This window comes from Thalassobacterium maritimum, assembly GCF_031127805.1.
GTDB classification, from domain to species: domain Bacteria; phylum Verrucomicrobiota; class Verrucomicrobiia; order Opitutales; family Coraliomargaritaceae; genus Thalassobacterium; species Thalassobacterium maritimum.
Map to the genome: position 1 here is coordinate 1 of NZ_JARXHW010000025.1, position 57,671 is coordinate 57,671.

Consider the following 57,671-nt stretch of genomic DNA (forward strand, 5'->3'; position numbering starts at 1 on the left):
GTCGTCAGAATAACCCAATGCCTACGGATTGACAACTGTTGAATCGATCCCCCCGCGCGGTAGCGCGGCTTAGTTCAACAGTGTTATATCATTCACTCAGTGAATGATAACTTGGGTTGGTGTTTTATTTGATTGTGAGGTTGTTTTCGGTGTAACCGTTTGATTTGTATCGCTGAGGCTCTAGTCCTGTCGTGGGATTGCGGTTGAATGGATGGACATTAGATAAGTCAAAACTATGTGTAATATCAAGATTTTGTTTCCGACGATTCGTGCACTCAGCGGTGGTTTTTGAATCGAGTGAATGATAACACTTTTTATGAAAAAAGGACTTACGCTACTATGTTGATTTGTAAGTTGCTATATCTGAGGTAATTAGGTGATTTTAAAATGCTGTAAGTAGATGTTCCGTTTCCGGCGATTCGTGCACTCAATGAGTTTTTGCTTGCTAGTGGGTGAATGTTTGAGCACTGGCAGGTTTGTTGTGAAAACCATACATTTCCCCCGTTGGGCTGAGGTATTGGCCGCGTAAAAAGGCTTCGCCTCACCACGTAAAGAGCAGAGCTCGCGTGGCAGGCGGCGGTTATTCTTTTAGGGATGATCGGTTATGTTCTATGTTTACGTGCTGCAGCCTCAACTCGATTAGGGGCTTTACATCGCTTATACTGGCAATTTGCGTCGCCGTCTATTTGAGCATAATACTGATGAAGCAAAAGCGACTTCTTTTCGAAGACCTTGGAAGCTCATTTATTATGAGGCGTATGTGCTGGAAGAGGTATTATACCGTTTAACATAAATATTGCGCATCTTTGTATATTAGTCATGTTGACTGTATGGCAAACCGAAAACTAGGAACTCAAGCCGATCGCCAGCGTGTGCGGTCGTTGATAAAAAAGAGAAGGATGGCCTGACAGCTGAGCGCTGGAACACACTGGTTGAAGCTAGGGACGAACTAGAGCGCCACTTCTTTGGCATCCTTAAAAACCTGCCTGTCAGTGGGAAAAAACCTGTAAAGGTTTGGTTTGCTGATGAGAGCCGATACGGCTTACTCCCTAACCTCCGGAGACTATGGACGAATAAAGGCCAGCGCCCACATAAGCGTTGGAAGAGCGAATACAAGTGGAGCTACTGCTATGGGACGGAGCCGGCTTCCATCCCAAGGATAGCTTCCACGAGCAGGTTCCCTCAGGTGTGCACGTCGTGTTGCTGCCACCCTACAGCCCAGAACTGAACCCAATCGAAAAACTTTGGGATCTGATTCAGGATCATACCTCAAATAAACTATGGCCGACCATCGAAAGACTCGACCAGGTCGTTGCTCTCCATCTCAAGGACTGGTGGGAAGATCCGCAGCGCGTCATACGCTTATTTGGTAATGGTTGGATACGCGCTTCAGCAAACGCTACGTGAGGTCAGTACATGCGCATTAATTATGAGAGTCGGTATTAGAGGTGGCCGATTCCGTGCGTGCAGAGCAGGTGCGGAGACCTGCGTTCCCGGGGGTGTCGGGATGCAATCCATAGTATCCTAACACGTTCGAACTCACATGTGCTGCGGCACAGTTATGCGCCGCATCTACTAGAGAATGGCACGAATATTATTCAGTCAATTGCCCATAGGGCAGCCATTGGCTTCACCCCTTTGGGGCTTGCGCCATCTCCGCGCTATTGCCCTGCGTGATGTCCGTCGTAGCTTTAGCGAAGGTGAAAGCCTCTAGGCGAAGCATGGGGCCAAAACTGAACGTCGAATATTTTGTGGCGCCATGCGACCGGGATTCGTGCTGAGAGGGGGGGATTTTACTCGACCTTTTCGGTTGGGATCTTGTTGGGGCAGGTGACGGCCAAGACGGGTACTTTGGTTTTGATCCAGACGTTTTGCTCTTTGAATAGTTTAGCGGGCACGGCTTCGCAGGCTTCTCCAATGGTCTCGACGGGCATGCGGCGGCCTTTGGGGGTGGTGTTGAATTCGTAGGCGGCACTGATGATGCGCTCGGGGGCGACTGTTACGCCATCGTCTTCGGGAATTTGCACGACCCAACCGGTGAGGTCTTTGTCTTTGAGCTCGTCTTCGGGGTCGGAGATGAGGATGGAGAATTGCTTTTTGATGGGCGGAGGGCGGTTTGCTTTTTCTTCTTCTTCGGCTTTGAGCTCCATCTCAATTTCTTGCATGATCTCGTTGACCTTACGCACGTCGGGTTCGTTGCGTTGGAGAATGAACTTGAGGGTTTCTACGTCGATTTTAGCCATGTGAACTGTGTCTGGTGTGAAAGTGAATGGGGCTTCGAGCGAATGCGTCGAAACTATGAATGAAAATTGGATGCTGGGAAAGCTATGTCTGTGAGTCGATTATTTTTCTCTTTGAAAGAGGATTTTGCCGCTGGGTAGAGCGTCGGCAATTACTTTTGAAGATTCAATGAAGTTGTATTCGCCGGTGTCTCCCCAGTCCCAAGTCTTACCTACGATGTAGTGACGCAGTGGCAGTTCGTCTTCGATGGGGGCAATATGCACGGTGTCAGCGGCGGTGCTGATGACTTGCGCAGCCATCGTATCGGGGGCTCGGCTTAGTTGAGAGAGTACGACGATGCTTTCCTGGGTGCGGTAGATGCGTTCAATCTGGATACGCCAGCCGGCGTCTGGTACGTCGAGTCTCACGGTGATGGCTTGTTTTTGCTCGCTGGAGGGGGCTGTTGTGTTTTCGTTTTGTTTGGCAAGTGAGCCTGCGACGACTTCAGTGAGTTTTGTGGGATCGAAGTATTTTTTTATGGCTTGGTTTACGTCTTGTGCGGTGAGCTGGCGTACGCGAAGCGGATAGGTGTCGATGTAATCGGGGGCAAAGCCGCGTTGCATAAAACTGTGGACTTGTCCGGCAACGCTACTGGTGGTGGAGAGGCCGACGAGGTAGGAGCCGGTGAGGGTTTCGATTGCGGCACGGACTTCTTCTTCGCTGACGCCTTGGTCATGCCATTTTTGGACGACTTCGTGGGCGGCTGCGAGCCCGTCGTTGAGCATGCTGGGGGCAAAACTGGCAGAGAGGACCCAGTTGCCGGGAGTTAGGATGTCGCCTTCGTGGCCAGTGCGAATGCTGTAGGTGAGGCCGCGGTTTTTACGGACTTCTGTCATCAAGCGTGAGTGAAAGCTGCCACCGAGGATGTAGTTACCGACCATGAAGGGGAGGTAGTCGTCGTCGGTGCGTTGAAGTTTGGTATTGTAGCCGAAACGCACGGCGACACTGGTCTTATCTTCAATATAGATGCGCTCGTTCTGTTCGTCGTTTGCGAGTTGTGTGGTGTCGAGTGGGGGGGATTTGCTGCCTGCGTTCCAGCCTTCGAAGGCATTGCCGACGGCGGCTTTGAGTTGTTCAAAGTCGATGTCACCTGTGAAGATCAGCGTCATGGACTCCGCGCCATAATGCGCTTTATGAAATGAGGCAAGGTCTTCGACGCTGGTGTTTTCGAGGTCGTTGAGTAGTTCTTGGATGGGGGTGCTATAGTTTATGTGATCGCTTGGGTAGAGTTTGCGTGAGAGTTGGGCACTGGCACGGTAGTCGGGGTTGTCGATCGCTTGTAGGAGGCCTGCTTTTTGGCGGTGTTTTAGATTTTCTAGAACTTGGGGGTCAAATGCGGGGTTGCGCAGTTGGTCGGCGAGTATGTCGAGGACAGAGCCTGCGTCGGCGCGCAGAAATTTACCCGCAAAATTGAGGTTTTGTGCGCCTGAGCTGAAGCCGATGTCGGCACCCAGTGTATCGAGTTTTTCTGCGATTTGAAAGCGGTCTTGGCGGGTGGTGCCTTTATCGAGCATGGCGGCGGTCAGGCTGGCACGCATAGGTGCGTCGCTAGGGCTTAAGCTGTCGCCTGCGGCGATGCTGCCAACGAAGGATACAACATTGTCGATGGGCATATCGATGGCGATGAGCTCGATGCCGCCGATTTGGGCACGTTGCATGTGGCTGCTGAAATCTACAATCGATTCTGACTTTGAGCCGTGGTTACTGTGTGCGTCCTGGTCTGCATCTGCGCTGTGATTGAGTGGGCCGAATAGAGCGGGGTCGCGATAGTAACGTGGGCCAGCAATTGAATTGGTTTGGGCCGTCAGTGAGTTCATGACTTGGGGGACAAACCAGCCGGTGGTGCTGCGTTGCTCGACAAAATATTTGGCGGCGACTTGTTGCAGTGTATCTGTGGACACTGCTTGAATTGCTTGCGGGAGTCGTATGTAGGTGGACCAGTCGCCCATGGCGATGGCGTCATTGATTTGGTCGGCGATGGCGTAGGGACCGTCGCGGCCATAGACGGTGCTGGCATGAATGACGGATTTTGCGCGTGCGAGTTCGTCTTTGTCGACACCACCACTGATGAGTGATTCGATCTCATCGAGAATGATGGCTTCAACTTCGGCGTGGGTGGCCTCGGGCGTTAAGTAGGCTCCGAAGATGAATAGGCCGGGGTCATTGAGCTGTGGTGCGTAGGTAAAAGTGGCGCTGGCCTTGCCATTGTCTTCAAGCGCGCGGTAGAGGCGGCCGGTTTTGTCGGCGCCGAGGATTTGCTGTAATACGCTGAGTGCGGCCCAGTCTTCGTGGCGGCCTTCGGCCACTTTGTAGCCAATCATGACGACACCGACTTGTCCGGCGCGCTGGATCGTGACGCGGCGTGGGCCGATCTGCTCGGGCTCAGTGGTTTCAACGCTGGGTATCGGCTGGGGCGCTGGGGGGACGGCTCCGTAGTGGGTGGCGATCGCTGCAAGTGTTGCCTCTTTGTCGAAGCCGCCGATCACGGTGAGCACTGCATTTTCAGGCCAGTAGAAGGTGTCGTAAAACTCGCGTAGTTTTTGTGGTGTTGTGTTTTCGATATCGGAGTGCCAACCAATGGTGGGGTGCCCGTAAGGGTGGGCCATGTAGGCGGAGGCGAAGAGTTCTTTAATTAATGTGCTAACGGGGCTGTTTTCGCCGCGCTCGTATTCGTTGCGCACCACTGTCATTTCTGAGTCGAGGTCTTCTTGGCGGATTAGCAGCCCACGCATACGGTCGGCTTCCAGCTCGATGGTCATGGGGACGTATTCGCTCGGCATGGTTGCGTAATAGTTCGTGCGGTCGAACCATGTGGTGGCATTGGAGCGCGCACCGATACGTTCCATCTGGCTGGAGTACTCGTTGCCGTCTACGCTATTAAAGCGTTCGGTGCCCTTGAACATCATGTGTTCTAAAATATGGGTGGCTCCAGTGGTGCCGGTGACTTCGTTGCGTGAGCCGACCTTATAGGTGACCATTACGGTGGCGACTGGCAGACCTTCGTTGGGCATTAGCAATATGCTAAGACCGTTGGACTTGAGGCGGTATTCTTCAATACCATCTAAGGTTTGCACGGGCTCGATCCCTGCTGGCAACTGGGGTGTCTTTTGGGCGGAAGCTTGCAGGCTGACTACAGTCGCAAGGCAGAAAAGGAGGGGGATTTTTAAAAATCTCATAAATATTCGTGTATTGTCAATTTGTAGGAGTCAATGTTCCACGAGGGGGATGACAAGTGTAGGTCCTATTTTTTTTGAGAATTCCTATTTGTTCAATTGCGTTGGGAATGTTATTTTTTAGTAGTGCGTCACTTCGAACACGAAACTTTCTAATATGATTTTTTATCCTTTCATTCTAGCAATTTGCTGCATCAGCTTATTTTTGACTGCTTGTGGTGATGCCGAGCTGTCGACACGTCAGAGTGTGCGGCCAGCTGCGCCGGTAGAGGTGGCTGCGATTGAGCGAGGCTTGATACGTGAGTTGCGGGTCTTCAGTGGTGCACTTGAAGCGAGCGCTTCTTTTCCTGTTTCGCCCAAGGTGAGTGGTTTAATCGAGCAAATATATGTAGATATCGGCGATACGGTGGAGCAGGGGGCGGTGGTGGCCCGTTTGGATAATGCGGAGTATAAACAAGCCTTAGCGAAATCGCAGGCGGACTTATTAGTGGCGCAGGCTAATTTAATGGAAGCGGAGAGCCATCTTAAGATTGCTCAGCGAGCGATGGAGCGCGCGCGGGTGTTGCGCGACCGTGGTGTGGCCTCGGAGGCGGAATTTGACATCGCGCAGAGCGATTTACTGGCAGCGCAGGCGCGGCTAGAGGTGCTAAGGGCGCAGATTCAAGGTGCAGAATCTGCGGTGCAATCGGCGCGTATCCAACTGGGATATACTGAAGTGCGTGCGATGTGGTCGGGAGATGCCTCTACGCGTGCAGTGGCTGAGCGTTATGCGGACGAAGGTGAAACGCTCAATGCGCTGTCGCCTTTGTTACGCATCGTCGATGTAGATCCATTGACGGGGGTGTTTTTTGTATCTGAAAAGGATTATCCGCAATTGTCGGTGGGGCAGCAGGTTGATTTGGAAACGGATGCTTATCCGGGTGAAATTTTCACAGCTTCAATCCAGCGTATTGCACCAGTCTTTCAGGTTAGTTCTCGTCAGGCGCGTATTGAAATTACAGTGCCTAATGCAGAACTTCGGCTCAAGCCAGGCATGTTTGTGCGTGCTAAAGTGGTGGTGCGTGAAGTCGAACAAGCGCAGATTGTGCCGGATGTGGCGCTGGTCACACGTTCAGATTCGAAGGGTATTTTTGTGGTGGGGCAGGACGGGGAGACTGCGCGCTGGCGGCCCGTGCAGACGGGCGTGCGCGAGGGCGATCGTATACAGGTGATCGCTGAGGACTTAGCGGGGCCGGTTATTGTGCTGGGCCAGCAGTTAGTTGAGGACGGTTCACCGATTTCACTTGTTAGCTCTGATCTTACGGAATGAATTTACCGCGTCACAGTGTCCGCCGCCCCATTTTCACCACGATGGTGGCTCTCATCCTGATCGTGTTGGGCGGCGTCTCCCTGAGTCGGATACAAATCGACCTGCTGCCTAGTATCGAGCTGCCGACGGCGTCTGTGCGGACTGAGTATGAGGGGGCCAGTCCCGAGGTGATCGAGCGCTTAATTACGCAGATTATTGAAGAGATCGTGGCCACCGTGCCCGGGGTGGAAGAAATTACCTCCACTTCCGAGGAGGGGCGCAGTAATGTGGAGGTGACTTTTGTTTGGGGGACTGACCTCGATGCGGCTGCGATCGATCTGCGTGCGACAATCGAGGATGAGATCAGCGAGTTGCCTGACGATATCGTGCGGCCGCGCATTAGTAAGTTTAGCATCAATAGCTTTCCTGTGGTGTTGATTGGAGTTTCGAGCCCTCTCGACCCAGTTGAATTGACCCAATTGATTGAGGATCGTATCCGGCATCGCTTTACTCAAATACCGGGGGTGGCGCAGGTTGATTTCTGGGGCGGCTTTCCGCGAGAAGTCCGAGTCGAACTATACCCGGAAAAAATTAATGCCTTAGGTTTATCGCTGAATGAGATTTTGAGCACGTTGCGTGATGCCAATCTCGACTTGCCAGCGGGGCAGATTGAGGAGGGGCGTTACGAAGTAACCTTGCGCGCGCCAGCACAATTCGAGACGGTGGATCAAATTCGAGATACGGTGCTGGTCGTGCGTGACGGCGCCGCAGTTAAAGTGGGGGATGTCGCCGATGTGCGCGATACTTATGAGAAGCTCACTCGTATGATCCGTGTGAATGGGGAGCGTGGTGTGCGTATCGCGATTCGCAAGCAGTCGGCCGCCAATACGGTGGAAGTTTCACGCCAAATTTTGGAGGAAATTGACCGGATCAACGAAGAGTTTCCACAAATGAAGGTGGTGCCCGTGATCAATCAGGGCAATTTTATCGAGCGCTCCATCGAAAATGTCGCTCGTTCGGTCGTATATGGTGGGGGCTTGGCCGTGTTGATCTTACTGTTCTTTTTACGGAATATCCGCAGCACTTTGGTCATCGCGGTCTCGATTCCAATCTCTATTATCGCCACCTTTTCGCTGATTTATTTTGGTGGTCTGACAATTAATTTAATGACCTTGGGCGGCTTGGCGCTCGGTGTAGGCATGATGGTGGATAGTTCGATCGTGGTGTTGGAAAACATATTTCGCCAGAGAGATGAGCAAAAGAAGAATCGAGTCGACGCTGCTGCGGAGGGAGCTTGGGAGGTGGCGCCGGCGATTTTAGCTAGCACGATTACCACTCTAGTCATATTCTTGCCGATTGTATTCGTGCAAGGCGTCTCGGGCTTATTATTTCGTGAGTTGGCCTACGTCATCTGTTTTTCACTGGTTTGTTCCTTGCTGCTCTCTTTGAGCTTGGTGCCGATGCTGTCCTCGCGACTACTCAAGCCTGCAAGTGAAGAAGGCGCGTCCGCGGCCTGGTTGGTAGGTTTGAAAGATCGGGCCACGCAGGCCTTCGAAAGAATGAACCAATGGTATTTGGCGCTGCTGGAGTCGGCGCTGCAGCATCGAATCGCAGTGGTCGTCAGCATGGTGATTTTACTCGGCTTAAGTTTGTTCATTGTGCCGTTCTTAGGCAGCGAGTTTTTGCCGCCCAGTGATGAAGGAGAGGTGCGGGTGACCGGGGAAATGGAAGTTGGCACCAGATTGGAGTTGCTAGACCAGCAGACCCGGCTGTTGGAGTCGCTGGTATATCCTGCAGTGCCTGAGGCAATCTCGACGGTGGCTTCGGTGCGTGATAATGTTGGAGAGATTCGGATGTCGCTGGCACCGGCTGCCGAGCGCGAACGCTCGAATGTGGAGATTGCGGAAGATCTACGCCGGGCGATCGACGGCAAGGTGCCGGGGATGAAGATACGCACGCGTGCGCCTCAAGGGCAGTTCTTACTCGAACGCATTATCGGGGGCGACGAGGGCGTGACAGTGGAGATTCGTGGTTTCGAACTCGATATTTTAGAAGCACTCTCTGGAAAGGTCGCGCAAGCCATCGAAGGGATTGATGGAATTTCAGACGTGGATCGCAGTTTTGATGCGGGCACGCCGCAGCAAGAGATACATATCGATCGGCAAAAGGTGGCCGATCTCGGCTTTACGCCGCGCGACATCACCGAAGTGATTGAAACCGCGATCGCTGGTTCGCGTGCGGGCAACTTCCGCAGTGAGGGCAACTCCTACCGTATACTTGTGCAATTAAAAGATGCCGAGCAGCGCAGTTTGGATGAAGTTTTAAACCTCACACTTCGAACTGCAGATGGGCAAATGGTGGTACTGCGCAATTTAGTGAGCACAGTGAGCAGCCGCGCGCCGTTGGAGATCACGCGCAAGCATCAACAGCGGCAAGTCACCGTTTCAGCCAACGTGGCTGGCCGCGACTTGGGCTCCGTCGCAGAAGAAATACAAATTGCTTTAGACGGAATACCGCGGCCTGATAATTACGAGCTCAACATTTCCGGCAGCTTCGAAGAACAGCAAGAAGCTTTTCGCGAGCTCTTGGTGGCCTTACTTATCTCGCTATTGCTAGTCTACATGGTGTTGGCCTGCCAATACGAAAGCCTGCGCGATCCGTTGGTCGTGATGTTGTCGACCCCCATGGCTGCAATCGGGGTGCTGTTGACACTTTGGCTGACGGATACCACTCTCAATTTACAGTCCGGCATTGGTTGTATCATGCTGGGTGGCATCGTCGTGAACAACGCCATCTTGCTCGTCGACCAAGCCAGCTCCCTTGGGCGAGCGGGCGGTTATAGCCTACATGCAGCTGTGGTGGAAGCAGGCCGTCGGCGCTTTCGTCCTATTTTAATGACCACTCTGACTACAATACTAGGTTTGCTGCCTCTTGCGTTAGGAATCGGAGAGGGCGCTGACGCGCAAGCACCCTTAGCACGTGCAGTGGTCGGCGGCTTGATCGGGTCGACTTGTATCACACTCATTCTGATACCTGTGGTTTACACTCTGGTGCACCCAGAAAATGAAAAGATGAAGCCATCATGATACGTTTCACTGTAACTACTTTATGGATATTGGCGGCTGGCGCCTTGTATGCTCAATCTGAATCGAGTTGGGGCTTGAGTGTAGAAGAGGCGGTCATCAAAGCTCTGCAAAACAATCGAGAACTACGTGTGCAGCAGTTAGTTCCTGTTATCGCGGGAGCCTTTGAGAAAATTGAGCGTGGCGTCTACGATCCAGAGCTTTATGCCAGCTTTGAGCATATCGAAGAAATTGCTTCTGAAACCTCGCGCTCGACGGGAGGGCAATTCTCAGTGGAAGGTGATGATGTCGAAGCGGAGCTCGGTTTGCGTCAGCGTTTGCCCTTTGGCACGGAGCTGGAAGCTTCGGTTGCCAGCACTCGCAGTATTTCCAATCGTGCGCCCGAGCAGCAGCAAGCTCGCTATGGACTCAGTATTACACAGCAATTATTGAGAGGCTTCGGGACTACGGTGAATTTGGCTTCCTTGCGTCAGGCCAAGCTGGATACACTTGCCAGTCAATACGAGCTGGCTGGCTTCACCCAGGCCTTGGTCGCTGAAGTCGAGACTGCTTACTGGAACTTCGTGGCCGCGACCGAGGCCATTGCTGTTTTTGAGCAGTCGCTAGAACTTGCGCAGTCGCAACTCGACGAGATCGAGTCGCGGATCGAAGTGGGCAGTCTTTCCAAAAATCAAGCAGCCGCGGCGCGGGCCGAACTCGCCTTGCAGCAACAAAGTCTGATCGATGCTCAGAGTGAGCGCAGCCAGCGACTCTATGAGCTGATGCGCCGCATCTACCCCGATTTGCCAGTGGAGCAAGTCTTACCTCTGCAGGCCACCAGTTTGCCCGATATAGACTCGAGCTTGCAGGCGGACCGTCAGGCACACATACAGCTGGCGCTACAAGCGCGCCCTGAGATCGAAGAGGCCCAGCTGCGGCTGCAACGTGAGCAGCTAGAGACCGTCGTGACGCGCAATGGGCGCCTGCCCCAGTTAGAGCTGTTTATCAACCTCGGGCATTCCGGTTATGCGGATAGTTTTCGCCAGAGCTTTCGTGAAAATGATGGCGACAATCATGACTATACCGTCGGCTTCGAATTTAGTCAGGTGCTGGGGCAGCGAGCCGCGCGTGCTCGTGATCGCATCGCGCAGGCCCAGACGGAGCAGGCCGAGCAGGCACTGGCTAATTTACGCAGCCTAGTGCGCTATGATGTGCTGCTGGCGCTTAATGAGCTCGAGCGTGCGCAGAAGCAGGTAAGCGCTTCGGCTGTGACTCGAAGCTATAACGCTCAAAGCCTGGCGGCCGAAGAAGATCGTTTCGAAGTCGGCAGTGGCACCTCGTTGGATGTCGCACGTGCGCAGCGCGATCTGGTGCAGAGTCGCATTGCCGAGATTCAGGCGCGTGTCGCCTATTTGATCGCCAAGGTGGAGCTCTACCGTGCCGATGGTAGCCTACTCGAGCGGCGCGGTATTCGCTTGGGGGGCGAAGGGGACTGATTTAGAGCACACATACATTTAAGTCGACGCACTGATGGGCCATTTCAAGAGGCAGTCGAACTAAACGCAGAGTGTTCTAGCACGCATGCGGTTCTGCGCCATCACAGTGTAAAGTTCCGTGACTTAGGATGCGCGCGCGCAGACCACCAAAGCCTTTGAGCGCTTCGTGCACCCCCGGGGCAACCGCTTCGTCCATCCAGTAGCAAGGGCGGCATTCTTCACTGCCTTCAAATTCGATGCCTTGTAGGCTAAAGCGCTGGCCGATCAAAGTGTTGAGGTCCACCCCGGAGCAGAGGACATTACGTCGAAACCATGCAGGATCCAATGCCGGGCAATCAAAGTCACGGCGGATACGTTGGTAGACCGCCCAATCAAAAAAGGTAATTTGCCCCTTGTAGTCCTCTTTGTGCTGAAAATAGCGATCCCCGCGCAGGCCCGCCCCCGCGACACATTCGACCGATTCGACTTTTTCGATTCCGTGCTGTAAGCGGCCCTTGCCGTGGCGCCCTACGAAGTCGTGCCCGGTTGAAATATAGATCGCGTGAATTTGCATAGGAGAGGTAGTGTGCGAAGGGGAGCCCAGTCTCAATGACAGAAATAAACTTTTTAGAGGGGCACCGAGTATTGAACCGAAAATCAGTGAACCGGAATGCCCGTTGGCCTACTGCTTTAGCTCGCAGAGGGCTGCGTGTTTCGCCAGCACGCGCTCTAGGATTGCGTTAGGGCTGAGTCCGTTCTCTTCGCGTAACTGGGCAACGGAGCTGCCGTGCTCAATGAAGCTATCGGGCCAGCCGATGCGTTCGACGGGGCAGTTATATAGATTGGCTTCTTGCAAAGCTTCCATAACTGCAGTGCCGAGGCCACCTGTGATGACGTTGTCTTCCATCGTTACGATTAGGCGGGTGTTCGGGGCGGATTGTGCGAGAAGTTCAGTGTCTAGTGGTTTGAGGAATCGGGCGTTGACGACGCCGGCTTGGATGCCGTGCTCACTGAGGCGAGCGGCGAGTTGTTCGGCGTCTTGGACCATGGAGCCGATGGCCCAGATATCGATGTCGTTACCGGTTTGCAGTCGTTGTGCTTTACCGATTTCCAGAGGTGTGGGAGTCTCTTTGATGGGGGTGCCGCGTGCGTTGCCACGTGGATAGCGAATAAAGGCGGCCCCTTGATAAGCGAGGCCAGTGGCCATCATATCGGCGAGTTCGTCTTCGTTGGCCGGGGCCATGATCACGACCTCGGGTACGCAACGTAAGTAGGAGAGGTCGAAGAGGCCATGGTGAGTCGCCCCATCGTTGGGGGAGAGCCCTGCGCGGTCCATGCAGAAGAGCACGGGAAGCTTCTGCAGAGCTACATCGTGAATGATCTGATCGTAGGCGCGCTGAAGAAAAGTAGAGTAGATTGCGCAGACAGGATGATAGCCAGAGGTGGCCATCCCCGCGGCGAAGAGCACGGCATGTTCTTCGGCGATGCCGACATCAAAGAACTGTTTGGGCAGGGCGTCTTCTAAAATGTTAAGCCCAGTGCCTGCGGGCATGGCGGCCGTGATGCCGATGACGTTTTCGTCTTTTTGCGCCAGTTTGACCAAAGTGTGGCCCATGACGTCCTGATACTTCGGGGGGGTGCCAGGTGCCGAGGGGGCGCCTTTGCCAGTTTTGATATCGAAGGGGCTGGCGCCGTGGAAGCGCTCAGGGTTTTGGATGGCGACATCGTAGCCGCGGCCTTTTTCGGTGAGCACATGTAGCAGGACCGGCTGTTCTGCGTTTTTGGCAAAGTCTAGGTAGTGCTCGACTTGTTTTTGATCATGCCCGTCGATGGGGCCGATGTAGCGGATGCCGTATTGCTCAAAAATTGAGGAGGATACGAAGAAGTCCTTGGTCTCTTGTTTCCACTTTGAGCCGAGTTTGATGATGGACTCGCCGCCGGGCATCTTTTGCAAGAAGCGCTCGATATCGTCATTAAGACGATTGTAGGCGGGGGTGGTGATGAGCTCGTTGAAATAGCGGGGCAGGGCGCCTACGTTTTTGGCGATCGACCACTTATTATCGTTGAGTATGATAATGAGGCGCTTGGTGGAACTGGCGACGTTGTTAAGGGCCTCCATGGTGATGCCACAGGTGAAGGCGGCATCGCCGCAAAGGGCGACGACGTGTTCATCGCTGCCGCGCTGGTCGCGTGCACTGGCCATGCCGAGTGCGGCGGAGAGGGCGGTGCCTGCGTGGCCGGCGCCAAAGGCGTCGTGGGTGCTTTCTGCGCGTGATAGAAAGCCGCTGTAGCCATCGCTGGTGCGAATGTGGTCGAAGCGGGCGTCGTTACGTCCTGTCAATAGTTTGTGTACGTAGCCTTGGTGGGCGACGTCGAAACAGAAGCGGTCCTCGGGCGTATTAAAGACGCGGTGCAGGGCGATCGTGAGTTCAACTACGCCGAGGTTCGGGCCGACGTGGCCGCCGTTTTGGGAGGTTGTTTGAATGATTCGATCTCGGATCTCCTGAGCGAGTTGCGGGAGTTGTTCGGGATCGAGGTTCTTGACGTCGGCGGGCGACTGTATCCGTTCTAGTAGGGACATTAGGTAGTTATTTTTCGCTGGAGTCGTCGAAGGTTTCGAGTTCGCCCGTTTTGATGTTGAGCTGTTCGATTTTAAGTTCGGCTTCTTTGAGTTGTGCTTGGCACTGTTTGAGTAGTTTGGAGCCTTCGCCGAATTTGGCGACTAAGTCGGCGAGTGGAGTGTCGCCGTTTTCCATGGCTTCGATGAGTGCTTCGAGGCGCTCGACGGATTGCTCGAAAGTGGGTTCTTCTGTTTTTTTGGCGGGCATAGTGGTGCTTAGTCCTGAGAGTCGAAGGCGTTTTGGATGACGGCTAGGTCGATGTTCTTGGTGATGAGGTCTTTAATGACGGGGATCTTATCTTTGTCGCTGGGCTGTGTCTTGACGGTCATACTGTTGACGCGGGAGGCGACTTTGTAGCTGTCTTCGGCACAGAGCACGACCGGGATTTCTGTCTGCGCGATCATCTCCATCAGGCGTGGGTGTGGCAGTATGCTGCGGGTGAGGATGATGCCGGCGATCGAGGTGCCAATGCCGATGCTGGCGGAGGCGATGGCGGAGAGGATGATGTCTTCGCGGTCACCGGGAGTGATGATGAGCACACCTTTGTCTAGGTGCTCGACCAGTCCTTTGGCAGCCATGGCGCCGATGATGACTTTATCGATACGGTTATTACAGCCGGCGGATTTTCCATTGAGCCAGCGTCCTTTGGTTTCGTCGACTACCTGCTGTAAGTTGGGCTGAGTGAGCATACACTCGTGTGGAATGCAGCCGAGTAAGGGGATGTTCATTCGGTCCAGCGCGATGCGACAGTATTTCTCAACCATCTCGATCTTGTCGGGCTCTACCTTGTTAATGATGGCGCCAATGATTTGCACGCCGGCGGCTTCGAAAACTGCTTTATTGAGTGCGATTTCGTCGATGGGGCGACCGATGCCTCCGCGCGCGACGATGATCACTTTTGCATTGAGTCGTTTAGCCACGTCCGCATTGGAGAGGTTGAATACGGAGCCCACGCCCGCATGGCCAGTGCCTTCGATTATAATATAGTCGCGCTCGAAGGCGGCGCGGTCGAAGGCGCGGCACATGCTGTCGATTAATTCCGCATGGTTGGCATCGGGATTGTCGAGGTAGTCGCGGGTGAAACTGTGATGAATCACGAGTGGACTCATCGCATGGATCGGGGTCTTTACATCGAAAATCTGGTTGAGCAGGATGGAGTCTTCATCGATTTGGTGGCCTTCGACCTGTAAGAAGCGCTGGCCGACCGGTTTGATAAAACCCACCCGCTCGGTGATGCTACGCAGTGCGGCAAACAATGCCAAACTGGTGGTGGTCTTCCCATCATTCATACGAGTCGCTGCTATAAATATGCGCTTGGTCGTCTTGTTGCGCGGAGCAGTCAAGATTTCCGTGTCGTCGGGCTCGGTGAAATGTTTCTTGGGAGACGGCATAATCTGGTATGTGTGGTGAAGGCTTTTGGCTACAGTGAAGAACTGGCCAATGAATGGTATATACGAGGTGCGATTACAGTATGGTGACGTCTTCGTTGAGGTCGTCGCTGTTATCGGTTGGATAGAGCAGCTTGTGGTCGATCGCTTGTGAAGCGACCATGACTGCGGTGCCAAAGATATCGGTCGCGGTAGCCCCACGACTGATTTCGGCCGCGGGCTTCGTCAGGCCAGTGAGAATGGGGCCATAGTTGCGTGCGCGTGTGAGTGTGTCGAGTAGTTTGGACGCGATATTGGCCGAGTGCAAATCTGGGAAAATGAGTACGTTGGCATGTCCGGCGACCGGGCCTTCGATTTTTTTAGTTTTAGCGGTGATCGGGTCGAGTGCGGCGTCGACTTGGAGCTCACCGTCAATTTCCATCGGGATGCCGAGTTCGATGGCTTTTTTGCGCGCCATTTCTGTGGCGGCCTTCATCTTGGCAACGGTCGGGTTCTTACTCGTGATACTCTTACTGGAGTAGCTGAGGAGGGCGACATAGGGCTTCGCGTTGGTAAGGTGATAGCTGAGTGCGGCCGTGGTGACGGCGATGTCGGCGAGCTGCTGGCTGGTGGGATTAGGCACGACAGCGCAGTCGGCGAGGAAGATTTCGCGATCTTTGCCTGTTTCGAGGTCTTCTAAGTCGAAGATATTGAGCGAAGACACCGTCGACACGTCAGGCAAGCGTGGCACGATCTGCAGCAGTGGGCGCAGGGCGCTGGAAGCCGAACTAGTCGCACCAGAGACGATTGCGTCCGCCTGGGAGGTGGCGAGCATCATGGTGGCGAAGTAGTTGGTGTCCTCCAAGTATTGCTCGATTTCTTTGTCTTTTAAATTTTTGAAGCGACGCAGGCCTTGGAACTTCTGAGTAAAGTTATCCCACTCGTCGCTGCGGCGTGGTTCAATGATACGGATGCGCTCAAGGCTGACGTTGAGCTTCTCTGCATTATCCTTAATTTGTGCGCGATCGCCCAATAGGATGGGAATACCCAAATTATTGGATGCAAACTGGCGTGCGGCTTGCAAGATGCGAGGGTCGCTGCCTTCAGGGAAGACAACGCGTTTTGGGTGGCGTTTGAGGCGAACGGTGAGTTTTGAAATAAGTGGCATAATAAAATAATTCGGAATGGATTTGGGTATTATCGGTGAAAAGTTAAATGGAGACGAAGAACTAAGAGGATAAATATACAATTGCCAAAGTTTTTTACGCGGTAGTTTCTAATCAGCTCGCAAGAAAGCCAAGCAAAGCAAATTTCGCGCCCTTCAAATTCGAATGCTCAAGAATCTAAAAAACATCGCAGTGGTCAGTCTTTCGACGGTCGGCTCTCGCTTGCTAGGCTTGTTGCGGGACATTTTGATCTTTGCTGCGCTGGGTACCAGCCTATGGAATTCTGCTTTCATCCTGGCCTTTACGCTGCCGAATTTATTTCGCCGTTTGCTGGGGGAGGGCGCCCTCACTTCGGCGCTGGTGCCGATTTTTTCAGATGTTTTGGAGCGAGAGGGCCGCTCGGGGGCCTTTCGCTTCTTTAATCAAGTGCTATTGCGACTGCTATTGGTGCTGTTGGTGATCGTCTCTTTGGGCATGTGCGCGCTGCACTGGGCGGCTGGAAGTGAATGGCTGCCCGAGCGCTGGGTGACGGGGGCGGGACTGGCTGTTTGGTTGTTGCCTTATATGTTGTTTATCTGTTTGGCGGCCATCATATCGGCCGGTTTAAATTTACTGGGGCGTTTTGCGGTGGCTGCCGCGACGCCAATTCTACTAAATTTGGCTATGATCGGCGCTTTGGCTGCAGGTCTGTGGCTTGACGCAGAGGCTGCACGGGTAGTGTATTGGCTTTGTGGCGGTGTTTTACTGGGTGGCTTGTTACAATTAGTGGTGCCTGCTTGGGATCTGATGCGTCAGGGCTGGCGGCCACGCATCGAAGGTTCGATGGGGGCAGAGCTTGCGGAGCTGTGGCACTTGTTTTTGCCAGGCCTGATGGGAGCGGCGATCTTGCAGGTCAATATTTTAGTCTCACGGCTGCTGGCCTATTCCTTGGATGAAGCGGCGGTCTCGGTGTTGTATTTGGCGAGTCGTTTGATGGAGCTGCCTTTGGGCGTATTTACGATTGCGGTGGCGACAGTGTTTTTTCCGTTGCTGGCTAAGACGCGTTCTAATGGGGATGAAGTGGAGTTTTCGGCGGTATTCATGCAGGGCATGCGGCTGGTGATTGGGATATCCCTGCCCGCGGGGGTAGGCTTAATCGTGTTGGGACAGCCGATTTTGGAGTGTCTCTTTTTGTGGGGTGCCTTTGATCAGGCCGATGTAATGGCGACGGTGCCTATTTTAGCGATTTATGGCCTAGGCTTGCCGCTGTATTCGGCGGCGACTTTTGCCACGCGGGGACTGCATGCGAGTAAGGATATGCGCACCCCCGTGCGGGTGGCAGGCTATTGCTTGCTGATCAATTTGTTTGCGGGCGCCTTGCTGATGCAATTCTGGGGAGCTGCGGGGCTGGCGACGGGCAATGTTTTGGCTGCACTGGCGCAAAGTATCTTGTTGTGGCGAGCTTTGTCTAAAGAGCGCGCGAGGCTGAGCTTTGGGGCGATGTGGGCAGCTCTGGTAAAGGTGCTGCTTGCAGGAGTCGTGATGGGGTTGGTTTGCGCCTTGGCTTGGCAGGCTGTGGCACAGTTTGATTTGAACGCAAAGCTGAGTGCCGCTTTGACGGTGGCGTTATGCGTGCCGGGTGGTGTGGCGGTGTATTTTGCTCTGTTGTATTTTTTACGCTTCGAGGAAATGGGGACATTGTTAGGCATGCTACGACGCTATATGCCTAAGAAATAAAGGCTGCAGGCGAGATTTGGCAGGGATTTCGAGCCTGCAAGCGCTCAGTTTTTGAGCTGTTTCAGGGCTTAAACACTTTAACCCGAAACATTTGTTTGAAATTTTACAAGCTTCTGCCTTTTGTGGCCGATAGAAATATGCGACCCCGATTTCATTTATATCTCTTGTCGCTCGTGTGGAGCACGGGCCCTGTGCTGGCTGCGAGTCCGGAGCTGCCACTCGATGTGGCGATTGCATCGGCCTTGGAGCACAATGTAGGGCTACGAATTGCAAGCTATGAACCTGCGGATGCGCTCGACACAGTCGAGATTGAGGACGCGCAGTTTGATCCTTCTTTTTTTGCTAGCACAGCGCTGCAAGAGGGGGAGTCGGTGCCAGTGGCGGGGGCGAGTTCGGAGAGTGACGGGCGCAGTGCACGTATCGGTATCGACCAGCGCTGGTCAACCGGGGCGACGGTGACACTCGATTCCGCGCTCGATCGTAGTGGTGGCAGTTCAACCGTGCTGAATCCTGACTATGGGGCGGATGTCGGCATTAGTTTAAGCCAACCCTTACTGAAGGGGGCGGGCACGACTGTGAATCTTGCGCCCTTAGCGCGTGCTAAAGTGAACGCTGAACGCTCGCTGTTTGAGTTGCGCTCGGACGTGCTCGATTTGGTGTTGGAAACTGAGATCGCCTATTGGAATCTTGCCTATGCGCGTGCGGATCGCGCCTTGACTGTCTCCAGTCTCGCCTTGGCGGAAAATTTACGCGAAGAGAATTCGGAGCGAGAACGCCTGGGTTTAGTGACTCCGCTGGAAGTACTGCAAGCCGAAGCTGAGGTATTGAATCAGCAGGAGGCGATCATACAGGCCGACAATAACATCGAGGATGCCGAGGATGCATTGCGACGCGCGATGGGACAGACCGATTTTGTGCAGGCAGTCTCGGATACGATCGTTGTGCGCGCACTGCCGGAACAAATGCAGCCCTTGCGATCGATCGACGAGGTGGTGCAAGACACGGTGCTCAATGATATCGATGCACAGGTGCAGGAGCGACGCATTGAGGTGGAGCGGATCAATCGCATGTTGGCGCAAGATGAGGTGCAGCCGGATTTAGACTTGAGGGGCGGTTTAAGCTACCTGGGGCGTGATGATAGTGGAAGCCGTGCATACAGTGGAGTTTATTCAGCCGATGGTTATGCTTGGTCCGTGGGCTTAGAGCTACGGGTGCCGTGGGGCTTGCGTGAGGCGCGTGCACGTGAGCGGCAGGCGGAGCGTGGTGTAGAGCAAGCTACTTTGCAATTATACGATATTAAACAAGCGAAAGCTCTTGCCGCGCGTAATGCTTGGCGCTCCGCCAGTAGTGGCTTGAAGCGGATCGAAGTGACGCGGGCGGCGATGCGGCTCAATCAAGAAGCCTTTGAGCAAGAGCGTGCGCGCTATGGTTCCGGATTGGTGGCCTATCGCAGTGTGCTTGAAGCGCAGCGTGATTATGATCGAGCCAAGAGTAATTACCTCGGCTCTTTAATTGAAACTCTTCGCGCTATCGTGCGACTCAGTCGGATCGATGGCACATTATTACAGCGCAATGGTCTCGATTGGGATGCCGTGGCGCCTTACACCGAATTGACTACGCCGCGCGCTGAGCTGAATACGTCGCGCGAATCGAACACACCATGAAACGTGCTCTGACTATCTTTTTTATTTTCGCCCTCATCGTCGGCGGTATTTATGGACTCTTGCAAGTTATGCCCAAGGGGGACGGGGAAACTGCGAATCAAATCCGGACCGATACTGCGGAGCGTCGCGACTTAAAGTCGGTGGTGCCGGCCACCGGGGAGGTGCTCCCCTTGCTCAGCAGTAGTGTGAAGTCTGAGATCAGTGGGCGTATTACGAATATCATGGTTGAGGAGGGCGATTCCGTGGTGCGCGATCAAGAGCTCTTGGAACTGGATCGCACCAGTCTGGAAACACGCCTGCGGGAAGCGCAGCGTAGCTTGGAGGCCGAAAATTTGCGCCTCGAAAAGTCCGAACGTAATTTCAAGCGTCTGCAAGAGCTGTTTGCAAAGAAGTTTGTGGGCGAGCAGGAGTATTTAGATGCACAAACTGAGCTCAAGCTTGCGCAGCTGAATATCGAAATTTCGCAAGCGAGATTAGAGGATGCGGCTGAGGATTTATCGAAGACTACGATTCTGGCACCGCATGATGGAGTGGTCACTTTGATGGGCGTGTTGGAAGGGCAGGTCATCTCGGGGGCCAGTTCAGTCTCGAACGGCACAGAACTATTGACAGTCGCGCAGCTGAACGAGCTCTACATGGAAGCCAATATCAACGAGGTGGACGTTGAGAAACTTTATATCGGACAGCCTGCATTTTTGCGTTTTGATGCGATCCCTGACTTTGAAGTCGAGGGGCAGATCAGCGTGATTGCTCCATCTGCGCGCAAAGATGGTAATGTGCGGGTCTTTCCGATCGAAGTGGTTTTTGAGGTGGCGGACAATCGCGTGCGCCCTGGCATTAGTGCTACGGTCGAAGTGCCGATTGAAACAGCCGACAATGTGATTAGTGTTTTATTATCGGCTGTTTTTAACGATGCACAGGGGAGTGTCGTTTACGTCAAAAAAGGCAGCGCTTGGGAGCGTCGCGAGGTGACTACAGGTATTAATAATCTACAGCACGTCGAGATTCGTTCCGGGCTGAATGAGGGCGAGTCTGTGGCTTTGAGCCGTCCGTTGGAATTTCGTAGAAACGATGATTGATACGGATTTAGTTTTTAAGCTGCGATCGATTCGGCGCACCTATAAAGTCGGCAGCGAATTGGTGCATGCGCTCGACGGAGTGGATCTGACGATTCGTGATCGTGAATTTATCGCAGTGATCGGCACCTCTGGCTCGGGTAAATCTACGCTGATGCACACGCTTGGCTTTATGGATAGCCCGAGCTCTGGCCAAATGGAGTTTGAAGGTCGCGACGTATCTGCAATCAGTCGTGGCGAGCGCTCGCAATTACGCGCCACTCGTATTGGCTTTGTCTTTCAGTCTTTTAACCTGCTGCCTAAGTTGACGGTTTTGGATAATGTGCTGCTGCCATTGGTATATGGGCGTCAGCGTGTGACTAACAAGAAAGAGCTCGGCATGTCAGTGCTTGAGCGAGTCGGTATGGACCACCGCGCGAGTCACCGTCCGAGTCAACTTTCTGGTGGCGAGCGGCAGCGTGTCGCGATTGCACGCTCTTTGATCAATCGTCCGCGCCTGATCCTGGCGGATGAGCCGACGGGGAATCTCGATACTAAAAATCGCGGTCGGATCATGGAGCTCTTTGCATCTTTGATGGACGAGGGAATCACGCTCGCACTAGTGACGCATGACGACGAAGTGGCGGCTTATGCCAAGCGTCGCATTCGCATGCAGGATGGTAATATCGTGGAGGACAGCAGCTCGTGAATCCGGTCGGTGATATCTATACAGGAGCGGCCAACGGGCTGCGCGAGGTTTGGTCCAACAAGGTTCGCTCCCTGCTTTCGATGAGTGGTATTATACTCGGGGTGGCGGCCTTGGTGGCTATGGTTGGTATCGTGCAAGGTATGCTGGGCAATATGCGAGCCTCCTTTGAGCGCAGTGGTGGCGTGCTTAAGCTGGAAGTGCACTCACAGGAGGCGCCTGAGTGGCAACAGCACATTGCAGGCATTTCTCCAGGTATGACGTGGCGGGACATTGGAGCGATTGAGAAAGCCATTCCGCTGGCCGCCTATGTTTCTCCCGTTGTGGATATGAACTGGGAGCGCTTTATTGCCAATGGTCGTCGCTCGGGGGCAATTTTGCATGGCGTCACACCGGATTATGCTGGCATCAAAAAGAATGAAATTCAGTTCGGCCGCTTTATCTCCGATTACGATGTCGACTCGAAGAGTCCCGTGATCGTGGTGGGGGCGCATGTCGTGCAGAATTTATTTCGAGACCAGCCGAATGTTGTGGGGCAACAAGTGCGCGTGAGTGGGCAAGTCTACACCATTGTGGGGCAGATTAAGTCCGTAGAGCAAGCGACTGCTCCTGGGGGGCGCAAGCGCAGTTTCAATTATGAAGATCGGCTCAATTACATTCCTGCGACTACGGCCATGGCGCGGTATAAAGGCGATGACGAGGTGAATCGCATCGAAATACTTGCTTATGAGGTGGGGGACATGCCTGATTTGATGGAGCAAATCGAGAATACACTGACACAGACGCACCGCGGGATTTTTGATTTTGAGATTCGTACACAAGATGAGCAATTAGAAGAGCTCAAGAAGCTCGAGAATTCGTTCACCTATTCACTGGGCGGGATCGCTGGAATTTCCCTTTTAGTGGGTGGCATTGGCATTATGAATGTGATGCTGGCATCGGTCAGTGAGCGCATCCGTGAGATCGGCGTGCGCAAAGCGATCGGAGCACGGAGTCATGATATCTTTATCCAATTTCTTGCCGAAGCGGTGGTGATCTCAGTCTTGGGCGGCTTATTAGGACTCGTCGCGAGTGTGGGGCTACTCTCATTGGCTCGCGATTTCATACCAGAGGGTCAAAATATCAGTAATATGCCAGTGACTGCGATGCTGTATGGCTTTCTCTTCAGCAGCATGATCGGGCTGGCATCCGGCATTTATCCTGCACTGCGCGCCTCGCGGCTCGATCCCATCGATGCCTTACGCTACGAGTAGCGATTAACGATCGTTAACGCGCATCCATTTGCACTACTTTGATCTCTGCTTTGGAGACGGAGCTGATCAAAGTGCTGGCGAAAGGGAGTGGATTATTGATGGCGGTGGCTAGTTTCGCTTCGGTTGCTGTAGCGATGGCGACCTTGCGACTGTTGGAGAGGTTGCGTTGATTCAGGGCGACCAAAACACTGGGCACGCTTGGATTGAAGGCGGCTGATTCCGCTGCACGGCCTGAAAAGAATTGACCGTCCAGGCATTCGAGCACGAAGCCCTCAGGGGAGCGGCTGTAGGGGGCGTAGCTGCGTTGGGCCGCGTTGATGGCCCGTTGTTGGGAGGTGTTGGGCTGCGGCTTAACAGCTTCAAGTGGGATTGAGGGACTGTCTAGCAGTCCGTGCCCCTTGGATCGCGGTTCTCCGAAGGCATGTGGCAGTAAGCTCTGTAGTGTATGAATCTGCGTGCCGACATGGATTTGTAGCGTATCTAAATTAGAAAGCTCACGCAGGAATTGACGGCAGTGCCCGCAAGGCGTTTCGGATACGTAGAGTGCAGTGAGTTCGTGCTCGTTATGCATCCATGCATTGAGCACCGCGGATTGCTCTGCGTGCAAAGTGGCGTGCAGAGGCATGCCTTGAAACTCCAAATTGGCCCCCAAGTATAAATGCCCCGATGCGCCAACGGCCACTGCGCCGACGGCGAAGCCAGAGATGGGGTGCACCGAAAAACTGGCCGCCAGTGGCAGGAGTTGCGCCGCCAGTGGCAGGAGTTGCGCTGCTGCTGTGGGCCCACAGTCGGTGATTTGACCGCTGAAGCCTGGCGCGGCCAGCGCTTGGCGTATTTGGGCTGCGCTGGCAGAGTCTAGGTCTGCGAGTGCACGGTCGATGGAAGAGTCAGTCAGGGCCATGCTGAGAGTGTGTTGGGCTGTTTATTTGAGAAAGCGAATGGTGCAAGGATAGCGGTAGAGCACGCCTTCGCTGGCTTTCACGGCGCCGATGATGGTGTACACGACCATCGCCACTGATAAAATCATACCTAAAATAACTCCCAGCCCGAATGCGAAAACTAGCAAAAAGCAGATGAGACCATAAATGGTGACTGAAATTTGAAAGTTCAGTACTTCTTTGCCCGTGTCATCTACAAAGGGGTCTTGCTCCCTCTTGACTAACCATAGAATGAGAGGACCGATGATATTGCCAAAAGCTGGGAGTATAAATAAACAGAAGCTGAGTAAGTGGCAGAGCATGGCCATGGTTTTATCGCCAGCAGGTGTGTTTGCTGCAGATGCAGCTGAAGGGTGTGAGGGCTCAGGACCTGAGTGCATGTCATTTGTATCGTCGATAATTTCAATGGGAGATTCGTGGTCGGGCTCTGAGTGATTTTCTATGCTCATAGTTGGGCAATTTAGGAAGCCTCCTTGAGTGGCGCAATCCGAAATCAGTCCTTTCGGCTTGGTTTTACGTGGATTATACACACATCGGCTGGCGAATGATGGTCTTCCAGTTCTTAGGCGCGGCGCGGCGGATGTCGCTTAAGTAGATTTCGTGATGTTTGCCGCAGAGTTGATGGTCTGAATCGGCTATGAATTGGTGCACGCGCTCAACGGTGGGGCCTTCGTCGTCGAAGGGCCCGATGTGAAGCGTTTGGGCGACGCGGCCTTCGTTAAAGCTCTGGTAGCGTAAAGAATCCAGGGCGGGGAGTTTTTTCTTTGCATGCACCCGTTTTATGGCGGTTTCAACTAGCTCGCGATCGACGCACTCAGGCTGCATGATCATCAGGGTCCAGAGCCAGCGATCTTTACGGCGAGTAATGAAATCTGACATGTCTTCGGCCCACCACAGCCCCTCCAGCGGCATGACCCCATAGTCCATCAATTTCAGCTCACGCTTGACTATGAATTTGATGGTATAGGAGACCGTAAACAAAGCTTGGATGGCTGCGATGTAGGACTCCGAGCCAGGTTCGCCGGCACCATCGACCATTAAGTATTGTAAGGGCGGCATTTCGATTGAGTCCACGCGCTTGGCAGAGGGCTTGTAGAGTGTCTTGAGCTCGGATTTGTAATTTACTTTGGGGATCATGATGGTGGGCTTGTTGAGCGGGTTATAGTTGAGCTTGCAGGCTAGACTGCTGCAGTATGTTAGTAAGCGACTTTGTTCGATAAAGCCCAGAGTTGAATTCAAGTGGTATAAAGCGGGAAAAGCGGCGAGAGTGGGTGATTTTGTTGGCGTGTAGCGATTAATTTGCTTTTGTGGCAGCTATGCTTCGATTTCTGAGTTTTTTGGTTTTTATCTTTGCAAGTGGGACAGCGGCACAGGCCTTCCATTCACTTGAATTAAAAAATGGTGCGACTGTCCAGGGCGAGCTGGTATTGGAACGGGCCGATTCGGTCTATGTCGATTTGGGCTATCAGTTACTGGAGGTGCCGAAGTCTGCGGTGGCGCAGGTGCAAGGTGTAGATGCGAGCTCGGGGGGCTTGCCGCAGCTGAGTTCGCGGGCGGATACTCTGTATCAAGTGGCCGATGCTCGTGGCGATCAGACCATCCGGGACTGGGTCGACGAGTTGGGAGAAGCGGTGGCACTGATACAGACGCCTACCGGTTTAGGCTCCGGCTTTATCATCCATCAAGATGGTTACGTGGTGACCAATGACCATGTGATCGCAGGGGAGCACCGGATTTCGATCACAGTATTTAAAGAAGGGAGCCATGAAATGTCGAAGGTGACCTATGATAATGTGCGTATCGTGGCGACGAGTTCCGAGCTCGATCTTGCCTTATTAAAAATCGAAAGTGAGCATGCAGATCCATTTGTGACTGTGCCCTTGGCCGCGGTGGACGAGGGGCTGCGCGAGGGACAGACAGTTTTCGCGATCGGGAGCCCGTTGGGCTTGGATCGTACCGTCTCAGAGGGGATCATCAGCGTGGCCAATCGCGTTATTAATGGACGTCTCTATTTACAAACCACCACACAAATCAACCCGGGCAACTCCGGCGGGCCTCTGTTCAATCTGAAGGGGGAAGTCGTCGGAGTGAATAATATGAAGATCGCCGCCGTCGGAGCCGAAGGGCTGGGGTTTTCTATTTCATCCGGTATCCTCAAGTCATTTATCGACAATCGCGATGCCTATGCCTTCGACCCGCGCAACCCAAACGCAGGCTTTCGTTATTTAAGTCCGCCCAAGGTCAAATAAGCGAGCGATCGCATTGACGGGATCATTTTCACGTGCCCTGTAGACATCTTAATCTTAAGAACAAGAATTATGCATATTCATAGCTATCGGACGACATTTCTCTCTGCGGCCTGTGCGGCCTGTGCGGCGAGTTTATCGCTGCCCCTCTCGCTCTCGGCGGCTTCTTTTAACCAAATGACGGAGGCTGATGTGGATGTTTACATTTCGATCCGCAACATAGAAGAGCTGCGTGACCAGTGGGCGGCGCACTCCTTCGCAGAGGTGGTTGAAGATCCCAGTTTACAGGAGTTCTTACAGCCATTGTTGCATGGGGGGGAGGCGAGCGAGTCTGAAGACGCAGAGGAGAGCATGACCGAAGTCTTGGAGCACGAGTTTGGCTTGAGCTGGGATGAGTTGTATGCGCTCTTTCCCGGACAGCTTTCGATGGCGTGGTTTAACGTGCCCGAATTATTACTGCAACAGGCAGAGCGCCCGGATATCATGGTGCTGGCGGAATACACGGGCGATGTGGATCAGCTCGATACATTGATGCAGGTGCAGTTTGAGCGCAACGCCAAGAGCCAGCAAGCACTCAACCCCGCGATCGAGCATACTATGATTGAGGAGACTTTCATGGGGGAGACGCTTTATTTTGATGAAACCTACGATGGCGAGCAAACCTACATCGAGGATGGTTACGCACTGGTGGATGGTGTCTTTATTTTAGCGACACCCGAGGAGCGTTTGCGTTCTGCCGTGGAAGCGATCAAGGATGGGCCGGACGCGCCGCTTGGCGAACAGGCGGCTTATTTACGTGCACGTGAAGAAGGGGGCCGTGGTGACCTCGAATTATACTTTAATCTAGAGGCACTTATGCCACCGTTGAATGAGGCTCTGTTGGATAAGCTGCTTCAGGGCGGCGCCTTAATGTTGGGGCTCAATGCGGATAGCTTGAACAATATGTTTGCGTTAGAGTCGATGCAGGCTGCATTTATGGATGTCGACTTGGTCGATGAGGGGCTTGAGGTGCACAGCGGCCTGATCTATCACGAGCAGGCAGGCTTGCTACGCTTGTTAGCTTATACCGACGAGCCCTTGCCAGAGGCGCGCTATGTGCCGAATGGGGTGTTTTCGACCTCGATTACAAATCTCGATGTGGGGGATCTATTGGCGCAATTTGAGACTTTGTTGACCACCGCTAGCCCCAATTTGCGAGCGCAGTTCGACGCGCAATTGCAAATGGTGCATAGCAATACTGGGGTCGATTTTCGTTCTGCGATCTTGGAGAACTTTGCGGACGATGTCGTTTCACTCTCTGTCATGCCAGAGACGAGCCGTGAGGCGGGAGCGATTGCGGAGCCGGACCAAGTGTTTGTAGTCGGTCTAGAGAATGCGGCCTCTCTGTCGAGTGCCTTGGAGGCTCTAATAGATCTGGTGCCAGGCGCGCGAGAGCAAATTCAAACCCAAGACTTTGCGGGGCAGACAATTTATAGTTTTAAGAATGCAGCAGCTGCCAATGCCGGCGTCAGCTATGTAATCACACGCTCCAAATTTATTTTGAGCATCGGTCAGCTAGGACTCTTGCAGGAGGTGCTGACACGTTTAGAATCAGGTGTCGATGGTTTCTGGCAAGATGCCGAGACTGAGGCGATCTTTGAGTCGATTGCTCGTCCCGATGCGGTAGCGCGCTCCTACGTGGACATCGAAAAGATGTTCTTACCGATCTTTCAATCGATCGTGCAGGCCAGTCAGCTAGCCTCGGGAGGCTCCAGCTTAGACTTGGAGCAGTTGCCACAGAAGTTGGCAAAGCCGTTTTATATGATTACAGAAACGAATCAGGCCGATGATGGCCTCTTTAACCGTTCCTTTATTCGAGCGCGGGAGGATTCTAAATGATGAAGCAGACTGGGACGTTTTGCGCTCTGTTTTGGGCCATGTGTTGGAGCGGCCTGACATGCGGGGGGAGCCCTGCACTGGCTGCAGAGAATTTGGCGGAAGCATTTGGCTTTGCAAAGCCGCAAGTGATTAAGCTCGACTGGTCGACGCGTGCCTTACAAGTGAGCGACTTGAATCAGGATGGACGTATGGATTTGGCGCTCATTAATAATGATACCGCGCAAATCGAGTTGCTCTATCAGCGTGAGGCAGTAGAGGCGTCTGAGGCTAAGCGCAGTTTGCAACGCGACCGTTGGGAGCCGCAGCTTTCGGATGCAGGTTTCGACGTCGAGAAGATTACCGTCGGGTTCCCGATGTTTGACCTTGGCGTGGGCGACTTAAACGGAGATGGCCGAGTCGACCTCGCTTATACCGCACGGGACGTGCCACTCACGGTGCGTCTGCAAGGCGAACAGGGGCAGTGGTTGAGTAGCCAAGAGTTTGATGGTTTCGATGCGCTGGGGTGGCAGAGCACTTTAAAAGTCGTTGATGTGGATGGAGATCAGCGGCCAGAGTTGGTGCTTCTGACTGCAGATGCGGTGCGTGTCTTTACGCCCGGAGAGGCGGGAGAGCTACAAGAGGCGGACGTGTATTTCCTGACTGGCGAGAATCCATTCAATTTAGAAGTTGTGGATGTGACCGGTGATGGGCTGGCTGAGATTTGCTATATTACCACGGAGGGTAAGCAGTCGTTGGTCGTGCGAGAGCAATTGTCAGCGGGTGGATTTGGCGCCGAGCGGCGTTTCATCTTGGAACGCCCGGTGCGCATGTGTATGCCATTGCGTTCAAGCGAGGAGTCATCGCAGCATTTTGCATCGGTCGACTCGCGCAGTGGCGCTTTGGAGTTTTTTAAGATTGCTTCAGCCAAAGAATCGCATGGCTCGCTCCCCTTGGAGGGCGTGCAAGCGCAAATTTACCCCGTGTTCGAACAGGTGCAAGAGGGAGCATATTACGCATTTGGTGATATCAATGGCGACGGGGAGCGCGACTTGCAGGTGGCCAATCCAGCGGGGGCGGAGTTGATGATTTTCTTGAAAGAGAAGGGGCGCTTTCTTGCGTCTAAAAGTTTCCCCAGCTTTTCTGCCATTTCGTCGCTAACCGCGGGGCATTTCTACGAGTCGAAGCAGGCCGCGGTTGTGGCGCTCAGCCGCGAAGAAAAAAATCTCGGGGTGAGTCAGTATGATGCCAGTGGACGGCTGTCATTTCCACGTCTGATTGAAATCGGCGCGGGAGAGCCGCTGGTATGCGAAGCGGTTGATCTCGATGGGGATGGGCGCGATGAGTTAGCCATTGTGAGCGAATCCAAAGAAGGCATGCAACTGGTGGTTGCCCAGCCTGCGCAGCGTCGTCATGCGAGTTCGGCCTGGGAGATTGTCTTACAGATGGACCTGCCAGGAGCGCGGCGTAAGCCGACGAGCCTGCGCGCCATGGATATTTTCGCGGAGCGGGGCCCCGGCTTGATGCTCTTTGTTCCGCGCGAAGCGCCCATCTTGCTGGCGCCGAAGTCTGCGGATACGCCTTATGAACTGGAGCTGGTCGGGGAACGTTCCAGTGTGCGGGAGAGTTTGCTGAAGGGATTGAGTGCGGCCCAAGTCACGGTGGTCGATGTCGATGGCGACGGCTCCAACGAGTTGGTGGCCGCTCGCACTGGCTTTGCGCGTGCGATACGCTATCGTGCGGGGCAACTCGAGATGGTAGATCAGTTTAATGCTCGGCGCAATAGCGATGCCGTAGCGACAGTGATTCCCTCGCTGGACAGTGAGGGCTTACTGCAGGGGCTTGTATTCTATGTGCCCAAAGAGGGAGAGTTGCAGTTCCTCAGTCGTGGTCAGGATGGTGTGCTGCGCTATCAACATAGCGAAGATGCCGGTTCGATGGCAGTCTCCGGTTGGTCGAAATTGCCGGGACGAGCGGGGGGGCAAGATGCCTATTTGCTCTATGGAGACGATCGTTTCTGGTATTTTACTGCACAAGCCGAGAGTTGGACGCGAGAGCTGGGCACAGGGTTTGAAACGGAGCTCGAAGATGTGTATTTCAGCCATATCGCGGAGGCTGATTTCGATGCCGATGGCCATGTGGACATCGTGGCTGTAGATGGGACCGAGCACATTGTCGAAATCTTACGAGGTAGCGGGACAGGCGTGCAGAGCCAAATGTATTGGGAAATTTTTGAGCAAAATATGCACTACCAAGGCCGGACCGGAGCCAAGCTAGAGCCGCGCCAGACGGTGGTGGCGGACCTGAATCACGATGGCCGCTTAGATTTTGCTTTCTTAATCCACGATCGGATCATTTTCTATCTACAAGAATGACCCGAAAATTATATACGATGGCACTCATGGTGCTGGGCTTGAGTATGCTGTTGAGCTCAACGGGGTGTCATGAGCCGACGAGTAGAGATCCGCGTGTGTTGCGTGTGGGTGTGATCGTTTCATTAAAAGGGCCGGCTCGTTATTGGGGTGTGGTCACGATGCGTAGTGCGCAGGTGGTCGCGGATTACTACAATGAGCGTGGCGGTTTCGAGGTGGCTGGCGAGCGGGTGAAAATAGAATTAGTGGTCCTCGATGACGAGTTCGATGCCACGGAAGCGAATCGGGTGGCGCATCAATTGGTTTCCGAAGGAATCCATTATACGATCGGACCACTGGGAGATGCGACTGTAGACGCAGCGCGGCGCGTATTAGAGGGCGCCAATGTTTTCTATCTGCATTATGGCTTCGATCCCGCGCTACAAGGCTCGGGGGGGCTCGCTGTCTTAGGCATGCCGCGGCCCGAGCAGACCTTGTCGATTATGTTTCGCCATTTGCGTCAGGAGCATCATGTGAGTCGCGCAGTGGTGATGGCCTATGGCACAGAAGCAGGTATTCGCCAAAAAAGAGTGGCGGAGCAATTAGCTTTGGATGCGGGCATGGAGCTCGTGCGCATCGCGCGTTACGATGTTTCCAAGGAGACTTTTGATGTGTCGCTCGATCCGCAGGGTATTCAACGCAGGGTGGCGGGAGTCGTTGCCGCGGCACCGGATTTGGTCGTATTGGCTGGTTGTCCGCCTGAGGCTTTTGTCGTGATCGTCGACCGTCTTCGCAGTGCGGGGTATCGCGGTTTTGTCGGCACCCAGACGACTCAAGATCCTGGAGCATTGGCTAAGCTCGGGGAGGCCAGTGATGGTATCTACTATGTGGGCGGTGAGCCCGCGGACGCACTACGCAGTGAATATTTTCGGACGCTTAAAGAGCGCTATTTAGACCTGGCAGGCGAGTGGGATGCGGAGGCCAATAAGAAGTTCTACGCGCTGGAATTAATTGTGTCCTGCATTCGGGCGGCGGGGCTGGAGGCGCTCGATGAAACTTCTTTGATCTACCCGGTGCTGTCTGAGTTGAATATCGAAGATCCATTTTATCAAGAGCCGCGCGCATTGAGATTGATCGGGGGGCAAGAAGAGGGCTTGCCAAGGCAGTTGGAAATACCGATTTATATTACTAAGATGTCAGGTGGGCGAGCGGTTCTCGTTGAGGAATCTCCGCGTGTGCTCCCCTAATGTTATGAGGATTTCTACTAAAATCGCGATCGCCTTGGCTGGAGCTATATTGCTCTTTGCGGTTTTTTTGGGCTTGAGTCGTTACGTGATGGATGAAGTGCAGCATCAAGAGCGTCGCCTTAATTTATTGCATGTCGTTTCTCGCGAAATCTCAAATGTTGTGATCGGAAATCGCATTTATCAGGAGCGATTAACAGGAGATTCATACGTGGTCGACTCTCTCGCCGCGACTAAGCGTGCCTTAGGGCAAGTGCTGGCTGAGGGGGATCAGGTGGAGTCCATTTTTGTGAATGGCATGCTTGAGCGTGTGGATGAGTTTAACGATGTTTTCTCGGGCTTGGTGCAGAGTAAGAATTTTCTTTCTGAATTAGATCAACGTGTGCGTGAGGATGTCGTCAGGTTTGGTGAGCACAACATCGAGATTCAGGATTTGCTGATCGAGCGTCGTGATCAAATACATGTCGCATTGGGGTCGGAGTTGTTACAAGAGCATGAATTAGTGGACGATCTTTTGCTGTGCAATGGGCAGTTATGGGGTTGGCTGAATCGCGCGGTGAGTGTGATCGATCGTGATTTGCTGTTACAGAACGACTTAAGCCGGTTTCAGGCAAACTTCCGAATTGCTCAAGCGGCTTATGAACATGCGATCGATGAGCTTTTGACTAAGCTACATCAGACTGACTTGCAGGGGATCGATGCTTACCAGGAACTACTCGACGACTTGAGACAGGGGCTTAATGCGGTGTCGATTGAATTTGCGGTCGCAGCGAAGTCCGAAACTGAGGCGGTCGAGTTGTTGGAAAGCCATGGCGCGCGACTTCGTGATATGGTCAATCGTTTGATTGAGCGTGGTCAGCAATTGAGCCAACGCCAGAGCAAACATCTTGTTTTGATTTATTGGTGCTCAGCTGTAATCTTACTGAGTAGTGCGATCGGGCTTTCGATTTGGTTCTCGATGAGTATCAGCCGGCCTATTAGCCAGTTGCGAAAAAGCTTTAATGCCGTGGCCAAGGGGAACTTTAATCTGCAGGTCGCGGCCACAGGTAGGAGTGAACTCGATGACCTTGCGCGTGCTTTCAACGATATGACAGAGAAGTTGCGTCGCAGCTATGCGGAGGTCGAAGAAAAGGTGCGCAAACGCACCAAAGAGCTACAAATGGCAACGGTGCGCTCACGCAAGTTGGCCGATGCGGCACAAGAAGCTAATATGGCTAAAAGTGCTTTTTTGGCAACCATGAGTCATGAAATTCGCACGCCGCTGAATTCAATTATTGGATTTAGTGAGATGTTGCAAGATACCGATTTAGATGAGGATCAGCGCAGTGATTTAGGGTCCATTCGTAGTTCCGGGAACATCCTGTTGGAGCTCATCAACGATATTTTAGATTTATCAAAGATCGAGGCGGGTAAAGTAAGTCTAGAGTTAGGGCCTGTTTGCTTGGATGAGGTCGTGCATGAGGTGGTCAGTTTATTTCAACTCAGTGCAGAGCGAAGTGGTGTGATGATGCGTGTCGAGGTTGCTGATTCGGTGCCTGTTGCAATTCATTCGGATCGCACTCGTATACAGCAAGTATTGAACAATTTGATCAGTAATGCGGTGAAATTCACTGCGAGTGGTGTCATCTCTGTTAAAGTGTGGTCCACTTCTGAGGGCCTTGCACCGAGGCGGCGACGCCACTATGTTTCAGTGAGAGACACTGGTATTGGTATTCCAGAGGATAAAATGGAGGAAGTCTTCTTAGCTTTTACACAGGCGGACTCTTCGACCACGAGAAAGTATGGCGGCACTGGCTTAGGTTTGGCGATCAGCCGTCGGATCGTGGAAATGTTAGGTGGGGAAATTTCTGTTGAGAGTCAGCTTGGCAAGGGGAGCACATTTACGCTCTTCATCGAGGATACGGAACAGGCCGATGGCGATGACTCAGATAGGCCGGATGATGTGCAGGAGGATGAATTACAATTCGATTCGCCACCTAACATTTTGGTGGCTGAGGATGATCCGACCAATTATAAATTGACCAGTAAAATTCTTGAGCGATTTGGCCTCCACTCGACATGGGCGAAAAATGGGCGCGAAGCAGTTGAGATGACTCGCGGAAAGGGGGTTGATGTCATCTTCATGGACTTACAGATGCCTGAGCTGGATGGCATTGCTGCGACTTATGAGATTCGTGAAGAATTGCCAGTCGTGAGGCAGCCGTACATTGTCGCTTTGACTGCCAATGCGATGGGGGAGACGCGTGAGGCCTGCCGCGATGCGGGCATGGACGATTTTGTCACTAAGCCCGTGACTGTGGATGATTTAAAACTAGCACTACTTCGTTTTAAGAAGCGAGTTTAGGCCGTTTTCGTCTCGCGGCGATGTTTACGTTTCTCTGCAAATTGACGCCTACGCGCTAATTCACGCATGTCCACTGCAGGGTCATCGTCCTCAAAAATCTCTTGGCCGATGATTTGCTCAATCACATCCTCCATTGTGATCACACCAGACATGGAGCCGAATTCATCGACTGCGATCGCGAGTTGTTGGTGGTTTTTTAGGAATGTCTGTAAGGCGTCGGAGGCCGCCGCATTATCCGGCACAAAGATGGCATCGTTGGCTAAATCCTTGATTAGCTTGCTTTGCTTGCCTGAAGCCATGGCACCCAGGATATCACGCCGGCGGACGATTCCCGTGATATTATCGGTCTGCTCCTCATAAATTGGGATTCGGGCAAATGGAATCGTTTTACTTTTTTTAAGTAGCGATGTGACGCTTTCTTGGCCGTCGATCACGTAAGCGACCGTGCGCGGTGTCATGATTTGGTTGACCAATAATTCGTCAAGGCTGAGCGCATTATTGATCATATCACGCTCGTTTGCTGTCAATGTGCCTTCTTTAGCGCTTTTTTCAGCTAAGAGTAAAATTTCCTCATCGCTATCGGTTGTGTTGCTGGGGGGGCGCAAAGTAAAACGCACGACAAAGCCCACCACAGTTGAAAGTGGAGCCATGACCGCGCACAGCCAGACGAGCGGGAAAATCAAAATAGGTTGTAAGGCAGGACGATACAATACGCCCACATTCTTGGGGATGATTTCTGAGAAAAAGAGGATCGCTAGCGCCATGGCACTCGAGACTTTGAGCAGTATATTGCTATCTTGAGGCCACATTTGGACCGCGAGACCGCCAACCATGGTCGCGCCCAGCGTATTCGCGATGGTATTTAGGCTCAGGATCGCAGAACTTGTCTCTTCCAGGCCAAGTTTGTGCTTTTCTAGCTTCTCTCCCCGTTTCGGATACGTTTTTTTTAAGCCTTCAATTTCCGCTGTGGTGGTACTAAGAATCATAGCTTCCAGTACGGAGCAGAGGGCAGAGATGCCGATCGTGAAGGCGATGGCTAAGATGAATGCGAAAATCATTGTCAGGGTGCCTCTTGCGTCATGTCATTGTGACATGTGTTTAGCTTACAAGCGCACAAATGACTAGCCTTGATGGCGCTCTAGCACCGAGTTTCAAGTATTAATTCGTAGAATCTACTGTGTTACATTCTTAAAAGAAGCCCTGCTAAAGTCTTGACCGCGTTTTAGGCTAGGCGATACTGGCGATATCCACTTAACATTATTTCAATTTTTGGCATGAAAGTTACCCCATTTTTCACCTCAGTTTCTATTGCTCTATCTTCGCTTGTTTTTGCGGGTTGTGCTTCTTTTGAGCGCGGCGTTCCACAAGAGGTTGTCATCTTATCTTTTCCTTCGGAGTCGAGTGTCTACATCAATGGCGATGCTGCTGGTATCACTCCTATGGAGATTGCTTTGCCGCGTAAAATGACGCATGAAATTCGCTTGGAGAAGGCCGGCTATAATGCTGCGGTTAAATATTTCACCCCAGTTCCCAACGAAAAAGCTGAAAACTTCATTCGCTTTGGCTTGCAAGAGGATTTAGGCTATTACGTCGATCTGGAACCCGGCACGATGAAGGCAGAATTGAAGAGTGGCTTAGTGCCTGGGTCGACTGGGGGAGATCCTTTTGCGCGTTTAGCTCAACGAGCCTTGGCGGCAGATGCTCAGCTGGAGGCGGGGGAAATTACACCGCTGGAGCACAAATATATTATTGAGCAAATCTTGGAGTTCTTCGAGTCGCGTAGCTAAGCTTGTAACTTCGCGAAGTCGGGAAGCTTCCTGTTCAAAGTTGTTTTTCTGACTCGCTTTTCAGTTTGGTCGCATTTTCATAGACTGTATGAGTCAAGTTCTCGAAGCCCTTCTATATACTAAAGACCACGAGTGGATCCAAGTCCACGCTGACGGCACTGCTACAGTCGGTATTACCGATTACGCGCAAGAGAGCCTTGGCGATATTACTTTTGTTGAATTTCCTGCAGTCGGGGATTCCTTTAACGTTGGCGAGACCTTTGGCGTCGTCGAATCGGTTAAGGCCGCTTCAGATCTGTTCATGCCAGTGGATGCTGAGGTGATTGAGATTAACGAAGAGGTGGATTCCGAGCCAGAGTTGCTCAATAGCGATCCGTATCAAAAAGGCTGGCTCTTGAAGATTCGTTTGAATGACGCTTCTCAAACTCAGACCTTACTTAAGGCGGATGCGTATTCCGAGCTGGTTTAAGGCACGCTTCGTTGGCGATTTGCGTCCATATTCCGGGCGCAAGCTATCCTTTGAGATGGCTTAAAAAAACTATGACAGCTTCGTATCAAGACAAACCGTCGACATGGACGGTTGAAGACTCTGAAAATTATTACGGTCTCAAGCGTTGGGGCGGCGGGCACTTTTCGATCGACGAGGGCGGCTATATGCAGGTGCACCCTTTGTGCGATCCGCGCAGTATTCGCATTCACGACATTGTGAAGGAGGCCGCGCAGAAGGGGCTGAAACCACCGCTTACGGTGCGCATTCAGGATCTCCTGCACACGCGCGTTATTCAGCTCAACGAGCTCTTTCGCGATGCGATTAAGGACGAGCAATACCAGGGGCGCTATCGCGGCGTCTTTCCGATCAAGGTTAATCAACTGCGCGAGGTCGTCGAAGAGATCCAAGATGCGGGCAAGCCTTTTAATTATGGGCTCGAGTGTGGCAGTAAACCGGAGTTGATGATCGCACTTGCGATGCATAAGGACCCGAAGTCTTTGATCATTTGCAACGGTTACAAGGACGACGAGTTTATCCGCCTCGCGCTGCAAGGTCTGCGTTTGGGCAAAGAGATTTATCTCGTGGTCGAGCAGTTGAGCGAAGTTGCACGTATTATTCAGATTTCGAAGAAGCTGGGAGTGACGCCTCGGATTGGTTTCCGTATTAAGCTTTCCACGGTAGGCGAGGGGAAGTGGGCCAGTTCCTCGGGAGAGGATGCCAAGTTCGGGCTCACGAGTCCCGAGATTATTGATGGCGCTCGGCGTCTCAAGCGTGCTGGGCTGACGGAGAGTTTGCGCCTGATTCATTTCCATATCGGCTCGCAGGTGCCCAATATTCAGACCATTAAGAAAGCCACTGTCGAAGCGGCGCGTTTTTATTGTGAGCTGAAGAAGATGGGCTTCCCCATGGAGTTAATGGATGTCGGGGGCGGCCTCGGGATCGACTATGACGGCTCTCGTAGTAATTACGAAAGCTCGATGAATTACACCATGCGGGAGTATGCACGTGATGTCGTGTATAATATTAAGTCCGTCTGTCAGGATGCAGAGATTGATGTGCCCGATATTGTGACCGAGAGTGGACGTGCCATCGTCGCACCGCACTCGATCTTGATTACTGAAGTCTGCGATCGTATTTCTAAAACTGCAGTGCCTCCTAAACCCGCTGCAAAACGTAAAAAAGTGAATCCTGTATTGTTGGATTTGCAGGCAAACTTGGAGAACAAGCATGGTTCGACGCCATTGGAGCGTTATCATGATGCACTGCAGAAAAAGGAAGAGGCGAATCATCTATTCAGTCTCGGCTATTTAGATCTAGCAGAGCGGGCACAGGCGGACTCTACTTACTGGGCAATTTGCCAAGAACTCTGTCAGCAAGCGAAGCATAGTCGCTACACTCCCGAAGAATTAGAGAGCTTGCCGCAAATGATGGCGGAGCAATACGTTTGTAACTTTTCTGTCTTTCAATCGCTGATTGATCATTGGGCCTGTAAACAGCTCTTTCCTGTCGCGCCCTTGCACCGCTTGAACGAGTCTCCCGATGTGGATGCCACCTTAGTGGATATCACCTGTGATAGTGAGGGTAAAATGTCCTCTTTTACCGACGTTGAAGACATACGCCACACCTTGCGCTTGCATGAGCTCAAGCCCAAGGAACCCTACTACCTCGGTGTTTTCCTTGTCGGCGCATATCAAGATATAATGGGTGATTTGCACAATCTTTTCGGTCGTGTGAACGAAGTGCACGTTTTCTTGGAAGATGATGAGGAAGATGGTTTCTATATCGAAGACAGTATTAAGGGCTTTACTGTCAATGATGTGATTGGTTTTACGCAATACGATGGTCACATCCTTACGCGTTTGATGAAGAAGCAGATCGATCGCGCAACTAAAGCCGATGAGATCAAACCACGCGAGGGCACGCGCATGCTCGATGAGTATGCGGAGCTATTGCGTGGGCACACCTATTTGGCGACCTAGGCTTTTAGTCACTGCATGCAGCAACCACCACAACTGATTGATTGGCCATCCTGTGCGCTCGCGATCCAACGGCGCTTTGGTGAAACCGCGATTGAGCCCTCAGTGCTGGCGCATTTGCAAGCGGCCAGTCGTGTTCTGGTGGCCTGTTCTGGGGGGGCGGACTCTGTATTTATGCTTTGCATACTAGTCGCCCAGGCTCAGACGCTCGGGCTCGAGATCCATGTGGCGCATTACAACCATCGCTGGCGTGCGGAAGATTCGGATGCGGATGCGGCGTTCGTTGAGTCTCTGGCGGATGCGTTCGAGCTTCCGTTTCATAGTGATATTCGCCCCGATTATGAGGCCGCCTTTACTGAAACCACCGCGCGGGCTTTGCGTTTAGAATTTTTGCGTAAAGTGGCTAAAGAACAGAGCTGCCGCTATATTGCATTTGGACACCAATTAGATGATATACTTGAAACGCAACTACAGCGCATTGTGCGTGGTTGCGCTTCAGATGGTCTGGCGGCACCACGTCCAGTCAGTGTTTTTACGGGTCATCCTACCCACTTGCGCCCTTTGTTACATCTGCGGGCGGTGGATGTGAGGATGGCGCTTAATGTTAGCTCTGCGGTTTGGCGTGAAGATAGTTCCAACGCAGATGTGAGCATTGCTCGTAATGCGCTGCGACAAGAGATCATTCCTGACTTAGCGCAAGCCCTCGGGCGTGATCCCGCCACGGGCGCAGCCCGTACGCGACGCTTGTTAGAAGAAGATGCCGCTGCGCTAGATCAATTGGCGCGTGAATATTTGCCTCAGGCCTATGCACATGCCGACAGCTTGGACCGGTTTGCATTGCGCGCCGTGCCTACTGCGCTCTTGCGCCGTGCATTGGCTGAATGGCTGAATGGACACGGACTCATTCGCTCGGTGGGGGCCCCCGCGATGGATATTTTGATTGAGACGCTGTGTAGTCATCGCGAGCGTTACCGCATGAGTGCAGGTTCGCATTATCTCGTTTTAGATTCGCAGACGCTGCGGTGGGAGCATGAGGACGCTACGGCTCAGTTAGATGCTCTGCGACCCACGGTTTTGGGCTTGGGAGAAGCTGCATTTTTGTCTACAGGCGCATTGATTGAGGCCGAGGTGATCGACTTAAGTCCCGCTCTGCGGCAAAAAATAGAGGCCGGAGACATCGATCCTCGCACCGAGGCCATGTTGCGTTACGATGGAGAACTTGCCTTTCAGATTCGCTCTTGGCAACCTGGCGACCGCTTTTATCCACTCGGTGCGCCCGGTGGTAAGAAGCTTAAGAGCTGCTTTATCGACCGCCGGATTCCGCACTTGGAACGAAAAACGCTCCCCCTTGTCCTTAACGCCTCACAAGAGATCATCTGGGTGCCTGGATTCCCCCCCGCTGAGAGCCACAAAATTTGCCCTACAACGAAGAAGGCTCTTAGGTTGACTTACCAAATTAGAAAACCACTTTGACCCACAAATGTCATCAGAGAACAATAAGCCAAAAAAGAACGAACCCGGTAATAACGGCTCACCGCAGCGCTTCCAGCCTAAGGTATTGCTCGTCTACCTGGTCATCGTTGCTGCTATTTTAACGATCTGGTTCGCCAATCCTGGCGCCGGAACCAATGTCAAACAACTCACTATCAGCGAGCTGGTGCAAGCTGTTAAGGCGGGACTCATCGCCGAGGGCGATGGCATTATGGAGCCAGAGCCTTCCTATGGGCGCGATGGTTATGTCATCAGCGGCGAAATGACCAATCCGGCATTGACCACGCCGGTCGAAGGCGTCGAGCCTGCTGAGGATCTACCTGCTAAGCTGCAATTTTCGGCGCGTGGCCGTCTGACCGAAGACGACTTTCTGTTGGTGCGTGAAGTGCTCACTGAGAAGCGCGCTACAACAGGATTTCAGGATGTGTTGATCAGTTTCCTGCCATTTCTCCTGATTATTGGGCTCTTGTATTTCCTTTTCGTGCGCCAGCTTAAGAGCGCAGGCAAGGGCGCGATGAGCTTCGGTAAGAGTAAGGCTAAAATGCTCACTCGTGAGAAGGGCTCCATTAATTTTAAGGATGTGGCTGGCTGTGACGAAGCGAAGGAAGAAGTTTCCGAAGTGGTTGATTTCCTCAAAGACCCTAAGAAGTTTCAACGCATCGGTGGACGCATTCCAAAGGGTGTGCTGATGGTGGGCCCTCCGGGCACGGGTAAGACGCTCTTGGCCAAGGCTGTTGCCGGCGAGGCGGAAGTTCCGTTCTTCTCGATCAGTGGTTCTGATTTCGTTGAAATGTTCGTGGGGGTCGGTGCGGCTCGTGTGCGCGACATGTTTGAGCAAGGCCGTAAGAATGCGCCCTGCATTGTATTTATTGATGAAATCGATGCGGTCGGCCGCCAACGCGGCTCTGGAGTCGGTGGCGGTAACGACGAGCGCGAGCAAACGCTCAATTCGCTGCTGGTCGAAATGGACGGTTTTGATGGGCACGAAGGTGTGATCATCATCGCTGCGACCAATCGTCCGGATGTTTTGGATAACGCACTCCTGCGTCCTGGTCGTTTTGACCGTCAAGTCACGATCGACTTACCCGACCTAAATGGCCGCCATGAAATCTTGCTGGTACATGCCAAAAAGATCGCTCTCTCGGAAGAGGTGAATCTCGAACACGTGGCGCGCAACACTCCCGGCTTTTCGGGGGCTGATTTGGCCAACCTCTTAAACGAAGGTGCGCTCATCGCGGCACGTTATAATAAGAAGGCAGTCGAGATGAATGACATCGATGAGGCACGTGATAAGATCTCCTTCGGTCGCGAGCGTCGTAAGTTGATGGATGAAGAAGATCGCAAGATCATCGCTTTCCACGAAGCCGGTCACGCTCTGATTAAAGGCGTGCTGGACGATGGGCATATGCCCGTGCATAAGGTCACTATTATTCCACGTGGTCAGAGCCTCGGTTCGACTATGTTCATGCCGAAAAAGGATACACTCAACCATTCCAAGCGTCGTTTGATTGATGACATTTGCTGCACCTTGGGTGGCCGTGCGGCCGAAGACATCGTGCTCGGCGATATTACCAGTGGCGCCTCGGGAGATATTAGTATGGCGAGTCGCACCGCGCGTCACATGGTCTGTGATTGGGGCATGTCGGAACTCGGTATGGTGGCCCTCGGCGAGAGCCAAGGTGGCGGTTACCTCGGCCAAGGCGGACCGAGCACTAAGAATTACAGCGAAGAAACCGCTCAGAAAATCGACAAAATTGTGCGCGACATGATTCAGGGGCAATACCAGCGTGCGCTCCAGATTCTGAATGATCATCGCAATGCACTTGATGTGATTGCAGAGTCCTTACTCGAACACGAGACGATCGACGGTAAGCACGTATTAGAAATTATCGAATTTGGCGAAATGCGTTCTCCGATCGTGAAACGTATTTTGGTGGCCGAGGAGCCCGATGACGACGATGAGTCCGATGGTGAGCCAAAGAAGGTCAACGAAGAAGATAAAGACAAAGGCAGCCTCGCTGGCGATGAAGCGCCCGCACCCGCATAGGGCGCGGTGCTTCCTGCACTCGTTGCAGTCGATCTCATGAACACTGAATTCACCTACAGTTTAGAAGACCTCGGCACGCTCGAGTTCGAGGGCACACCGCTGGCTGTGATCGGGCATCCGATTCATCACTCAGTCAGTCCTGCCATGCACAATGCGGCGATCGCTAAAATGCGTCTTTCAAACTCGCGTTTCAATGATTGGGCATACTACCGCTTCGACATTGCGCCAGAGGATTTTGCCGAGGCTATTCCCTTGTTTTTTAAGCATAACTTCCTCGGGCTGAATCTGACGATCCCGCACAAGGTGCAGGCGATGGATTTGATCTCCGGCGTTTCTCCGGACGGTGAACGTATGGGCGCGGTCAATACACTGGTTTGGGGGGAGCATGGCTACGATGGCTTTAATACCGACGGTTACGGCCTTAAAAACGCTCTTAAGGCCGATCTGGGCGTATCCATTAAAGATTCCACTGTCATTTTACTCGGATCTGGCGGAGCCGCGCGGGCTGCTGCGGTACAGTGTATTCTCGATGGCTGCAAGAAGCTCTACATCGGTAACCGCAGCGTCGAGCGACTCGATCAATTGATGGAGGTCGTTCAAGCCATGCCGGGAGGGGAGTGTGCGGAAGCTTTTGCACTCGCTGAGCCACCTATTGATTTGCCCGAGTGCGGTATCTTGGTTAACGCAACATCGCTCGGGCTTAAAGAGTCGGATCCGGCCCCCTTCAATGTAGCTACACTGCCTGCGGGGTGGGTGGTTTATGATATGATCTATAATCCTGATGCCACACGCTTGCTTCAAGCGGCGCGGGCCCGCGGCTTGCGCGCTGCCAATGGCCTCTCGATGCTGGTGCATCAAGGTGTGCGCTCGCTGGAAATCTGGTCGCACGCTGAGGTGGATGCCCATACTATGATGCGTGCCGCTTGTCACGCGCTCGACCTACCGCCGCGTATCGATTGATCGCCGCCGTTTTAACCTTGTTTACTTGCCCACTGTATGAAGCCCTACACCCCTGATTCCACTCGTTACGATTCCATGTCCTATGCACGCTGCGGGCGCAGTGGGCTTAAGCTGCCTCAGATCTCGCTGGGGCTCTGGCATAATTTTGGAGATGTCGACGATTTCGAAAACGCGCGCGCGATGTTGCGCACGGCCTTCGATCATGGCATCACACACTTCGACCTCGCCAACAACTATGGCCCCGCCGCTGGTTCCGCCGAGTCGAATTTCGGCAAGATTTTCGCGCAGGACTTTTTCCGCTATCGCGATGAGCTCATCATTTCGACCAAAGCCGGTTATCACATGTGGAATGGCCCGTACGGCGAGTGGGGCTCGCGCAAGTATATGCTAGCTAGCCTCGACCAAAGCCTAGGCCGTATGGGCATCGACTACGTTGATATTTTCTATAGTCATCGCTACGATCCCGATACTCCCTTGGAAGAAACGATGGGAGCGCTCGACACGGCTGTGCGTTCGGGGCGCGCGCTCTACGCGGGGATCTCCTCCTATTCCGCAGAGCAAACCCGTGAGGCCGCTCGTATTTTGCGCGAGCTAGGCACGCCCTGCATCATTCACCAGCCCAGTTACAATCTTTTCGATCGTTGGATTGAGGACGGCCTGACGGACGCATTGCGTGAAGAGGGCATTGGTTCAATCGTTTTTTGTCCTCTGGCTCAAGGGCAACTCACTGATAAATACTTGAATGTGGTGCCCGCCGATTCACGGGCAGCTGATGAGCACTCTCCGTTTTTAAATGCGGAGCGTGTGCAAAAGAATTTATCAAAGATCAAAGCTCTGCATGCGCTGGCCCAGGAACGTGGCCAAAGTCTCGCTCAAATGGCGCTCGCTTGGGTGCTACGTGATTCTGTGGTCACCTCGGCGCTGATTGGGGCCAGCCGTCCCCAACAGATCTTGGATAATGTTGCTGCCCTGGATGCGGCGCCCTTTACGGCGGACGAACTTGAGGCCATCGATCGAGCCTGCGCGCTCTAAGATAACCCAATAGGCGCATTTTTATACAGTTGCTAGTCAGCTTACTTTTTCAGTTTGGCAGGCTGGAGACTCTGTTGGGCTGAGTCGCCGTTCGTATTTGTGATATTACGGACCTTAATTGCCTGAGTGTTTGCACGTCTTTAGCTGGCCTCTAGCTCAATGTTTATCAGGGCTTGACGCGAATGTAGACTGCCTTTTGTGCATGCTTTATTCATGTTTCGTATGTAAGCATGAATCTAACTCATGGACTGGATGAGTCGAATGCGTGGGCAATTTAGCTGTGTATAGGCTCTGTTGGCATGGGGTGCGCTAACTCCTTTGGCGGGTTTTAAAATGACCTATCTTCGCAAGCTAACCTAAATTGAAAAAACCATGAGCCAAAACAAATTCAACATTCTCAACTTCAAAGATCCGAGCATACGAACGTTACACTTTACCTGGGTGGCCTTTTTTATAACCTTCGTAGTATGGTTTAACCATGCGCCGATGGTGATGGCGATCAAGGAGGCCTTCGACCTGACACAATTGGAGTGGAAGGCTTTGCTCATTCTCAATGTCGCGCTCACGATTCCATCTCGTATAGTGATTGGTATCCTGGTGGATCGCTATGGTCCGCGTAGAACCTTTAGTTTACTACTGCTGACCTCAGGCGTCTTATGCGCGCTCTTTGCACTGGCTCCAAATTATGAGTTGTTGGCACTGGCGCGTTTCGGTATGGGCTTTGTCGGCGCTGGATTTGTGATTGGTATCCGAATGGTCGGCGAATGGTTTCCTGCCCGTCAGGTGGGATTGGCCGAGGGCATTTATGGTGGTTGGGGCAATTTTGGTTCGGCTGCTGCCGCGATGCTGCTACCTACGGTGGCCTTAGTTTTCGGGGGGGAGAATGCATGGCGTTACACGCTCTTGTTGACGGCGCTGATCGCATTTGTGTACGGTATTATTTACTACAAGTCGGTGCGTAACACGCCTGAAGGTTCGACCTATTTTAAGCCTAAAAAGTCCGGCGGGCTAGAGGTCACCAGTCGTCGCGACTTTTACTTCTTACTCTTTATGAATGTGCCCATGTATCTCGCACTGGCTGTGTTGACTTGGCGCCTTTCTAACGGAGGCGTGGGGCTCTTAACGCCTGCGTTTGCCTATGTTATTTACGCTGGCTTGTTGGCTCTTTATCTCTTTCAAGCCAGTCAGATCTACCGAGTGAATAAGGAAATGTTGGCGGATCCTGAGTCGATCCCTGAAATGCATCGTTACCGCTTTAGCCAAGTCGCGATTTTAAATGTTAATTATTTTGTGACTTTCGGTTCGGAACTCGCTGTAGTTTCTATGTTACCGTTCTTTTTTATGGAAACCTTCGGCTTGACTGCTGTGCTCGCTGGCATGCTCGCTTCGGGATTTGCTTTTATGAACCTAGTGGCACGTCCTGCGGGTGGTTTGATGAGCGATAAGTTTGGTCGTCGTTGGACGATGATTCTTTTGATACTGGGGCTGGCTATAGGCTACTTTACACTCTCGCAAGTCGGGCCTGCATGGTACCTGCCCTTGGCTGTGATCGCCACGATGTGTTGTTCCTTCTTCGTGCAAGCGGGTGAGGGAGCGGTCTTTGCACTGGTGCCTCTGATTCAGCGCCGGATGACGGGGCAAATTGCGGGGATGACTGGGGCCTATGGAAACGTGGGTGCAGTCTGTTTCCTTACTGTCTATTCCTTCGTCGATGCTTCGAGCTTCTTCATGGTGATTGCGATCTCATCGGCTGCCGCCTTTGGCGCTTCGATGTTTTTGCGTGAGCCTAAAGGACATACCGCAGAGGTGCTGGAAGATGGGACTGTTCAATTGATCGAAGTCGGTTAAACTTTCCTCTATGCAAATCACACCGGAGCTTTCTGTGCGCTATGGGCAGGCGACGTCGGCCGGAGTTAAGGCTCAGAATGATGACTGTTTAGGAGTCCGAATTCCTCGAGATTCGAGTTTGGGCAGCAAGGGCGTGGCCATGATTCTGGCGGACGGTGTGTCCTCGGCAGAGGCCGGACGTGAAGCCGCAGAAATTTGCGTGCAAGGCTTTTTGAGTGATTACTACAGCACACCCGATACCTGGCAGGTGAAGACTGCTGGGCATCGGGTGATTGTTGCGATCAACAGCTGGCTGTATGGAAAAGGGCAAGCCTTTGCGGAAGCGCGCAAGGGCTTTGTCTGTGCCATGAGTGGCCTCGTGCTTAAATCACACTCATTGCATTATTTTCATGTGGGCGACACGCGGATATACCTGTGGCGGAGTGGACATCTTGAGCAGCTCACGCAGGATCATCGGGCCTGGGTCTCGCAAAAGACCAGCTATCTCGCCCGCGCGATGGGGCTAGGGATGAATCTCGATGTCGACTATCGGCGCGTGCAAATCGAGGTGGGCGATGTTATTTTTACCTGCTCCGATGGGGTGCATGAGTTTGTCTGCGATCGTGAACTGGCGGCAATCATCGCAGCTGGTCGCAGTGATCTGGATGCCAGCTGCGAGTCGATCCTTACGCAAGCACTCGCAGCTGGCAGCTCTGATAATGTGAGTTGCCAGCTATTGGAGATCGTAGGCTTGCAGGACATCACTGCGGCAGAAGTTTATCAGGAGCTCGGCCGCTTACCCTTTCCGCCGCCGCTGAGCCCCGGTATGTGCCTCGATGGCTATGTGGTTCAAAGTATTTTAGACGAGAGTCCGCGTTCGCAGTTGTATTTAGTGCAGGCGCCACAGTCCGAACAGCTGTTGGTGATGAAGACGCCGTCCGAGCTCTATAACGATCACCCCGCTTACATTGAGCGCTTTCTGATTGAAGAGTGGGTGGGGCGACGCATCAGCAGCCCGAATTTAGTGCAAGTCGTGGAGAAGCATGCTGCGCCCAAGTTTCTTTATTATCTTATGGAGCACGTGGAGGGGGCTACTTTGGTGGATTGGATGCGCGAGCATCCACAGCCTGAGATGGGCCAAGTGCTCGACATTATTCAGCAAATAGTGGCTGGGCTACGTGCCTTACATCGTAAAGAAACTCTGCATCAAGATCTAAAGCCGGATAACATTATAATCGATGTAAACGGTGTGGTCAAAATTATTGACTATGGCTCCGTCGCTGTTGCAGGACTGAAAGAATCCGAGGTGCCCTTTATGCGGCAAGCGGAACTGGGGACTAAGCGTTATTCCGCTCCTGAGTATACTCTGGGGCGACGCCCCTCAACCACTTCGGATCTATTCTCCCTTGGTGTGATTGCTTATCAACTCTTTGGTGGTGGTGCCGGGCACCCTTATGGCGATAAGATGGAAGCGGCTCAAAGCGTGCGCGATTTTTCGCTGCTTAAATATCGTTCCGTAACACTCGACAATCCGCTCGTGCCACATTGGATCGACTCGGCGCTCGCTAAAGCCGTGCACCTGCACCCAGAAAATCGCTATCAAGCCTTATCCGAAATGCTGACCGACTTGCAGCAACCGAATCCTGACTTCCTTGGGCCTGAAGGCTTGCCGCTTTTGGAACGTAATCCACTGGTATTTTGGCAGGCGCTGTCGGGCGGTTTGGCGCTCGTGATCCTGCTGCTGGTGGTGAAGATTCTAATGAGCTAGATATATGAATCAAATTCATGATTCGCATTAAATTGTTCAACTGGTCTAATTCGAGCAAATCATAAGGTTGGCATATTGTGCGCTCTTTAAGGGCTATCATGAATACCGCATTTGCTAGCCACCAAAAACAATACTTAGAAGGTTTCTTTGCTGGAGTGAACCAGCGATCGGGGATGCCATTTCTTGGTCAAAATGCCGAAGGGCAATTTACCGGAGACCCCGCGCAGGCCCAAGACGAGTCCGTCCATGGCACGCCCTTGGACGATCTTTGCAAAGAAGAGTTAATCAAACATGAGCAGAACGGTCTCGATGTCTGGGATACGATGGTCCAGAACTCTGAGCTGGATCAGTTCCCCGAAGTGGCGGACATGTTTCGCTATAAGTTCTATGGCCTCTTTCATGTGAAGCCGACCCAAGACTCCTTTATGCTCCGCACCCGTGTCGCGGGCTGTGCGCTTAAATCCTACCAACTGGCGGGACTCGCAGAGATCGCCGAGGACTTTGGTGGAGGCTATGCGGACATCACTACTCGTGGCAATTTTCAGGTGCGCGAGATCATGCCAAAAAACACCATTCAAACATTGATCAAATTGGATGAGATCGGGCTGACCTCTAAAGGTGCGGGAGCGGATAATTTGCGCAACGTTACTGCGAGCCCGACCAGTGGTTTTGATCCCGAAGAGGTGCTCGATGTGTTGCCCTATGCCAAGGCGATGCATCACTACATTCTAAACAATCGTGACCTCTATGGTTTGCCGCGTAAGTTCAATATCGCATTTGATGGGGGCGGACGTGTTTCCGTATGTGCCGATACCAACGATATTGCTTTCTATGCCGTGCGAGTGGATGCAGGGCAGGGCGTTGAGCCAGGCATTTATTTTCGAGTGCAACTCTGTGGAATTACCGGACATAAGCAATTTGCAAAAGATTGTGGGCTATTGATTCAGCCCTCCGAGGCGGTGCCTGTTGCAGCAGCTATGATACGAGTCTTCATTGAACATGGTGATCGTACTAATCGTAAGAAGGCACGCCTCAAATACTTGATTGATGACTGGGGCGTCGAAAAGTTCCTCGAGGAAACCAAGCAAAAGCTCGCATTTCCACTGGGCACATTGCCGCAAGCGCAATGCCTGCCACGAGCCAGCACGCTGCAGCATGGACACATCGGGGTGTATGACGAGCGCGAGGCGGGTTATAATTATGTGGGTGTTGTGATTCCAGTTGGCCGCATGCTACCGGAGCAAATGAAAGCCATTGCAGAACTGGCTACTCAATATGGTCGAGGTGACATTCGTCTGACCGCCTGGCAAAACTTAATTATTCCGGGCATTCGTGATGCCGATTTGGATACGGTCAAGGCCGCGATTATAGAGATTGGATTTCATTATAAAAGCACCACCATCTCGGGCGGGCTGGTGGCCTGCACCGGCAACGCGGGCTGCAAATTTGCTGCTAGTAATACCAAAGGACATGCACTGCAATTGGCCGATTACCTCGAATCGCAAATCCAATTGGACCAACCGATCAATATACACCTGACCGGCTGCCATCACTCCTGTGCGCAGCACTATATCGGGGACATCGGCCTGATAGGCGCGAAGGTCAAAGTGGGCGATGAGAGTGTCGAAGGTTATGCGGTCGTTCTCGGCGGCGGAGTGGAAGAGCGTCAAGCGATCGGGCACGAAGTCTTCACGGGCACTGCATTTGAGGAGCTTAAACCACTACTGCTGAAAGTGCTGCAAACCTACCTCGCCAAGCGCGAGGGACGGGAGACTTTCTGGGAGTTTTCACGGCGGCACAGTACCGAGGAGCTAAAGGCTATGTTCGGCGTCGCCGCATAAATTAATACAATACACACATTTTTACTATTAGCACTACACTCACAGTCGAAGATTCACCGCTCGAAATGCTGCTCAAAGAGCAGGGCACTTTGCAAACGCCTGTCGGCGTATTTTCTGCCAAGCATGCATCCACTGCTGTGGAGCCAGAGCAAGCGAAGTTTTACAAACAACTGCTACCGCTTTCTAAGCCTGGCGAGGGAGAGCAGTATGCCTTTAAAGTGGATTTAGATAAATGCACGGGCTGCAAGTCTTGTGTGTCCGCATGTCATAGTTTAAACGGTCTCGATACCGATGAGACATGGCGTGATGTCGGCACCTTGCATGGAGTTGATCTGGCGGGGGCTTCCTATACCCAAACTGTAACCACAGCCTGCCACCACTGTGCCGACCCTGCGTGTTTGAATGGCTGTCCTGTGCTGGCCTATGAGAAAGACCCTGCGACGGGTATTGTACGCCACTTGGATGATCAATGTATCGGTTGTCAGTATTGTGCACTCAAGTGTCCCTATGATGTTCCTAAGTATTCCAAGAGTCTCGGGATCGTGCGTAAGTGTGATATGTGTCATAATCGCTTGGCCGATGGTGAAGCGCCGGCCTGTGTGCAGGCCTGTCCGACAGAAGCCATCAGTATCACCATTGTGAATACGCAGGCGACCTTAGCCGCCGCGCGCGCCGGAGGTGAATTCTTGCCTGCTGCCCCCGAGGCTGCTTACACCGCGCCCACGACGCAGTATGTGACCAAGCGCAACATTCCAGTTGGCGTCGAAGCGGCCGATCACTACGCACTGGAGCCTGAGCATGGACACTTCCCGTTGGTATTGATGTTACTACTGACTCAGCTTAGTGTCGGCTTATACGGATTTTCTATATTTGCTGGCGTGAGCCTGTCACCGTATCTGTGCCTTGCAGGCTTTGTGAGCATGGCGATTGGCCTCGCCGCTTCGACTTCGCACTTGGGGCGCCCTCTGGGGGCCTGGCGCGCATTTCTCGGTCTGCGGCGTTCTTGGCTGAGCCGTGAGATTGTAACCTTTGGCTTGTTCTCAGGCGTGGCGGCTGGCTACACTCTGACGGCTTGGTTGGACTTCGTGCCCAGCTCCATTCGTGAGTTCGCGGCTTGGGCCAGCTTTAGCATCGGTTTGTTGGGTGTGTTCACTTCGATTATGATTTATCATGATACGAGACGTGATTTTTGGGCCTTTCCAATCACTGCGCTCAAGTTCTTTGGTACGACACTTGGTTTGGCGGCGGCTGTTTATTGGGCTTTGGCTGTGGTGGCCGGAGAGTTTTCTCTCATAGCGCTCTGCTTCATGTGCTTGGGGCTGGGTGCGAAACTGCTGCTGGAAGCAGTGTTGCTCACGCATGTTAAAGCTGACGCGATGACGCCTGCCAGGAAATCGGCTCTATTGATGCTGTATCCACTGCGAGCTGTCACCAGTCTACGCTGGGGCGCTTGTCTGCTCGGCCTGCTGATGGCTGTTTTACTGCAGGCCTCTGCGGTCTCTGCGAGCGCGGCGACTTCTATCGTGATCGCATCCCTGGCGGTGGCGACTCTCTTCGTTTCAGAATTACTGGAACGCTCACTTTTCTTTCGTGCGGTGTCCGCACCTAAAATGCCAGGAGGCGTTCGATAATGTCGGCTCTAGATATACTTAAGGATCAGTTGCGAATGCGCGCCTTCGATGGCGTCTTGACCGAGCGCTTAGTGCAAGACCCTGCTGCCCATGGCCTGGGCCGTTTGCCCCAAAGCGCTAAGCCCGATGCAACCGTGCATTCTGTCTGCGGTTACTGTGCGACGGGATGTTCGCTCAAGGTGCATTTACAAGCGGGGCGTGCCGTCAACCTTAGCACTCATAGTGATTATCCAGTCAACTTAGGTATGGCCTGCCCGAAGGGCTGGGAGGCTTTAACACCGCTGGCGGCTTCAGACCGTGCGACCACACCTTTGCTGCGCGGCCGCGATGGTGAATTAGAGCCTGTTAGTTGGACGGCTGCAATGGAGGCATTTTGCGCGGGTTTTAAAGATATTCAAAAGCAGCATGGCGCGGATGCCGTCGCGTTTCTGAGCACGGGGCAGATTGTGACCGAAGAGATGGCCTTTCTAGGCTCTTTAGCTAAATTCGGCATGGGCATTGTGCATGGTGATGGTAACACGCGTCAATGTATGGCGACCGCGGCGACGGCCTATAAGCAGTCCTTCGGCTACGATGCACCTCCATATAGCTATCAAGACTTTGAAGAGTCAGATGTGCTGATTTTTGTCGGCGCGAATCCTTGTATCGCGCATCCCATCATGTGGCAACGCGTGATGCGTAATCAGCGTGATCCAGAGATTATCGTGATCGACCCGCGCAAGACAGAAACTGCGATGGCGGCTACGCAGCATCTTGCCATCCAACCAAAGTCGGACTTGGCACTCTTTTACGGACTCGCCGCGCACTTGGTTAGTATCGATGCGGTAGACTTGGATTTTATTGCTGCTCATACGGAGGGCTATCATGACTTTGTCGAATTCTTGGCGGATTATAGTCTGGAGACCGCCGCCGCAGCTACAGGCTTGGACTATGCTCAAGTCAGTCGTTTGGCTCGTTTGATTGCCTCAGGTAAGCGTGTGTCTTTCTGGTGGACGATGGGGGTGAATCAAAGCTACGAAGGCACCCGCCTGGCACAGTCGATGATCAATCTTGCATTGATGACAGGTAATATCGGCAAGCCTGGCACTGGGGCCAATTCAATTACGGGACAATGTAATGCGATGGGCTCACGCTTGTTTAGCAACACGACCGGGCTACTGGGCGGGCGTGGTTTTGAATGTGCGGAAGATCGCCAGACGGTTGCGGATATTTTAGATATGCCAGTTGAGCGCATTCCCGATCGTCCGAGCCTGGCTTATAACGAGATTATCGATGCGATCGATGCGGGCACCATTAAAGGCCTTTGGCTAGTCGCTACCAATACCGCGCACTCTTGGATTAATCAAAAGCGCTTTCGCCGTGTGCGTGAGAAATTGGACTTTCTGGTGGTGCAAGACATGTATCACAGCACAGAGTCGGCCGAAATCGCTGACCTCGTCTTGCCGGCTGCGGGCTGGGGAGAGAAAGAGGGTGTTTTTATTAATTCCGAGCGACGGATCGGACGCACACGCAAGGTGAGTCAAGCTCCGGGGCAGGCGCTGGCCGACTTTCATATTTTCCGATTGATAGCACACCATTGGGGCTGCGCAGAGCTCTTTAAAGAATGGTCTTCGCCTGAGGCGGTCTTCCGTATTTTGACTCGTTTGAGTCATGGTTTACCCTGTGATATCACGGGTATCGATGGCTATGCCGACCTTGAACGCGAGGGAGGCATTCAATGGCCGTTTAAGAAAACTGAGCGAGAGCAGCCTGGCCATGAGTTGAAGGCACAGCGGCGCTTATTTGAGGATGGAAAATTCTACCATGCCAATGGACGTGCCAAGTTTATCTTTGAGGCTCCACGCCCGATGCCAGAGCCTGTGAATGCGGATTACCCCTTTATTTTGCTGACCGGCAGAGGGACTTCCTCTCAGTGGCATACTCAGACGCGCACATCTAAATCCGATGTGCTTCGGAAGCTGTATCCAAAAAATCCTTACGTGGAGATTAATCCGGAAGACGCCACCGCGTTGAACATTAAGCCCAACTCAAAAGTGTGTATTCGTTCCCGCCGCGGGGAGGTCGAGGCCACCGCGGTGATACTCGCCAGTGTGCAGCCGGGCCAAGTCTTTATGCCGATGCACTACCGCATAACCAATCATCTAACTGCCAGTGCCTTCGACCCATATTCGAAGCAGCCCTCGTATAAGGCATGCGCCGTCACAGTTCACAACATTCACTCTTAATCTAACTCGTAATTCCTATGACAACTGCACCATTCATTCCTGAAAACGCACCTTTTAGTGAAGATCAGCGCGCCTGGCTCAACGGCTTTTTGGCGGGGCTGTATACCAATGCGCCGGTCGAAGGCGAGGCCAGCGCGGCTGCCGCGACTCCCGTGACCATCCTATTTGGTTCGCAAACCGGCACCGCGGAAACACTCAGCAAAAAATTGGCGAAGCAGCTTAAGGCTACGAATTGCGAGCCTACAATACGTGATATGAGCGAGCTGTCACCCGAGGATCTTAAAGAGATTCAACATTTGTTGTTGATCACCAGCACCTATGGGGAGGGCGAGCCGCCGGATAATGCGCAAGCTTTGCATGCTGCCTTAATGGCCGAGGGGGCGCCTCAGTTAAAAGATCTCAAATACTCAGTCTTTGGGCTCGGGGATTCATCTTATGCCGACTTTTGTCAATGCAGCAAAGAGTTTGACCAACGCTTGGAAGCACTCGGTGCGCAACGTGTGGCCCCCATGCTGGAAGCGGACGGCGATCCAGACGATGCCTTTGCAGAGTGGCTATCGGGCGTGCAAGCAGTGCTCGGAGAGGCTAGCAATGCCGTGGACTCTGCAGTGGTCGAGGAGCCTGAAACGGACGAGCCGCAGTATACCAAGAAAAACCCCTTCGCCGCGAAATTATTAAAAACAGAAAATCTTAATAAGCTAGGTTCTTCAAAGGCGACCCATCATATCGAAATTTCGCTGGAAGGTTCCGGTATCGAATACGAAGTCGGCGATGCGCTCGGTGTTTTCCCCGAGAACAATGTAAAGTTGGTGGACGAGATCATTGAAGCTGCAGGTTTCACGCCCGATGAACTTGCTCCCGTGCCACAAGGGCCCGATCAGCAACTCTTTGAAGCTTTGCGCTTTCATTATGATGTTAGCGTGCTCACCATACCATTCCTAATGGCTTGTGCCCGCTTAAGTCAGCATGCAGAGCTGAAGGCAATCGCAGCCGACGAAGCAAAGAGCAAAGCATATATTGCCGGGCGCGGCTTGGTGGATCCGATTGTTGATTTCGAAGTCAAATTCCCAACTACGGAATACCTCGTGGCTCCTTTAAAGGCGTTGAATGCACGGCTCTATTCTATCTCCTCGAGTCCCCGTGCGCACCCCGGCGAGGTGCACTTAACTGTGGGGAAAGTGAGCTACGATAGCCATGGTCGCAAGCGCTTAGGAGTCTGCTCGAGCTATTTGTCCGATCACAAATGTGATCGTCCGGTAAAAGTATATATGCACTCCAATAAGGCTTTTCGTCTAACGGAGGATAATGATGCGCCTGCGATAATGATCGGTCCGGGCACTGGGATTGCTCCTTTCCGCGCTTTCCTGGAAGAGCGCGAAGTGCGTGGGGCGCAGGGGAAAAACTGGTTACTTTTCGGTGATCAGCACCAAGCGACCGATTTTCTGTATGAAGATCAAATCACCGCATGGATGAAAAGTGGTCTCTTAACTCGATTCGACACCGCGTTTTCTCGCGACCAAGCCGAAAAGGTGTATGTGCAGAATCGTATCGTCGAGCATGCGGAGGAGTTCTATGCTTGGTTGGAAGAGGGCGGCTATATCTATATTTGCGGCGATGCTAGCCGCATGGCCAAAGATGTGGATGCCGCGATCCATCAGGCCGTTGAGCTCGCCGGAGGCAAAAGCGAGGCAGAGGCCAAGGCCTACGTGGAAGCACTTAAGAAGTCGAAGCGTTACCTGCGTGACGTTTACTAGGCCGATGGAAACAGGGCTGCTCTCCGCGTTCTATATTGCTTGTATATGCGTGTCTGCGTTGGTCCTGGGCCACAAACAAAAGTAGCCGAAGTCTTAACGACTTCGGCTACTGAAAAACTTCTGATTGGACTAGCTGTGTGCCTCGCTGAAGTAGAAATGATTAATCCCAAGAATACACCATTTTTGTGTAGTAAGTGGTGTCCATCTTTTCTTCAGCTGTGGTGTCGCTTTCATATTCGTTTTTGATCCCCATGCGGACTTTCCAGTTGTCGCCGCTGCCGACTGGGACTTCAAAACCACTGTCGTGAACGACGCGGTAGGAGCTAAAGTCGTCGATCGATGGAACGAAGGTGAGGTCGTTCTTCATCTTGAAGTGATTTTTGAACTGATATGTGTGCGCGAGTCCGAAGTCGATTGTGGCGCTGGATTCGTCTTCTTGGTCGTTTTCGTAAGCTGTGTAGCGGTAACCCAAACCTGAGCGAGCGACCAGTGTTTGATGGTCTTTGTTAATCAAGCGGTAAGATAGGCCCGCTGCATTGGTGGAGCGGAGCTTGATGTTATCGATTGGGTCATTTTCCAACTCTGTGCGAACATACCAACCAAGCACTTCGCTGAAGAAGGACTCGTAGGAGGCACCACCGGCTGTGCGGTCTTCTGTTTTGTCCCCGTTGTCTTCTGCTTGCTCATAGTCGAAGAAGAAGGCTAGGGTGTCGTTGGGGCCCTTTAACTCTGCATCGAAGCTGGTACCGAGGCGGAACTTGTCGCTGTTACCTTTTTTACCTGTTAGATCAACACTGGCCTCATAACGCCATTCGCGGCGGTTGCGGACCACTTCGGGATCCTCAGCTGTAGGCGCCCATGCGGCGGCTACTTTGGTGGTGCTGGTTTCCAGCACGCCGTCTTTGGATTGTATGCGAATGCTGTCGCCGCCGTTACTGGCGATCGGGCCAGACATCACTGTGCCACTGGCTAAGCGTACCACGCGAGGTGCATCCGATTGGAAGCTCTCTACTTGGTCTTGCTTGATTTTCAGTACACCAGCGTATGCGGTTTCCAAATGGATCACGCCTTTATCGATCAGTTGGATGGTGCCGATGAGTTGCGCGCCGTCAGTGGTGCGCACAACGTCGGCACTGGCGACCGAACTGATGAGTATGCTGGAGAGAAGGACTAGTGTCGTTGGTTTCATATCTAAAAAAGAATGCGGACTTCCAAGCGTTGGAAGTCCGCATAAAAAGAGCAAATTTTGAGCCTTATTCGGATTTAATTAAGATTTCTTTAGCCGATAGGCCTTGCTTGATCATTGGCAATACGTGCTCGGTATAAGGCACGATGACTTCGAGGACGTAAGGGCCGTCGTGGGCGATCATCTCTTCGATGGCGGGGCGCAAGTCTTCGCGCTTGACGACACGCTTGCCAGCTACGCCGAAGCCCTCGGAAATCTTTACAAAGTCAGGATAGATGGCGTCGATGTTATCGGGGCCGCCAATATTGTCCTTGTCGCAGAGGATCGTTTGCCCACGCACGCTTTCATACAGCAGGTCTTCCCATTGCACCACCATGCCGAGGTGTTGGTTGTTGAGGATGATGGTCTTGGCGTTGATTTTTTCGATCTTAGCGGTGGCCAGTTCCTGAATGTTCATCATGAAGCAGCCGTCGCCGTCGATGTTGACTACCAACTTGTCCGGGCAGGCAACCTTGGCACCGATCGCTGCGGGTAAGCCAAAGCCCATCGTGCCCAAGCCGAGTGAGCTGATGTAGCTGCGAGGCTCGCGGAACTTGAAGAACTGGGCGGTCCACATTTGGTGCTGTCCGACACCAGTGGTGATGATCGCGTCGCCCTGAGTGACTTCGTAGAGAGTTTCGATGGCTTCTTGCTGCGTGATGTGGCCGCTCTTGTCGTAGGAGAAAGGATACTCTGCTTTCCAAGCGTTGATTGTTTTGAACCAAGCGGTCAGGTCGGGCTTGTTGAATTTGCCTTCTTTGACGAGTTCGATCATGCGCTTGAGAGCGTATTTTACATCCGAGTGGATCGGGTGCTGCACGCGCTTGTTTTTATTATGCTCGGATACGTCGATGTCGATATGGACGATCTCTGCATCAGGCGCGAATTTGGAGACGACGCCTGTGATGCGGTCGTCGAAACGTGCACCGGCGCATACGAGCACGTCGCTGTCGCAAACGGCCCAGTTGCCGGCGACGGTGCCGTGCATGCCAAACCAGTAGAGAGATTGTGGGTGTTCTGCGTCAAAGGCTCCAAGCCCCATTAGTGTTGAAGCCACGGGCACGCCAGTTAGCTCCGCGAGCTCGCGTAGTTCCAAGTGTGCGTCGGCTGAGATGATGCCGCCACCAATGTAGAGTACCGGACGCTCTGCGCCACTGATCAACTCGAGCGCTTTGAGTAGTTCCTCGTCGCTTGCTTGGGGCTTAGTGGACTCGATTTTGTAGCCTGGGAGGTCGATCTTGGCAGGGAAAGTCGGTGCAAAAATGGCTTGTTGCACATCTTTAGGGATGTCGATCACGACGGGGCCAGGACGGCCCGATGTGGCAATGTGGAAGGCTTCTTTGACCACGCGCGGCAGGTCTTCTTTGTCCAATACTAGGAAACTGTGCTTCACGATCGGAAGCGTCATTCCAAAAAAGTCAGTTTCCTGAAAAGCAGTTTTGCCGATGAATTGCTGATACACTTGGCCTGTGATCGCAATCAGGGGAATACTGTCCATGAACGCATCCGCGATACAGGTGACTAAATTTGTCGCACCCGGTCCCGATGTGGCCATACATACGCTGGCTTTTCCAGTCGTGCGAGCGTGGCCGTGAGCCATGAAACCGCCACCTTGCTCCATGCGGGGCAGAATCGTGCGGATCTTTTTGCTTTTGGTGAGGGCTTGGTGCAGCTCCATTGAAGCGCCGCCAGGATAGGCATACACCACATCCACACCCTCGCGCTCAAGAGAGGCGACCAAGACATCGGCACCCTTCATTTCGGGGCCAATTTCGTCCTGTTCAGGGAAGTCGATTGCTTTATCGGTTTTCATG

General features: G+C 53.0%; 41 protein-coding genes. 28 read left to right on the forward strand and 13 right to left on the reverse strand.

Translation table 11 applies throughout. The features are described from left to right. Positions 1-652: 652 nt before the first annotated feature. Together QEH52_RS20740 and QEH52_RS11410 are read left to right on the forward strand one after the other, a co-directional pair. Complete coding sequence (locus QEH52_RS20740; RefSeq protein ID WP_425609286.1) at positions 653-793, forward strand: GIY-YIG nuclease family protein; 141 nt, start codon at positions 653-655, stop codon at positions 791-793. Positions 794-1,116: 323 nt separating this feature from the next. Then, positions 1,117-1,407 (forward strand): transposase, encoded by a 291-nt coding sequence (locus tag QEH52_RS11410; RefSeq protein ID WP_308950569.1) that lies wholly within the window; start codon positions 1,117-1,119, stop codon positions 1,405-1,407. 386 nt (positions 1,408-1,793) lie between these two features. Here QEH52_RS11410 and QEH52_RS11415 read toward each other — a convergent pair whose 3' ends face one another. Together QEH52_RS11415 and QEH52_RS11420 are read right to left on the reverse strand one after the other, a co-directional pair. After that, positions 1,794-2,243 (reverse strand): hypothetical protein, encoded by a 450-nt coding sequence (locus QEH52_RS11415; RefSeq protein WP_308950570.1) that lies wholly within the window; start codon positions 2,241-2,243, stop codon positions 1,794-1,796. 99 nt (positions 2,244-2,342) lie between these two features. Next, positions 2,343-5,456 carry a M16 family metallopeptidase gene (locus QEH52_RS11420; protein WP_308950571.1) on the reverse strand — a complete coding sequence of 1,038 codons (3,114 nt, stop codon included), beginning with the start codon at positions 5,454-5,456 and terminating at the stop codon, positions 2,343-2,345. Positions 5,457-5,610: 154 nt separating this feature from the next. Here QEH52_RS11420 and QEH52_RS11425 point away from each other — a divergent pair, with 154 nt between their 5' ends. The 3 genes from QEH52_RS11425 to QEH52_RS11435 are packed head-to-tail and all read left to right on the forward strand — an operon-like array spanning position 5,611 to position 11,299. Beyond that, entirely contained in the window at positions 5,611-6,762 is a 1,152-nt protein-coding gene (locus tag QEH52_RS11425) for an efflux RND transporter periplasmic adaptor subunit (protein WP_308950573.1), read from the forward strand. Next, a complete protein-coding gene (locus tag QEH52_RS11430; RefSeq protein ID WP_308950575.1) occupies positions 6,759-9,827 on the forward strand; it encodes an efflux RND transporter permease subunit in 3,069 nt (1,022 codons plus the stop codon). The genes QEH52_RS11425 and QEH52_RS11430 overlap by 4 nt, the downstream gene beginning before the upstream one ends. Next, positions 9,824-11,299, forward strand: a complete 1,476-nt coding sequence (locus QEH52_RS11435; RefSeq protein WP_308950577.1) for a TolC family protein — start codon at positions 9,824-9,826, stop codon at positions 11,297-11,299. Before QEH52_RS11430 ends, QEH52_RS11435 begins: the two co-directional genes overlap by 4 nt. Before the next feature lie 76 nt (positions 11,300-11,375). Here QEH52_RS11435 and QEH52_RS11440 read toward each other — a convergent pair whose 3' ends face one another. From QEH52_RS11440 to QEH52_RS11460, 5 genes are all read right to left on the reverse strand, one after another. Continuing rightward, the gene (locus tag QEH52_RS11440; RefSeq protein ID WP_308950578.1) at positions 11,376-11,852 is read right to left on the reverse strand and encodes an MOSC domain-containing protein; all 477 of its coding nucleotides are present in this window, start codon (positions 11,850-11,852) and stop codon (positions 11,376-11,378) included. A 108-nt stretch (positions 11,853-11,960) separates the two neighbouring features. Then, the gene (gene dxs / locus QEH52_RS11445) at positions 11,961-13,859 is read right to left on the reverse strand and encodes a 1-deoxy-D-xylulose-5-phosphate synthase (RefSeq protein ID WP_308950580.1); all 1,899 of its coding nucleotides are present in this window, start codon (positions 13,857-13,859) and stop codon (positions 11,961-11,963) included. A gap of 7 nt (positions 13,860-13,866) precedes the next feature. Beyond that, on the reverse strand, positions 13,867-14,106 hold the full coding sequence (gene xseB / locus QEH52_RS11450) for an exodeoxyribonuclease VII small subunit (protein WP_308950582.1): 240 nt from the start codon (positions 14,104-14,106) through the stop codon (positions 13,867-13,869). Between the two features lie 8 nt (positions 14,107-14,114). Next, positions 14,115-15,290: a phosphotransacetylase family protein gene (locus QEH52_RS11455; RefSeq protein WP_308950583.1), complete on the reverse strand. Its 1,176-nt coding sequence runs from the start codon at positions 15,288-15,290 to the stop codon at positions 14,115-14,117. Between the two features lie 73 nt (positions 15,291-15,363). Then, entirely contained in the window at positions 15,364-16,434 is a 1,071-nt protein-coding gene (locus QEH52_RS11460; RefSeq protein WP_308950584.1) for a phosphate acyltransferase, read from the reverse strand. Between the two features lie 163 nt (positions 16,435-16,597). Here QEH52_RS11460 and murJ point away from each other — a divergent pair, with 163 nt between their 5' ends. The 5 genes from murJ to QEH52_RS11485 all read left to right on the forward strand — a co-directional run bounded on the left by murJ (position 16,598) and on the right by QEH52_RS11485 (position 22,826). Further along, positions 16,598-18,148 (forward strand): murein biosynthesis integral membrane protein MurJ, encoded by a 1,551-nt coding sequence (gene murJ / locus QEH52_RS11465; RefSeq protein WP_308950585.1) that lies wholly within the window; start codon positions 16,598-16,600, stop codon positions 18,146-18,148. A 137-nt stretch (positions 18,149-18,285) separates the two neighbouring features. Next, positions 18,286-19,812 (forward strand): TolC family protein, encoded by a 1,527-nt coding sequence (locus QEH52_RS11470; RefSeq protein WP_308950586.1) that lies wholly within the window; start codon positions 18,286-18,288, stop codon positions 19,810-19,812. Then, positions 19,809-20,891 carry an efflux RND transporter periplasmic adaptor subunit gene (locus tag QEH52_RS11475; protein WP_308950587.1) on the forward strand — a complete coding sequence of 361 codons (1,083 nt, stop codon included), beginning with the start codon at positions 19,809-19,811 and terminating at the stop codon, positions 20,889-20,891. Before QEH52_RS11470 ends, QEH52_RS11475 begins: the two co-directional genes overlap by 4 nt. Next, the gene (locus QEH52_RS11480) at positions 20,884-21,576 is read left to right on the forward strand and encodes an ABC transporter ATP-binding protein (RefSeq protein ID WP_308950590.1); all 693 of its coding nucleotides are present in this window, start codon (positions 20,884-20,886) and stop codon (positions 21,574-21,576) included. The genes QEH52_RS11475 and QEH52_RS11480 overlap by 8 nt, the downstream gene beginning before the upstream one ends. Beyond that, positions 21,573-22,826, forward strand: a complete 1,254-nt coding sequence (locus tag QEH52_RS11485; RefSeq protein ID WP_308950591.1) for an ABC transporter permease — start codon at positions 21,573-21,575, stop codon at positions 22,824-22,826. The genes QEH52_RS11480 and QEH52_RS11485 overlap by 4 nt, the downstream gene beginning before the upstream one ends. 13 nt (positions 22,827-22,839) lie before the next feature. Here QEH52_RS11485 and cdd read toward each other — a convergent pair whose 3' ends face one another. The 3 genes from cdd to QEH52_RS11500 form a co-directional block, all read right to left on the reverse strand. Next, a complete protein-coding gene (gene cdd / locus QEH52_RS11490) occupies positions 22,840-23,727 on the reverse strand; it encodes a cytidine deaminase (RefSeq protein ID WP_308950593.1) in 888 nt (295 codons plus the stop codon). Positions 23,728-23,748: 21 nt separating this feature from the next. After that, the gene (locus tag QEH52_RS11495; protein WP_308950595.1) at positions 23,749-24,213 is read right to left on the reverse strand and encodes a DUF4870 domain-containing protein; all 465 of its coding nucleotides are present in this window, start codon (positions 24,211-24,213) and stop codon (positions 23,749-23,751) included. Between the two features lie 73 nt (positions 24,214-24,286). Continuing rightward, on the reverse strand, positions 24,287-25,003 hold the full coding sequence (locus QEH52_RS11500) for a GyrI-like domain-containing protein (protein WP_308950597.1): 717 nt from the start codon (positions 25,001-25,003) through the stop codon (positions 24,287-24,289). Positions 25,004-25,080: 77 nt separating this feature from the next. On the opposite strand from QEH52_RS11500, the gene QEH52_RS11505 reads away from it, so the two are divergent. From QEH52_RS11505 to QEH52_RS11525, 5 genes are all read left to right on the forward strand, one after another. Further along, positions 25,081-26,013: a S1C family serine protease gene (locus QEH52_RS11505; protein WP_308950599.1), complete on the forward strand. Its 933-nt coding sequence runs from the start codon at positions 25,081-25,083 to the stop codon at positions 26,011-26,013. A gap of 69 nt (positions 26,014-26,082) precedes the next feature. Continuing rightward, the gene (locus tag QEH52_RS11510) at positions 26,083-27,888 is read left to right on the forward strand and encodes a DUF3352 domain-containing protein (RefSeq protein ID WP_308950600.1); all 1,806 of its coding nucleotides are present in this window, start codon (positions 26,083-26,085) and stop codon (positions 27,886-27,888) included. After that, on the forward strand, positions 27,885-30,239 hold the full coding sequence (locus tag QEH52_RS11515) for an FG-GAP repeat domain-containing protein (RefSeq protein ID WP_308950602.1): 2,355 nt from the start codon (positions 27,885-27,887) through the stop codon (positions 30,237-30,239). Before QEH52_RS11510 ends, QEH52_RS11515 begins: the two co-directional genes overlap by 4 nt. Then, a complete protein-coding gene (locus QEH52_RS11520) occupies positions 30,236-31,462 on the forward strand; it encodes an ABC transporter substrate-binding protein (RefSeq protein WP_308950603.1) in 1,227 nt (408 codons plus the stop codon). The genes QEH52_RS11515 and QEH52_RS11520 overlap by 4 nt, the downstream gene beginning before the upstream one ends. 4 nt (positions 31,463-31,466) lie before the next feature. Continuing rightward, positions 31,467-33,803, forward strand: coding sequence for an ATP-binding protein (locus tag QEH52_RS11525; RefSeq protein ID WP_308950605.1), 2,337 nt, complete (start codon positions 31,467-31,469; stop codon positions 33,801-33,803). On the opposite strand, the gene QEH52_RS11530 is transcribed toward QEH52_RS11525, so the two are convergent. Further along, positions 33,800-34,861: a CNNM domain-containing protein gene (locus tag QEH52_RS11530; RefSeq protein ID WP_308950606.1), complete on the reverse strand. Its 1,062-nt coding sequence runs from the start codon at positions 34,859-34,861 to the stop codon at positions 33,800-33,802. The genes QEH52_RS11525 and QEH52_RS11530 overlap by 4 nt on opposite strands. Before the next feature lie 216 nt (positions 34,862-35,077). Here QEH52_RS11530 and QEH52_RS11535 point away from each other — a divergent pair, with 216 nt between their 5' ends. From QEH52_RS11535 to QEH52_RS11595, 13 genes are all read left to right on the forward strand, one after another. Then, positions 35,078-35,590 (forward strand): PEGA domain-containing protein, encoded by a 513-nt coding sequence (locus tag QEH52_RS11535; RefSeq protein WP_308950608.1) that lies wholly within the window; start codon positions 35,078-35,080, stop codon positions 35,588-35,590. A gap of 88 nt (positions 35,591-35,678) precedes the next feature. After that, positions 35,679-36,059: a glycine cleavage system protein GcvH gene (gene gcvH / locus QEH52_RS11540; protein WP_308950609.1), complete on the forward strand. Its 381-nt coding sequence runs from the start codon at positions 35,679-35,681 to the stop codon at positions 36,057-36,059. 71 nt (positions 36,060-36,130) lie between these two features. Next, positions 36,131-38,059, forward strand: coding sequence for a biosynthetic arginine decarboxylase (speA, locus tag QEH52_RS11545; RefSeq protein WP_308950610.1), 1,929 nt, complete (start codon positions 36,131-36,133; stop codon positions 38,057-38,059). 15 nt (positions 38,060-38,074) lie between these two features. Beyond that, on the forward strand, positions 38,075-39,529 hold the full coding sequence (tilS, locus tag QEH52_RS11550; RefSeq protein ID WP_308950612.1) for a tRNA lysidine(34) synthetase TilS: 1,455 nt from the start codon (positions 38,075-38,077) through the stop codon (positions 39,527-39,529). 7 nt (positions 39,530-39,536) lie between these two features. Next, on the forward strand, positions 39,537-41,594 hold the full coding sequence (ftsH, locus tag QEH52_RS11555; protein WP_308950614.1) for an ATP-dependent zinc metalloprotease FtsH: 2,058 nt from the start codon (positions 39,537-39,539) through the stop codon (positions 41,592-41,594). 36 nt (positions 41,595-41,630) lie between these two features. Then, positions 41,631-42,554: a shikimate dehydrogenase gene (gene aroE / locus QEH52_RS11560; protein ID WP_308950615.1), complete on the forward strand. Its 924-nt coding sequence runs from the start codon at positions 41,631-41,633 to the stop codon at positions 42,552-42,554. Positions 42,555-42,590: 36 nt separating this feature from the next. Continuing rightward, entirely contained in the window at positions 42,591-43,586 is a 996-nt protein-coding gene (gene mgrA / locus QEH52_RS11565) for an L-glyceraldehyde 3-phosphate reductase (RefSeq protein WP_308950617.1), read from the forward strand. 372 nt (positions 43,587-43,958) lie between these two features. Next, a complete protein-coding gene (locus tag QEH52_RS11570) occupies positions 43,959-45,434 on the forward strand; it encodes a NarK family nitrate/nitrite MFS transporter (protein WP_308950619.1) in 1,476 nt (491 codons plus the stop codon). Between the two features lie 10 nt (positions 45,435-45,444). After that, the gene (locus QEH52_RS11575; RefSeq protein ID WP_308950620.1) at positions 45,445-47,181 is read left to right on the forward strand and encodes a bifunctional protein-serine/threonine kinase/phosphatase; all 1,737 of its coding nucleotides are present in this window, start codon (positions 45,445-45,447) and stop codon (positions 47,179-47,181) included. A gap of 98 nt (positions 47,182-47,279) precedes the next feature. Next, the gene (locus tag QEH52_RS11580) at positions 47,280-49,022 is read left to right on the forward strand and encodes a NirA family protein (protein ID WP_308950622.1); all 1,743 of its coding nucleotides are present in this window, start codon (positions 47,280-47,282) and stop codon (positions 49,020-49,022) included. Between the two features lie 65 nt (positions 49,023-49,087). Continuing rightward, positions 49,088-50,653 carry a DmsC/YnfH family molybdoenzyme membrane anchor subunit gene (locus QEH52_RS11585; protein ID WP_308950623.1) on the forward strand — a complete coding sequence of 522 codons (1,566 nt, stop codon included), beginning with the start codon at positions 49,088-49,090 and terminating at the stop codon, positions 50,651-50,653. Beyond that, entirely contained in the window at positions 50,653-52,878 is a 2,226-nt protein-coding gene (locus QEH52_RS11590; protein WP_308950624.1) for a molybdopterin oxidoreductase family protein, read from the forward strand. Before QEH52_RS11585 ends, QEH52_RS11590 begins: the two co-directional genes overlap by 1 nt. Before the next feature lie 17 nt (positions 52,879-52,895). Then, positions 52,896-54,632, forward strand: coding sequence for a diflavin oxidoreductase (locus QEH52_RS11595; RefSeq protein ID WP_308950626.1), 1,737 nt, complete (start codon positions 52,896-52,898; stop codon positions 54,630-54,632). A 160-nt stretch (positions 54,633-54,792) separates the two neighbouring features. Here QEH52_RS11595 and QEH52_RS11600 read toward each other — a convergent pair whose 3' ends face one another. Further along, a complete protein-coding gene (locus tag QEH52_RS11600; RefSeq protein ID WP_308950628.1) occupies positions 54,793-55,821 on the reverse strand; it encodes a DUF481 domain-containing protein in 1,029 nt (342 codons plus the stop codon). Positions 55,822-55,885: 64 nt separating this feature from the next. Then, entirely contained in the window at positions 55,886-57,670 is a 1,785-nt protein-coding gene (gene ilvB / locus QEH52_RS11605; protein WP_308950630.1) for a biosynthetic-type acetolactate synthase large subunit, read from the reverse strand. Position 57,671: the final 1 nt, after the last annotated feature.

What these genes read in the sequence shown, in the direction of transcription:
- QEH52_RS11415 (WP_308950570.1), bottom strand. Translation starts at nt 2,243, where the DNA reads ATGGCTAAAATCGACGTAGAAACCCTCAAGTTCATTCTCCAACGCAAC.
- QEH52_RS11420 (WP_308950571.1), bottom strand. Translation starts at nt 5,456, where the DNA reads ATGAGATTTTTAAAAATCCCCCTCCTTTTCTGCCTTGCGACTGTAGTC.
- QEH52_RS11425 (WP_308950573.1), top strand. Translation starts at nt 5,611, where the DNA reads ATGATTTTTTATCCTTTCATTCTAGCAATTTGCTGCATCAGCTTATTT.
- QEH52_RS11430 (WP_308950575.1), top strand. Translation starts at nt 6,759, where the DNA reads ATGAATTTACCGCGTCACAGTGTCCGCCGCCCCATTTTCACCACGATG.
- QEH52_RS11435 (WP_308950577.1), top strand. Translation starts at nt 9,824, where the DNA reads ATGATACGTTTCACTGTAACTACTTTATGGATATTGGCGGCTGGCGCC.
- QEH52_RS11440 (WP_308950578.1), bottom strand. Translation starts at nt 11,852, where the DNA reads ATGCAAATTCACGCGATCTATATTTCAACCGGGCACGACTTCGTAGGG.
- dxs (WP_308950580.1), bottom strand. Translation starts at nt 13,859, where the DNA reads ATGTCCCTACTAGAACGGATACAGTCGCCCGCCGACGTCAAGAACCTC.
- xseB (WP_308950582.1), bottom strand. Translation starts at nt 14,106, where the DNA reads ATGCCCGCCAAAAAAACAGAAGAACCCACTTTCGAGCAATCCGTCGAG.
- QEH52_RS11455 (WP_308950583.1), bottom strand. Translation starts at nt 15,290, where the DNA reads ATGCCGTCTCCCAAGAAACATTTCACCGAGCCCGACGACACGGAAATC.
- QEH52_RS11460 (WP_308950584.1), bottom strand. Translation starts at nt 16,434, where the DNA reads ATGCCACTTATTTCAAAACTCACCGTTCGCCTCAAACGCCACCCAAAA.
- murJ (WP_308950585.1), top strand. Translation starts at nt 16,598, where the DNA reads ATGCTCAAGAATCTAAAAAACATCGCAGTGGTCAGTCTTTCGACGGTC.
- QEH52_RS11470 (WP_308950586.1), top strand. Translation starts at nt 18,286, where the DNA reads ATGCGACCCCGATTTCATTTATATCTCTTGTCGCTCGTGTGGAGCACG.
- QEH52_RS11475 (WP_308950587.1), top strand. Translation starts at nt 19,809, where the DNA reads ATGAAACGTGCTCTGACTATCTTTTTTATTTTCGCCCTCATCGTCGGC.
- QEH52_RS11480 (WP_308950590.1), top strand. Translation starts at nt 20,884, where the DNA reads ATGATTGATACGGATTTAGTTTTTAAGCTGCGATCGATTCGGCGCACC.
- cdd (WP_308950593.1), bottom strand. Translation starts at nt 23,727, where the DNA reads ATGGCCCTGACTGACTCTTCCATCGACCGTGCACTCGCAGACCTAGAC.
- QEH52_RS11495 (WP_308950595.1), bottom strand. Translation starts at nt 24,213, where the DNA reads ATGAGCATAGAAAATCACTCAGAGCCCGACCACGAATCTCCCATTGAA.
- QEH52_RS11505 (WP_308950599.1), top strand. Translation starts at nt 25,081, where the DNA reads ATGCTTCGATTTCTGAGTTTTTTGGTTTTTATCTTTGCAAGTGGGACA.
- QEH52_RS11510 (WP_308950600.1), top strand. Translation starts at nt 26,083, where the DNA reads ATGCATATTCATAGCTATCGGACGACATTTCTCTCTGCGGCCTGTGCG.
- QEH52_RS11515 (WP_308950602.1), top strand. Translation starts at nt 27,885, where the DNA reads ATGATGAAGCAGACTGGGACGTTTTGCGCTCTGTTTTGGGCCATGTGT.
- QEH52_RS11520 (WP_308950603.1), top strand. Translation starts at nt 30,236, where the DNA reads ATGACCCGAAAATTATATACGATGGCACTCATGGTGCTGGGCTTGAGT.
- QEH52_RS11525 (WP_308950605.1), top strand. Translation starts at nt 31,467, where the DNA reads ATGAGGATTTCTACTAAAATCGCGATCGCCTTGGCTGGAGCTATATTG.
- QEH52_RS11530 (WP_308950606.1), bottom strand. Translation starts at nt 34,861, where the DNA reads ATGATTTTCGCATTCATCTTAGCCATCGCCTTCACGATCGGCATCTCT.
- QEH52_RS11535 (WP_308950608.1), top strand. Translation starts at nt 35,078, where the DNA reads ATGAAAGTTACCCCATTTTTCACCTCAGTTTCTATTGCTCTATCTTCG.
- gcvH (WP_308950609.1), top strand. Translation starts at nt 35,679, where the DNA reads ATGAGTCAAGTTCTCGAAGCCCTTCTATATACTAAAGACCACGAGTGG.
- speA (WP_308950610.1), top strand. Translation starts at nt 36,131, where the DNA reads ATGACAGCTTCGTATCAAGACAAACCGTCGACATGGACGGTTGAAGAC.
- tilS (WP_308950612.1), top strand. Translation starts at nt 38,075, where the DNA reads ATGCAGCAACCACCACAACTGATTGATTGGCCATCCTGTGCGCTCGCG.
- ftsH (WP_308950614.1), top strand. Translation starts at nt 39,537, where the DNA reads ATGTCATCAGAGAACAATAAGCCAAAAAAGAACGAACCCGGTAATAAC.
- aroE (WP_308950615.1), top strand. Translation starts at nt 41,631, where the DNA reads ATGAACACTGAATTCACCTACAGTTTAGAAGACCTCGGCACGCTCGAG.
- mgrA (WP_308950617.1), top strand. Translation starts at nt 42,591, where the DNA reads ATGAAGCCCTACACCCCTGATTCCACTCGTTACGATTCCATGTCCTAT.
- QEH52_RS11570 (WP_308950619.1), top strand. Translation starts at nt 43,959, where the DNA reads ATGAGCCAAAACAAATTCAACATTCTCAACTTCAAAGATCCGAGCATA.
- QEH52_RS11575 (WP_308950620.1), top strand. Translation starts at nt 45,445, where the DNA reads ATGCAAATCACACCGGAGCTTTCTGTGCGCTATGGGCAGGCGACGTCG.
- QEH52_RS11580 (WP_308950622.1), top strand. Translation starts at nt 47,280, where the DNA reads ATGAATACCGCATTTGCTAGCCACCAAAAACAATACTTAGAAGGTTTC.
- QEH52_RS11585 (WP_308950623.1), top strand. Translation starts at nt 49,088, where the DNA reads ATGCTGCTCAAAGAGCAGGGCACTTTGCAAACGCCTGTCGGCGTATTT.
- QEH52_RS11590 (WP_308950624.1), top strand. Translation starts at nt 50,653, where the DNA reads ATGTCGGCTCTAGATATACTTAAGGATCAGTTGCGAATGCGCGCCTTC.
- QEH52_RS11595 (WP_308950626.1), top strand. Translation starts at nt 52,896, where the DNA reads ATGACAACTGCACCATTCATTCCTGAAAACGCACCTTTTAGTGAAGAT.
- QEH52_RS11600 (WP_308950628.1), bottom strand. Translation starts at nt 55,821, where the DNA reads ATGAAACCAACGACACTAGTCCTTCTCTCCAGCATACTCATCAGTTCG.
- ilvB (WP_308950630.1), bottom strand. Translation starts at nt 57,670, where the DNA reads ATGAAAACCGATAAAGCAATCGACTTCCCTGAACAGGACGAAATTGGC.